The sequence below is a fragment of the Neorhizobium tunisiense genome (genome assembly GCF_039631515.1).
Taxonomy (GTDB): Bacteria; Pseudomonadota; Alphaproteobacteria; order Rhizobiales; family Rhizobiaceae; genus Neorhizobium.
Genome location: NZ_JBDIUU010000001.1, coordinates 1393682 through 1449071 on the forward strand (window position 1 = coordinate 1393682; position 55390 = coordinate 1449071).

At 62.4% G+C, this 55390-nt stretch carries 56 protein-coding genes (2 of these 56 cut by a window edge); 22 read left to right on the top strand and 34 right to left on the bottom strand.

Annotated features, from left to right (window positions below; translation table 11 throughout):
• The 10 genes from ABCW43_RS07405 to ABCW43_RS07450 form a co-directional block, all read right to left on the bottom strand.
• Window positions 1–26, bottom strand: partial view of a F0F1 ATP synthase subunit B gene (locus ABCW43_RS07405; RefSeq protein WP_345922790.1) — the 5' portion only. 460 nt of this gene lie to the left of the window's left edge; only the first 26 of its 486 coding nucleotides appear in the window; its start codon is at window positions 24–26; its stop codon lies off the left edge, out of view.
• Between the two features lie 4 nt (window positions 27–30).
• Window positions 31–630, bottom strand: a complete 600-nt coding sequence (locus ABCW43_RS07410; protein WP_345923400.1) for a F0F1 ATP synthase subunit B — start codon at window positions 628–630, stop codon at window positions 31–33.
• Between the two features lie 84 nt (window positions 631–714).
• On the bottom strand, window positions 715–942 hold the full coding sequence (locus ABCW43_RS07415; protein ID WP_007774919.1) for a F0F1 ATP synthase subunit C: 228 nt from the start codon (window positions 940–942) through the stop codon (window positions 715–717).
• A 68-nt stretch (window positions 943–1010) separates the two neighbouring features.
• On the bottom strand, window positions 1011–1763 hold the full coding sequence (locus ABCW43_RS07420) for a F0F1 ATP synthase subunit A (RefSeq protein ID WP_210010838.1): 753 nt from the start codon (window positions 1761–1763) through the stop codon (window positions 1011–1013).
• Window positions 1764–1826: 63 nt separating this feature from the next.
• Window positions 1827–2192 (bottom strand): AtpZ/AtpI family protein, encoded by a 366-nt coding sequence (locus tag ABCW43_RS07425; protein WP_345922791.1) that lies wholly within the window; start codon window positions 2190–2192, stop codon window positions 1827–1829.
• 267 nt (window positions 2193–2459) lie between these two features.
• On the bottom strand, window positions 2460–3614 hold the full coding sequence (locus tag ABCW43_RS07430) for a cell wall hydrolase (protein WP_345922792.1): 1155 nt from the start codon (window positions 3612–3614) through the stop codon (window positions 2460–2462).
• A gap of 169 nt (window positions 3615–3783) precedes the next feature.
• The gene (locus tag ABCW43_RS07435) at window positions 3784–5685 is read right to left on the bottom strand and encodes a potassium transporter Kup (RefSeq protein ID WP_345922793.1); all 1902 of its coding nucleotides are present in this window, start codon (window positions 5683–5685) and stop codon (window positions 3784–3786) included.
• A 13-nt stretch (window positions 5686–5698) separates the two neighbouring features.
• Window positions 5699–6670, bottom strand: a complete 972-nt coding sequence (locus ABCW43_RS07440) for a magnesium transporter CorA family protein (protein ID WP_445738905.1) — start codon at window positions 6668–6670, stop codon at window positions 5699–5701.
• 309 nt (window positions 6671–6979) lie between these two features.
• Window positions 6980–8170 (bottom strand): iron-sulfur cluster carrier protein ApbC, encoded by a 1191-nt coding sequence (gene apbC, locus ABCW43_RS07445; RefSeq protein WP_345922794.1) that lies wholly within the window; start codon window positions 8168–8170, stop codon window positions 6980–6982.
• 377 nt (window positions 8171–8547) lie between these two features.
• A complete protein-coding gene (locus ABCW43_RS07450) occupies window positions 8548–9279 on the bottom strand; it encodes a helix-turn-helix transcriptional regulator (protein ID WP_345923404.1) in 732 nt (243 codons plus the stop codon).
• 413 nt (window positions 9280–9692) lie between these two features.
• Here ABCW43_RS07450 and ABCW43_RS07455 point away from each other — a divergent pair, with 413 nt between their 5' ends.
• Complete coding sequence (locus ABCW43_RS07455) at window positions 9693–10574, top strand: SMP-30/gluconolactonase/LRE family protein (protein WP_345922795.1); 882 nt, start codon at window positions 9693–9695, stop codon at window positions 10572–10574.
• Between the two features lie 192 nt (window positions 10575–10766).
• On the top strand, window positions 10767–11384 hold the full coding sequence (locus ABCW43_RS07460) for a PRC-barrel domain-containing protein (RefSeq protein ID WP_345922796.1): 618 nt from the start codon (window positions 10767–10769) through the stop codon (window positions 11382–11384).
• Window positions 11385–11650: 266 nt separating this feature from the next.
• On the opposite strand, the gene ABCW43_RS07465 is transcribed toward ABCW43_RS07460, so the two are convergent.
• Both ABCW43_RS07465 and ABCW43_RS07470 read right to left on the bottom strand, forming a co-directional pair.
• Entirely contained in the window at window positions 11651–13006 is a 1356-nt protein-coding gene (locus ABCW43_RS07465) for a putative bifunctional diguanylate cyclase/phosphodiesterase (RefSeq protein ID WP_046630982.1), read from the bottom strand.
• A 100-nt stretch (window positions 13007–13106) separates the two neighbouring features.
• Window positions 13107–14780, bottom strand: a complete 1674-nt coding sequence (locus ABCW43_RS07470; protein WP_345922797.1) for a response regulator — start codon at window positions 14778–14780, stop codon at window positions 13107–13109.
• Between the two features lie 362 nt (window positions 14781–15142).
• Here ABCW43_RS07470 and mutL point away from each other — a divergent pair, with 362 nt between their 5' ends.
• Both mutL and ABCW43_RS07480 read left to right on the top strand, forming a co-directional pair.
• Window positions 15143–16957, top strand: coding sequence for a DNA mismatch repair endonuclease MutL (mutL, locus tag ABCW43_RS07475; protein WP_345922798.1), 1815 nt, complete (start codon window positions 15143–15145; stop codon window positions 16955–16957).
• Window positions 16958–17023: 66 nt separating this feature from the next.
• Window positions 17024–17257: a DUF2093 domain-containing protein gene (locus ABCW43_RS07480; protein ID WP_038540327.1), complete on the top strand. Its 234-nt coding sequence runs from the start codon at window positions 17024–17026 to the stop codon at window positions 17255–17257.
• Here ABCW43_RS07480 and lpxK read toward each other — a convergent pair.
• From lpxK to ABCW43_RS07510, 6 genes are all read right to left on the bottom strand, one after another.
• Window positions 17254–18300 carry a tetraacyldisaccharide 4'-kinase gene (gene lpxK, locus ABCW43_RS07485; protein ID WP_345922799.1) on the bottom strand — a complete coding sequence of 349 codons (1047 nt, stop codon included), beginning with the start codon at window positions 18298–18300 and terminating at the stop codon, window positions 17254–17256. The two genes, ABCW43_RS07480 and lpxK, sit on opposite strands and share 4 nt — an antisense overlap.
• Window positions 18301–18390: 90 nt before the next feature.
• Window positions 18391–19119 (bottom strand): HAD family hydrolase, encoded by a 729-nt coding sequence (locus ABCW43_RS07490; RefSeq protein WP_345922800.1) that lies wholly within the window; start codon window positions 19117–19119, stop codon window positions 18391–18393.
• On the bottom strand, window positions 19116–20435 hold the full coding sequence (gene waaA / locus ABCW43_RS07495; protein ID WP_345922801.1) for a lipid IV(A) 3-deoxy-D-manno-octulosonic acid transferase: 1320 nt from the start codon (window positions 20433–20435) through the stop codon (window positions 19116–19118). The genes ABCW43_RS07490 and waaA overlap by 4 nt, the downstream gene beginning before the upstream one ends.
• 169 nt (window positions 20436–20604) lie before the next feature.
• Entirely contained in the window at window positions 20605–20847 is a 243-nt protein-coding gene (locus tag ABCW43_RS07500; protein ID WP_046630968.1) for a DUF4170 domain-containing protein, read from the bottom strand.
• A gap of 62 nt (window positions 20848–20909) precedes the next feature.
• Window positions 20910–21713: a 3'(2'),5'-bisphosphate nucleotidase CysQ gene (locus ABCW43_RS07505; RefSeq protein ID WP_345922802.1), complete on the bottom strand. Its 804-nt coding sequence runs from the start codon at window positions 21711–21713 to the stop codon at window positions 20910–20912.
• 5 nt (window positions 21714–21718) lie between these two features.
• Window positions 21719–23065 carry a TldD/PmbA family protein gene (locus ABCW43_RS07510; protein ID WP_345922803.1) on the bottom strand — a complete coding sequence of 449 codons (1347 nt, stop codon included), beginning with the start codon at window positions 23063–23065 and terminating at the stop codon, window positions 21719–21721.
• A gap of 104 nt (window positions 23066–23169) precedes the next feature.
• Between ABCW43_RS07510 and ABCW43_RS07515 the strand changes: the two genes are divergently transcribed.
• Complete coding sequence (locus ABCW43_RS07515) at window positions 23170–24984, top strand: monovalent cation:proton antiporter-2 (CPA2) family protein (protein ID WP_345922804.1); 1815 nt, start codon at window positions 23170–23172, stop codon at window positions 24982–24984.
• Here the strand turns inward: ABCW43_RS07515 and ABCW43_RS07520 are convergent.
• Window positions 24981–25601, bottom strand: a complete 621-nt coding sequence (locus ABCW43_RS07520; RefSeq protein ID WP_345922805.1) for a TetR/AcrR family transcriptional regulator — start codon at window positions 25599–25601, stop codon at window positions 24981–24983. The genes ABCW43_RS07515 and ABCW43_RS07520 overlap by 4 nt on opposite strands.
• A 79-nt stretch (window positions 25602–25680) precedes the next feature.
• On the opposite strand from ABCW43_RS07520, the gene ABCW43_RS07525 reads away from it, so the two are divergent.
• Window positions 25681–26286 carry an NAD(P)H-dependent oxidoreductase gene (locus ABCW43_RS07525; protein ID WP_345922806.1) on the top strand — a complete coding sequence of 202 codons (606 nt, stop codon included), beginning with the start codon at window positions 25681–25683 and terminating at the stop codon, window positions 26284–26286.
• A gap of 4 nt (window positions 26287–26290) precedes the next feature.
• Here ABCW43_RS07525 and ABCW43_RS07530 read toward each other — a convergent pair whose 3' ends face one another.
• The 3 genes from ABCW43_RS07530 to ABCW43_RS07540 are packed head-to-tail and all read right to left on the bottom strand — an operon-like array spanning window position 26291 to window position 29906.
• Window positions 26291–27172: a patatin-like phospholipase family protein gene (locus ABCW43_RS07530; protein ID WP_345922807.1), complete on the bottom strand. Its 882-nt coding sequence runs from the start codon at window positions 27170–27172 to the stop codon at window positions 26291–26293.
• Between the two features lie 10 nt (window positions 27173–27182).
• On the bottom strand, window positions 27183–27743 hold the full coding sequence (rsmD, locus tag ABCW43_RS07535; protein WP_345922808.1) for a 16S rRNA (guanine(966)-N(2))-methyltransferase RsmD: 561 nt from the start codon (window positions 27741–27743) through the stop codon (window positions 27183–27185).
• A 6-nt stretch (window positions 27744–27749) separates the two neighbouring features.
• Window positions 27750–29906, bottom strand: coding sequence for a pseudouridine synthase (locus ABCW43_RS07540; RefSeq protein WP_345922809.1), 2157 nt, complete (start codon window positions 29904–29906; stop codon window positions 27750–27752).
• 147 nt (window positions 29907–30053) lie between these two features.
• Between ABCW43_RS07540 and ABCW43_RS07545 the strand changes: the two genes are divergently transcribed.
• A complete protein-coding gene (locus ABCW43_RS07545; RefSeq protein WP_345922810.1) occupies window positions 30054–30509 on the top strand; it encodes a nucleoside deaminase in 456 nt (151 codons plus the stop codon).
• A 7-nt stretch (window positions 30510–30516) separates the two neighbouring features.
• Here ABCW43_RS07545 and ABCW43_RS07550 read toward each other — a convergent pair whose 3' ends face one another.
• Window positions 30517–31146: a hypothetical protein gene (locus ABCW43_RS07550; protein WP_345922811.1), complete on the bottom strand. Its 630-nt coding sequence runs from the start codon at window positions 31144–31146 to the stop codon at window positions 30517–30519.
• Window positions 31147–31280: 134 nt separating this feature from the next.
• On the bottom strand, window positions 31281–34310 hold the full coding sequence (gene ileS, locus ABCW43_RS07555; RefSeq protein WP_345922812.1) for an isoleucine--tRNA ligase: 3030 nt from the start codon (window positions 34308–34310) through the stop codon (window positions 31281–31283).
• A gap of 280 nt (window positions 34311–34590) precedes the next feature.
• Here ileS and ABCW43_RS07560 point away from each other — a divergent pair, with 280 nt between their 5' ends.
• Together ABCW43_RS07560 and ABCW43_RS07565 are read left to right on the top strand one after the other, a co-directional pair.
• Window positions 34591–34863, top strand: coding sequence for a type II toxin-antitoxin system Phd/YefM family antitoxin (locus ABCW43_RS07560; protein WP_345922813.1), 273 nt, complete (start codon window positions 34591–34593; stop codon window positions 34861–34863).
• Entirely contained in the window at window positions 34860–35318 is a 459-nt protein-coding gene (locus ABCW43_RS07565; RefSeq protein WP_345922814.1) for a type II toxin-antitoxin system VapC family toxin, read from the top strand. Before ABCW43_RS07560 ends, ABCW43_RS07565 begins: the two co-directional genes overlap by 4 nt.
• Before the next feature lie 4 nt (window positions 35319–35322).
• Here ABCW43_RS07565 and ABCW43_RS07570 read toward each other — a convergent pair whose 3' ends face one another.
• Both ABCW43_RS07570 and ABCW43_RS07575 read right to left on the bottom strand, forming a co-directional pair.
• Entirely contained in the window at window positions 35323–36303 is a 981-nt protein-coding gene (locus ABCW43_RS07570) for a bifunctional riboflavin kinase/FAD synthetase (protein ID WP_345922815.1), read from the bottom strand.
• A 39-nt stretch (window positions 36304–36342) separates the two neighbouring features.
• Window positions 36343–37191 carry a TIGR01459 family HAD-type hydrolase gene (locus tag ABCW43_RS07575; protein ID WP_345922816.1) on the bottom strand — a complete coding sequence of 283 codons (849 nt, stop codon included), beginning with the start codon at window positions 37189–37191 and terminating at the stop codon, window positions 36343–36345.
• A gap of 463 nt (window positions 37192–37654) precedes the next feature.
• On the opposite strand from ABCW43_RS07575, the gene groES reads away from it, so the two are divergent.
• The 3 genes from groES to ABCW43_RS07590 all read left to right on the top strand — a co-directional run bounded on the left by groES (window position 37655) and on the right by ABCW43_RS07590 (window position 41324).
• Entirely contained in the window at window positions 37655–37951 is a 297-nt protein-coding gene (groES, locus tag ABCW43_RS07580) for a co-chaperone GroES (RefSeq protein WP_007752582.1), read from the top strand.
• Window positions 37952–38010: 59 nt separating this feature from the next.
• Window positions 38011–39654 (top strand): chaperonin GroEL, encoded by a 1644-nt coding sequence (gene groL / locus ABCW43_RS07585; protein WP_046628488.1) that lies wholly within the window; start codon window positions 38011–38013, stop codon window positions 39652–39654.
• Window positions 39655–39782: 128 nt separating this feature from the next.
• Window positions 39783–41324, top strand: coding sequence for a cation:proton antiporter (locus ABCW43_RS07590; RefSeq protein ID WP_345922817.1), 1542 nt, complete (start codon window positions 39783–39785; stop codon window positions 41322–41324).
• A 134-nt stretch (window positions 41325–41458) separates the two neighbouring features.
• Here ABCW43_RS07590 and ABCW43_RS07595 read toward each other — a convergent pair whose 3' ends face one another.
• Window positions 41459–41773: a hypothetical protein gene (locus tag ABCW43_RS07595; RefSeq protein WP_345922818.1), complete on the bottom strand. Its 315-nt coding sequence runs from the start codon at window positions 41771–41773 to the stop codon at window positions 41459–41461.
• Window positions 41774–42045: 272 nt separating this feature from the next.
• On the opposite strand from ABCW43_RS07595, the gene ABCW43_RS07600 reads away from it, so the two are divergent.
• Window positions 42046–42495, top strand: coding sequence for a DoxX family protein (locus ABCW43_RS07600; protein WP_345922819.1), 450 nt, complete (start codon window positions 42046–42048; stop codon window positions 42493–42495).
• Window positions 42496–42560: 65 nt separating this feature from the next.
• Here ABCW43_RS07600 and ABCW43_RS07605 read toward each other — a convergent pair whose 3' ends face one another.
• The 4 genes from ABCW43_RS07605 to hisS all read right to left on the bottom strand — a co-directional run bounded on the left by ABCW43_RS07605 (window position 42561) and on the right by hisS (window position 46565).
• Complete coding sequence (locus ABCW43_RS07605; RefSeq protein ID WP_345922820.1) at window positions 42561–42965, bottom strand: GFA family protein; 405 nt, start codon at window positions 42963–42965, stop codon at window positions 42561–42563.
• Window positions 42966–42987: 22 nt separating this feature from the next.
• Window positions 42988–43686 (bottom strand): ATP phosphoribosyltransferase, encoded by a 699-nt coding sequence (hisG, locus tag ABCW43_RS07610; RefSeq protein WP_345922821.1) that lies wholly within the window; start codon window positions 43684–43686, stop codon window positions 42988–42990.
• Complete coding sequence (locus tag ABCW43_RS07615; RefSeq protein ID WP_345922822.1) at window positions 43683–44804, bottom strand: ATP phosphoribosyltransferase regulatory subunit; 1122 nt, start codon at window positions 44802–44804, stop codon at window positions 43683–43685. The genes hisG and ABCW43_RS07615 overlap by 4 nt, the downstream gene beginning before the upstream one ends.
• 204 nt (window positions 44805–45008) lie before the next feature.
• A complete protein-coding gene (gene hisS / locus ABCW43_RS07620) occupies window positions 45009–46565 on the bottom strand; it encodes a histidine--tRNA ligase (protein ID WP_345922823.1) in 1557 nt (518 codons plus the stop codon).
• Between the two features lie 143 nt (window positions 46566–46708).
• On the opposite strand from hisS, the gene relB reads away from it, so the two are divergent.
• From relB to ABCW43_RS07650, 6 genes are all read left to right on the top strand, one after another.
• Complete coding sequence (gene relB / locus ABCW43_RS07625) at window positions 46709–46939, top strand: type II toxin-antitoxin system RelB family antitoxin (protein ID WP_345922824.1); 231 nt, start codon at window positions 46709–46711, stop codon at window positions 46937–46939.
• Window positions 46923–47192, top strand: coding sequence for a type II toxin-antitoxin system RelE family toxin (locus tag ABCW43_RS07630; protein ID WP_345922825.1), 270 nt, complete (start codon window positions 46923–46925; stop codon window positions 47190–47192). Before relB ends, ABCW43_RS07630 begins: the two co-directional genes overlap by 17 nt.
• 3 nt (window positions 47193–47195) lie before the next feature.
• Window positions 47196–47948 carry a hypothetical protein gene (locus ABCW43_RS07635; protein ID WP_345922826.1) on the top strand — a complete coding sequence of 251 codons (753 nt, stop codon included), beginning with the start codon at window positions 47196–47198 and terminating at the stop codon, window positions 47946–47948.
• On the top strand, window positions 47932–48093 hold the full coding sequence (locus ABCW43_RS07640; RefSeq protein WP_345922827.1) for a hypothetical protein: 162 nt from the start codon (window positions 47932–47934) through the stop codon (window positions 48091–48093). The genes ABCW43_RS07635 and ABCW43_RS07640 overlap by 17 nt, the downstream gene beginning before the upstream one ends.
• A gap of 52 nt (window positions 48094–48145) precedes the next feature.
• Entirely contained in the window at window positions 48146–48517 is a 372-nt protein-coding gene (gene copM / locus ABCW43_RS07645) for a CopM family metallochaperone (RefSeq protein ID WP_345922828.1), read from the top strand.
• An 87-nt stretch (window positions 48518–48604) separates the two neighbouring features.
• Window positions 48605–49309: an HAD family hydrolase gene (locus ABCW43_RS07650; protein WP_345922829.1), complete on the top strand. Its 705-nt coding sequence runs from the start codon at window positions 48605–48607 to the stop codon at window positions 49307–49309.
• On the opposite strand, the gene ABCW43_RS07655 is transcribed toward ABCW43_RS07650, so the two are convergent.
• On the bottom strand, window positions 49296–49925 hold the full coding sequence (locus ABCW43_RS07655) for a DNA-3-methyladenine glycosylase I (protein ID WP_345922830.1): 630 nt from the start codon (window positions 49923–49925) through the stop codon (window positions 49296–49298). The genes ABCW43_RS07650 and ABCW43_RS07655 overlap by 14 nt on opposite strands.
• A gap of 244 nt (window positions 49926–50169) precedes the next feature.
• Here ABCW43_RS07655 and ABCW43_RS07660 point away from each other — a divergent pair, with 244 nt between their 5' ends.
• From ABCW43_RS07660 to ABCW43_RS07670, 3 genes are all read left to right on the top strand, one after another.
• Complete coding sequence (locus ABCW43_RS07660; protein WP_445738906.1) at window positions 50170–50928, top strand: L,D-transpeptidase; 759 nt, start codon at window positions 50170–50172, stop codon at window positions 50926–50928.
• 163 nt (window positions 50929–51091) lie between these two features.
• Window positions 51092–51784 (top strand): L,D-transpeptidase, encoded by a 693-nt coding sequence (locus tag ABCW43_RS07665; protein ID WP_345922831.1) that lies wholly within the window; start codon window positions 51092–51094, stop codon window positions 51782–51784.
• 183 nt (window positions 51785–51967) lie between these two features.
• Complete coding sequence (locus ABCW43_RS07670) at window positions 51968–52687, top strand: outer membrane protein (protein ID WP_510749643.1); 720 nt, start codon at window positions 51968–51970, stop codon at window positions 52685–52687.
• A 59-nt stretch (window positions 52688–52746) separates the two neighbouring features.
• Here ABCW43_RS07670 and glcF read toward each other — a convergent pair whose 3' ends face one another.
• Window positions 52747–54051, bottom strand: coding sequence for a glycolate oxidase subunit GlcF (gene glcF, locus ABCW43_RS07675; RefSeq protein ID WP_345922833.1), 1305 nt, complete (start codon window positions 54049–54051; stop codon window positions 52747–52749).
• Between the two features lie 241 nt (window positions 54052–54292).
• On the bottom strand, window positions 54293–55390 hold the 3' portion of the coding sequence (locus tag ABCW43_RS07680) for an FAD-binding protein (protein ID WP_345922834.1). It continues 99 nt past the right edge of the window; 1098 of the gene's 1197 nt are visible here — the last part of the coding sequence; its start codon lies beyond the right edge, outside the window — the gene reads right to left on this strand; it ends in the stop codon at window positions 54293–54295.

Genomic DNA, 55390 nt, shown 5'->3' on the forward strand with positions numbered 1-55390 from the left:
GCGAAAAATGTTGCATCGAATGCCATCGGATCAGGCCTCCGTCTTCGCGGCTGCGACGGCAGCCTTGATGTCGTCGCCGCTTGCCTTGGCGCCGATCAGCTGATCGACGATGGCAGAAGCGGTGTCTTCGGCGATCTGGCCAACTTCGGCAAAGGCCTTCGCCTTGATTTCGCCGATGCGGATTTCGGCAGCAGAGAGCTTGTCGGCAAGTTCGGCCTCGATCGCGGTGCGGTCGGCGGCGGCCTTGGTCTTGGCGGCCTCGCGAGCGGTTTCGGCGATCTTGTGGCCCTTGGAACGGGCGGCGGCCAGTTCCTTTTCATAGGTCTCGACAGCGGCGTCCGCTTCCGCCTTGAGACGGGCGGCTTCGTCGAGGTCCTGGGCGATCCGGTCGTGACGGTGTTCGAGAATGCCGCCGACGCGCGGAACGATGACCTTCTTCATCAAGAGATAGAAGAGGCCGAAGGTGATGACGAGCCAAAGCAACTGCGACGAAAAATGAGTCGAGTCGAACGGCGGGAAAACGCCGCCACCATGGGCAGCGCCGGTTTCGGTATGCGCTTCGCCAGCAGGCGCGGCATGCGGATCAGTAGCGGCCGGCGCGGTTTGCGCATATGCCGAGGTCACGAACATCATCACCTCCAGGTGTATTCCAAATGCGAAGGATCACGGCACGCCTTCTGCAAGCGGCCGCGATCCGAATTTCCTGGACAGATCTTAGACTGCGTACAGGAGCAGGAGAGCGATGAGCAGCGAGAAGATGCCCAGAGCTTCCGTAACGGCGAAGCCGAATACCAGACGGCCGAACTGGCTGTCAGCGGCGGACGGGTTGCGCAGAGCGCCCGACAGGTAGCTGCCGAAGATGTTGCCAAGGCCAAGAGCCGTGCCGGCCATGCCAAAGCAAGCCAGGCCTGCACCGATGAACTTTGCTGCTTCCGCTTCCATGAGAAACTCCTTCGAAATGGTTGTTGCGGCTGATGACTGACGCCTCAGGACGCCAATGTCGGTTATCCTTAGTGCCCGCCGGGATGGATCGCGTCGTTGAGGTACATGCAAGTCAGCACCGCGAAGACGTAAGCCTGGAGGAAGGCGACGAGGAATTCGAGACCGGTCAGGGCGACCGTCATGATGAGAGGCAGGACTGCGCCGCCGACACCCAGAGCGCCCATGGTTCCGAGCGAGGCGACGAAGCCTGCGAACACTTTGAGCGTGATATGGCCAGCCAGCATGTTGGCGAAAAGACGGATGGAAAGCGAAATCGGCCGGGACAGGAACGAGATCAGCTCGATCGGAACCACCAGGAACAGCAGCAGGAAAGGCACGCCCGAGGGTACGAAGAGCTTCAGGAAGTGCAGGCCGTGCTTATAGAAACCGTAGACGAGGACCGTACCGATGACGAGGATCGCCAGCGCGAAGGTGACGATGATCTGGCTGGTGATCGTGTAGAAATACGGGAACATGCCAAGCAGGTTGGCGGTCAGCACGAACATGAACAGAGAGAAGACCAGCGGGAAGAATTTCATGCCGCTGCTGCCGGCGCCTTCGCGCAGCATTCCGGCGATGAATTCGTAGGACATTTCCGCGACCGACTGCGCCCGGCCGGGGATAAGGCCGCGCTGCGAAGTGGAGAAATACAGGAAGCCGGCGGCGCAGGCGACGGTTGCCACCATGAAAAGAGACGCATTGGTAAAGGAGAAATCGATGCCGCCGATCTCGATCGGTACGATCTTGCTGATCTGGAACTGATGGATCGGATCGTTTGCCACCGTCTACCTCTTGTCCTTAGCCGCGCCAGGTCGGCTCAATTGCATTTCCGGAAACCGTGCCTGTCACTGGCCGCCGCTTCCCTCGTCATCCTTGCCGCTTTGCTGGTTCGTGGTCGGCGGCGGAGCCACCATTCCCACGGAGCGAAGCACATTCAGCACACCGGCACAGAACCCGAGGAGGAGAAGAACAATCATCCCCCACGGCGTAGTGCCGGCAAAACGGTCGAGCAAAAAGCCCAGAATAGCCCCGACCGCGACTGCGGAGATGAACTCGGAGGAGAGCTTCAAGCCCAAGGCCATGCCTTTTCGGCTTTCCTCGGATTGCGCGTCCCTCTTCGCCTCTGCCGCGTCGTCAGCCTTCCTGTCCGCAAGTTTCGCGGACAAGCGCTTCCGGCGCTCTTCCAGACCATCGTCGCGGTGATCCGTCATGTGCGTCCTCCCCTATTTCTGCTCCCGGCACAACCGGTTTTATGCTTTCCAACCGCAAAAAACTGCAGTTAGCAGGGGATTTCGCGCCGTCCGGCCCGTTTTCAAGTCGCGCGCAACATAGTTTTGCCCGCCTCTATAGTCAAGGCATCCAAGACTCTTCATTCTAGGTAAATTAACCAAGCAAATTCAATCGCTTAAAACGAACACAACCGAAGCCGGGTAAAACTGCCGCGGGAATCTCCGCCTGTGGCAGTGACAGAAAGCGGCTCAGCTCCAGCCGCCGCCATAGGTGCGGTAGAAGACGTGCAGGCCGATGCGGCCGACCTTCTTCATCGTGCGCGCCCAGTCAGGACGAACATAGACGGCATGATAATGCGTGGCGGAACCGACTTCCGGAAGCCAGATCTTGCCGGCGGTCACCGCCATCGCCACTTCTCGCGCCATCGTCCAGTGATATTCCGAGCGAATGCGGTCCTTGATATTGTCGCAGGCAAAGGAGAATTGGCAGCGGTTGCGCCAATCCTCGTTCTGGTAAACGACGTCGCAGATCGTCTTCGGATAGGCCGGATTGCGCACCCGGTTGAGGATGACCTGGGCGACGGCGGCCTGGCCGCGAGCGGATTCGCCGCGTGACTCGAAATAGATACCGGATGCGAGGCATTGCTGCTGCTTGGCCGAGAAGGAATCGGGCGGCAGCGGGGTTGCGGCCCAGGCGTGGTCATCGGCGCTGATCGGCGGGATGAACCGGCCGGGCTGTTTCTTTTCCGTCAGAATGGCGTCGAACGGCGACTGTTTGGCGAAATCGGGTTCCGACGGCGCATAGGCGGCCGCCAGCACATCGGCAGTCGGATTATTGATGAGGCTGGCGATCATCGGCATGAGTTCGTCCTCTGCCCGCCTCGGTTCATCCTTGCGGAAATAGAAGGACGCGAGCTCTACCGGAGCGTCATTCTTGCCGGCCTTCAAGAAGGCTGTCATCGCATCTTTCTCTTCGATGGGCGAAGTGAGCGCACTCGAACGCTGCAGCACGGAACCGGCAGAAAAAGCTTTGGGCGGCTGCATGGGTTCGACGGTGACAATGCGGCCCTTCTTGGCGGCGCGGTTGACGCGGTCTTCGTCGGGGCGCGGATCGGAGGATTTTTTCTCGTCGACAAGTGCGATCTTGCGGCCGTCGGGAAGTTCGAGGCCGGCATTGCCGGAAACCGCGTTCTTGAGGCCGGGAAATGCAAGCGAGGCCTGATGGATCGAGCCCGCCGGCGAATCGGTCAGCACCATGCGCCATTGTTCGGCGCTGTCAAAACCGGTCAGAAGGTCGGCGAGATCGCCATGGGCGGGGGCGGAGGGGAAGACCAGCCAGCTGGCAAGGCCGAAGACGGCCGGAGAAGCCCATCCATTCAGTCCGGATGAGGACTTGCGACGCAAAACACTCTTCGAACGCAAAACCTTAAACTCCACAGGGCAACAAGAACCCGATGAAGATCAATCATTAACCTTGATGAGCGGTTAACGCCGGCTGCCGAAAACGCCCGGCAGCCGGCCTGAATTAGCACATTCACATCAATGTCAGCGAAGGGCACGCCAATGGCCTGCCTCAGATGATGACATGCGAGCCGAGTTCGACGACGCGGTTGGCCGGCAGGTGGAAGTAGTCGGACGGGTCGGTCGCGGTGTTTGCCATGGCGATGAACAGCCGGTCCTGCCACATGGGCATGCCGGACGCGGCATCCGGGACCAGCTTGCGGCGGCCGAGATAGAAGGAGGTCGACATGATGTCGAACTTGAAGCCCGTCTTGCGCAGATAGGCGAGCGCCTGCGAGACATTGTGCGACTGCATGAAGCCGAAACGCAGTTCGATCAGCGTGAAACGCTCCGAGACCTTCTCGATCTTGAACCGCTCCTCGAGCGACACGCGCGGCTTGTTGACCGTGATGATGGTCAGCACGACATTCTTTTCGTGCAGGACGTGGTTGTGCTTGATGTTGTGCAGCAGCGCCGCGGGCGCGGTTTCCGGATCGCTGGTCAGGAAGATCGCGACGCCGGGCACGGAGACCGGCGCATGATCGCTCTTCTTCTCGACCATCGGAATGAAGGTTTCGAGCGGCACGTCGATGCGGCGGGTCTTTTCGAACAGGATCGCGGTACCGCGCTTCCAGGTCCACATGACGATGGTGAAGATGATCGCCATCATGACCGGGACCCAGCCGCCGTCGTGGACCTTCAAGAGGTTGGCGCCGAGGAAGACCAGTTCCAGGGCAAGCAGCGGGGCCAGAATGCAGATCGCGAAAGTCTGCGGCCATTTCCACTTCACCCGCACGAACTCGAACGCCATCAGCGTGGTGACCACCATGGCGCCGGTCACCGAGATACCATAGGCGGTGGCGAGCGATTCCGAGCTTTCGAAACCTAGAACCAGCGCGATGACGCCGACCAGAAGCAGGGTGTTGACCGACGGCAGGAAGATCTGCCCGGTATTGGTCTCGGAGGTGAACTGGATCTGCATGCGCGGCAGGTAGCCGAGATGGATCCCCTGGCGGACCAGCGAGAAGGCGCCGGTGATCACCGCCTGGCTGGCGATGATGGTGGCTGCGGTCGCGAGAATGACGACCGGCAGCAGCGCCCATTGCGGGAACATCAGGTAGAACGGATCGGACATCGCCTCCGGATGCTTCAGCACCAGAGCGCCCTGCCCCAGATAGTTCAACGTCAGCGCCGGGAAGACGAGCGTGAACCAGGCCCACTGGATCGGCCGGCGACCGAAATGGCCGAGGTCCGCGTAAAGTGCCTCGGCACCGGTGACCGTCAGGAAGACGGCGCCGAGAACGACGATGCCGGTGAAGCTCTCGTTCAGCATGAATTCAACCGCATATATCGGATTGAAGGACGCCAGGATGCTGTAGTCGTCCGATATATGGGCGACGCCGCCGGCGCCCATGACGATGAACCAGACGGCGGTGATCGGCCCGAAGAAGCGCGATACAAGGCCGGTCCCCTTCGACTGGATGGCGAAAAGGCCAATCAGGATGCCGACGGAAATCGGTACCACGGCGCTGCTCATCGACGGCGCGACCAGCTTCAGACCCTCGACCGCGGACAGGACCGACAGCGCCGGAGTGATCATCGCGTCGCCAAGGAAAAGCGCGGCCCCAATGAGGCCGAGCAGCATCAACATTGCCCTATGGCCATTGGCGGTCTTGGTCAGAAGCGCAAGGAGCGAGAGCGTGCCGCCTTCGCCGTCGTTGTCGGCGCGCAGCAGGAAAAGTACATATTTGAACGTGACGATGATCGTCAGCGTCCAGATCATCAGCGAAATGAGACCGATGATCTCGAGTTCCGTGACGCCGTCGTGGGCGATCGGCTTCAGAGCCTCGCGGAATGCATAGAGCGGGCTCGTACCGATGTCGCCGTAGACGACGCCGACGGAGCCGAGTGCGAGCGCAAAAAGGCCTTGGACCTTCGTTTTCTCGGCGTCGCGAGTTTCAGCGGGGTGACCCATGGGGATGTCCGGCTTAAAGCCAGCCTTTCCAGCGAAAGAAGAAAAAGGGGATGATGGCGGACAGGAGCATCGCGAAGATCGCGAGAGGATATCCGAGATGCCAGTCGAGTTCCGGCATGAACTGAAAGTTCATGCCGTAGATTGAGGCAACGAGTGTCGGAGGCAGGAATACGACCGACGCGATGGAGAATATCTTGATGATGGCGTTCTGCTCGACATTGATCAGCCCGAGCGAGGCATCCAGCAAAAAGGCGATGTTGCCGGCGATGTAAGAGGCATGTTCCGAAAGTGAATCGACATCCCGCGCAACGGTGCGGCAGAGGTTGTCGTCGCTCTTGTCCTGGCTGATCAATGGCACGTTCATCAGAAAGGTCAACAGCCTGGCGAGCGAACCCAGGCTGTCGCGCACCTTGCTGATCAGCCGGTGGTATTCGGCGATATCGGCGAGCTTGCGTTCCAGGAACTGCGGCGGGCGGCGCTTGCCGCGGTCGCGGAAGATTTCCGTCGACAGGGCATCAACGTGATCGACCGTCTGCTCAAGAATTTCGGCCGTGCGATCGGCGATGGTTTCCAGAAGTTTTGCAAGCAAAGTGGCACCATCGCGCCCCGGTTCCGGCAGACGGCTCAAGCTGGCGATGAACAGCTGGAAGCTCTTCGGCTCGGCATAGCGCACAGTGACCAGCCGGCTGCCGGAGAGGATGAAGGCGACGTCGGTGAGCTGCGGATCCTTGCCATCGGCGCGCCAGACGAGCGACGCGGTCATGAAAACCGAGCCCTTCTCTACATAAAGCCGGCTCGAAGGTTCGATGTCCTTCAGGTCGTCCCGGGTCGGAACCTGAATTCCGAGGAGACCTTCGACATAGGCGTCCTCCTGCGGAGTCGGTTCGACCAGATCGATCCAGACGATGTCGTCGGCAAGCTGTCGCAACGCGTCGGCCGGCGCAAGCGTCTTCATCGAGCCAGTGGCGCTATAGGCATTGATCAATCGTGGTCTCCGGCCGAAAGTCGTCGGCCCTGAACGAGAAGCGGGCTTGCCGGCCCCTGGTTTAGGGACCGCCAGCCGGCCACCAGCGGGACGGGCCTATAGAGACAGCCATAGTCAAAATCAAGAGCCGTATAAACCTCCTAGTCGGCGCCGCAACATGACTGCCGCGCCGAATATGTTCAAGGGAGCCTCCGCGACAAGGCGATTCGCGGCCTACATCAAAGCCTTGGCCAGGAGCCGCCGCCAAAGTGCCTGCCCATCGGCGCGAGGGAGGTATTCCAAAATGTCGAGGAACATATATGCGAATTTTTATTCGAAAACGATTGCAGGCGCCGGTCTGGGAGTAAGTCCACCGAGCTCGGCCCAGACCCTGGCGGCAATCTCACGGTAGATCTTCGCCGAGGCTCCTTCCGGATCGGAGGCGACGACGGGGGTGCCCGCATCGGAACGCTCGCGGATGTCGATCGTCAACGGAACCTCGCCCAGGAACGGCACGCCGATCCGCTCCGCCTCGCTTCTCGCGCCGCCATGCCCGAAGATGTCGTAGCGCTTGCCGGTATCGGGAGCGAGGAAATAGCTCATATTCTCGACGATGCCGAGCAGCGGCACCTCGACCTTTCGGAACATGGCGATCCCCTTGCGCGCATCGAGAAGCGCCAGGTCCTGTGGCGTAGAAACGATCACTGCGCCGGCCAGCGGCACCTGCTGGGCCATGGTGAGCTGAACATCGCCGGTGCCCGGCGGCATGTCGACGACGAGCACGTCGAGGTCTCCCCAGGCGACTTCGCGCAGCATCTGCAGGAGCGCCGACTGGACCATCGGCCCACGCCAGATCATCGCCGTCTCCTCATCAACGAGGAAGCCCATCGACATGGCCTTCAGGCCGTAGTTCTCCATCGGCTTGATGATGCGGTTTTCGATCTGCTGCGGGCGGCCGGTGATCTTCAGGAGACGCGGCACGGAAGGCCCGTAGATATCGGCATCGAGAATGCCGACCCGCAGGCCGTTCGCCTGAAGCCCGAGGGCGAGATTGACCGCCGTCGTCGACTTGCCGACGCCGCCCTTGCCGGACGCCACTGCGATGATGGCGCCGACACCCGGGACACCCGGCTTCTCTCGCTGCTGCGGCTGGGTTGGCTGCTGGCCTTGGGGCGGATGGCTATGGCCGTGATCATGGGCGTGCCCATGCGAATGCGAATGGACAGCCGGAGCGGCGGGCTGCGGACGCGGCGGCGGAGCGGAGCCCGCCTTGCGGTCCGCCGTCAGCGTCACCAGCGCGCCCTTGACGCCCGGCATTGCCTTGACGGTGCGTTCCGCAGCCACCCGCAACGGCTCCAGCTCGGTCGCCCGCGCTGCCGGGACTGTGATCGAGAAATAGACCTTGTTGTCGGAGATGAAGACGTCCGAGACCATGCCGCGCGAGACGATATCGCCTTCGAGGTCCGGCCCGCGCACCTTCGCCAGAACCGCCAGAACTTCCTCTTTGGTCACGTCGGCCATGATGTCAAAACTCCCAAATGCCTGATGCGACACAATTCCCTCGAAACGGGATGCCGCGTTCGCAGATATATAGGAGTTCGGCATTGCCGGGAGCAAGCAAGATAAACCGCCGTTCGATCGGCAGCCATATGGCGCACTGATCGAACGGCAGCTTTTCTTGTCACGCCTCTTGGGGCGCTTGCAGTCCCCTCTGGACCTGCCCCTACAGAAGCACGAAACATGCCAGACGGGAAGATACTTCCTATTGATGAGCCTTTTCAACCACTTCCGGCCAAGGGCCCTGCTGCGGCGCAGCATCCCCTGACAGACAGCATATTTTGCACCGGTCAATGCTTGAGCAGTGGGCAAAATTTTGTGCACTGCAACACTCGATTTGGTTACTTGATCAAACCGATTCTGAGCGCCTTGGCGACTGCCTGTGTGCGGTTGACCGTGTCCAGCTTCTTGGCTGCACGATTGAGGTAATGATTGACCGTATGTTCGGAGAGGCCGAGGATTTCGGCGATCTCCGCGCTGGTCTTGCCGGCGGCCGTCCAGTTGAGGCAGTCGATCTCACGGTCGGTCAGCACGTCCGTGGTGCGCACATCGAGGTTGCGGATTTCCGCCAGGCGCTCGAAGACGTGGATGGAGATGTACATCAGCTCCATCATCTGCTGGTGGCTGAACAGCAGGCCATCGCCTGCAAAAGAAACGGCACCGCGGCTGCCGGACATGTCATGGACGGGGAAATAAGCACCACGGACGAGGCCGAACCTCCCGAACATGCCGCGGATGGCCGGTCCCTGCCGCTCGGGCGGCACCGTATCGAGATCGAAGGTGAACGGGATCGTAGAGACGCGCAGCCGCCGAAGCACGGGGCTGGTCTGCATCATGCCTTCGCGGTCGAAAAGAGACATCAGTTCCGCAGGCCAGTTGGTGATTACCGTGTTGTTCGATAATTCGAGGGACGTGGCGTGAGGCAGGTTCAGGACCATGAAGGCGCGGCAGCCGTAGTGTTCCGCTGTCCGCTTCATGAACCGGAACACGTCAAACTGTGTTTTGAGATCAGCAATTTCTCCAACACTTCCGCCAAAGACACGAGGTTCTTCTGCTTTCCCGGTATTGGCCATCATCTGCTTCTCTGCCCGCCGGGTCGCGTCGAGCGATTCCTGGTATTTCCCATGCATCCGCCCAATCCGGTCCTTTATATTCGCGTTACCCGCCTCCGACGCCTGGAACGGAAAAAGCTCTCCGGATTTGCCCGGATAGTTCCCGCCGAACGTGCTTGCGTGGTGGAGGCTACTATTTCAGATTTTAATTAGATGCTAAATTTGTGGCTATTATCAATTCCGAGTAAATGGTGACGTCAATTATCAACTTCGGACAATGATGACATCTACTCGGATTTGCGAACCTTTGCATGCCTCCAGTCGTTTGTCAGGAGATAATTGTTGGGGATCAAATCACCTATGCCGGGAGTTTGCCGACTCTCGCCTGTCGATGATACTAATCCATCCCCTCGGTATGCAATTGGAGATTTCAAGTGGCGACCACACACGCTTTCGAAGGCCGTGTCCTTTCTTCCTCCCTCTGCGAACTCGGAGAAGGCCCCTCCTTCGAGTCGGAGACGGAAACGCTCTGGTGGTTCGATATTCTCGGCAAGGGATTGCACGAATTGCATCTGCCGACCGGGCGGGAGATCGTGCATGCGTTGCCGGTGATGGGCAGCGCGCTTGCCTCGATCGACGCCGCCCGACAGCTGATCGCGAGCGACAAGGGGATCTTCATCCGTGACCGCGCGACCGGCGGACTATCCCTCTATCGCGAACTGGAGCCGGAAAAGCCAGGCAACCGCTCGAACGACGGAAGGGTACATCCGTCCGGCAGCCTCTGGATCGGAACGATGGGAAGGAAGGCCGAGGACGGCGCCGGCGCTATCTATCATGTCCGCCAGGGCGAGGTGACAACGCTGTTCGACCGCATCAGCATACCCAACTCGATCTGCTTCTCGCCCGACGGTGCGATCGGTTATTACACAGACACCCGCGTTAACCGGTTGATGCGTGTGTCCCTCGACCCGGCGACAGGCCTGCCAAACGGCGAAGCTGAGCTCCTGATCGACGAGAACGGCAGGCCGGGCGGCATCGACGGGTCGATCTGCGCCAGCGACGGAACGATCTGGAACGCCCGCTGGGGCGAGGGTGCCATCGACCATTATTCGGCTGACGGGCGGCATCTGTCGCGTCACCTGCTGCCAGCGAAACGCACCACCTGCCCCGCCTTCATCGGCAAGGACCGGCTGGCCGTGACTTCGGCCCGGGAGGGACTGGACGAGGCCGCTCTCACTGCCGATCCCCTCGCCGGTTCGCTGTTCGAAATCGCTGTTTCCATCCAATGCGATCCGGAGCCCGCCTATCGCCTCTGAAAAACGCAAAGGCGTGCCAAACTAACAAAACACAAAAAAGTTCCAGGTCAAACGCCTAAAATTTCAGCAATCATGCCCGGAACCAATCGGTCTTCATAACATTTTCCTCTCGAATCAGCGCGGTCGGAGAGCTCCATCAAGGAGCGGCCGCGTGTTCACAGATAAATTTGAGCAGAGGAAGGTAGGTTCGTTATGAAGAAGACCCTTAGCACGATGGCAGCCGTTGTTCTTTTGGCGTCCACCGCCATTGCACCGGCATTTGCCCAGACCCAGCCGGCGGCGCCGGCCTCCCCGGCTCCGGCAGCCCCCGCCGCCCCGATGGCTCCGGCTGCGAAACCGGCTGACAGCGCCGCAACGCCGGCTCCGAAAACCGGCACCGCCACCGCAGCTGCTTCCGGCGGTTACCTGACTGAACAGGCTGAAAACCAGATCAGCGCCAACGACTATATTGGCAAGTCGGTCTATAACGCAGAAAACAAGAGCATCGGTGACGTCAACGACCTCATTCTGGAAGAAAACGGCGGCATCGTTGCAGCTGTGATCGGTGTCGGCGGCTTCCTCGGCATCGGCGAAAAGGAAGTCGGGCTGCCGATGGACAAGATCACCATGACGCGTGATGTGAACAACAATAACGAGGTGCGCCTGACCACGACGGAAACGGCAGAAGCCCTTCAGGCTGCTCCGGAATTCAAGACCTTGGCAGACAAGCAGGCGGAAACCGACCGGACGACCACGTCCTCCACCGGCACCTCGATGCCTGCAGGCGGCGCCACTAACCCGTCGACGACACCGGCTGCCCCGAGCAAATAAGCGCTCGACCAGTCAGATCCGGAACGGGTGACACGTCGTCACCACGAAACGGGGCGGTACCGCGGGTGCCGCCCCTTTTTGCGTTGAGAAGAAGATACATCTGAAAGGCCGAAGCGCTTCACATCATGGAAGCGGTCCGCGGCTTCCGGCAGCCTTCCACGCCCGCGCGTGCGCGTCGAAGGTATCGATGCTCTGGAAACCCACTATGGCGGCCGCGACCAACCTTTGGCGCTGGCGAACGAGGCTCGCAACGCCCGGGGAGCGCTTCAAGCCCGTTCGATGGTCATGAAGTCGCGGTAGTGTTCCTGGAGGTAACGCAGGGTGACAGCGCTGTCAGCCGGCCTGCCATAATAATAGCCCTGTCCCATCGCGCAGCCGAGCTCGTTAAGCTTGTCCGCATCGGCCTTTTCCTCGATGCCTTCCGCTACCACGGCCAGATTCAGCCCGTCGCACATGGCGATGATCGCCTTGACGATGTGTTCCGACGCGCGGTCCGTGGTGATGCGCGAGACGAAGGCACGGTCGATCTTCACCTTATCGAAGGTGAAGTCACGCAGGCGCCCCAGGCTCGACTGGCCCGTGCCGAAATCGTCGAGCGAGATTCGCACGCCCTGCTGACGGAGATCGGTAATGATGCGCTGCGCCGTATCGGCCGAGGTCATCACCGCCGTTTCGGTAATTTCCAGCTCCAGCCGATGGGGATCAAGGCCAACGCGTGCCAGGGTCGCGAGGATAGTCTCGGTTGTGCCGGGGTCCATCAGCTGCGCTGAAGAGAGGTTAAAGGAGAGGAAAAGCTCGCGCGGCCAGGAGAGTGCGGCCTCCGCAGCCTTGTGCAGTAACGTTTCAGAAAGCGCGTCAATAAAACCGCGCTCCTCGGCAAGGGGCACAAAAACCGCGGGCGAGACGAAGCCGAGATCGGCATCGATCCAGCGCGCGAGCGCCTCGAAACCGACCACTCCGCCATCGCTGATGCGCACGATCGGCTGAAAGTGGACATCCACGGCATCGGCGATGATGGCGTTGCGAAGCGCCTGCTCCAGCTGTGTCGCCCGCTTCATCTCCTGGGCGATCTCGCGGGAGTAGACGGTGATCTGTCCGCGGCCGCGGCGTTTCGAGCGGTAGAGCGCGGTTTCGGCGCTTTTCAGCAGCTCCTCGAAATCCTCGCCGGCGAAGGGATAGATCGCAAAGCCGAAGGAGGCGGACAGGCGGACGTTGCGGTCGCCAAGATCGTAGGGGGCGGACAGGACGTCCTTGATCATCTGGCCGATACGTTCGGCGCCGATGCGCTCGAAGACCAGAGGCAGGATGAAGGCAAACTCGTCACCGTCGTGGCGGGTAACGGTCGCGCCGTCCGGAATGCAGGCTTTCAGGCGATGAGCGACCTGGCAGAGGATTTCGTCGCCCGCTTCGGCACCGAACAGATCGTTGATCGGCTTGAAACCGTCGAGATTGGCAATGCAGATGGTAAAGGGCGCGGGATCCTGGGCTCGCTCGGCGGCCAGCAGGCGCACCTTGTCGCGCAGGCGGTATCGATTTCCAAGACCCGTCAGGGCGTCACTGTAGGCCATCGCCTGCAGTTCATTCTGGCTGACCTGCGGCAATGGGTTTCCCGCCGACTTCATGAATAATCCCGTTGCGCTTCACAGACCGGCGCAGGATGCGGGAAAAAGATTAAAAAATCATGGCCCTGGCTTAACTTACATGAACAGATTGATTAATCGGTTAAGCATACGACTGTTTCGCGGAGACACCGAGAAATGTCTGAAAGACGGCTTCCAGCGCCTCGGGACTTATCGGTTTGAGGATCACCTCATTCATGCCGGAGGCGAAACATTGGTCGCGGTCGCGGTCGAAGGCCTGGGGAAGAACGCCGATGATCGGAATGGAGTTTTCGATCGTCTCAAGGTTCCGGATGCGGACGCTCGCATCGAACCCGCTGAGCTTTGGAAGGGTGATATCCATCAGGATCAGCCGCGGCGACCGCTCCTGCCAGAGCCGGACCGCTTCTTCGCCATCGGCAGCGATCGCATAACGATAACCCAAACCCTCAAGGATCTGGGAGAAGACGATCTGGTTCACCTCGTTGTCTTCGGCAACCAGAATGTCGATGCCGGCGCTTTCGCCGGCCTGCGAGGCAACCAAGGTATCTTCGTCGCGCGCGGTCTCGTTTGCGGCAGGTTGGCTGAACTGCCGAGCGACGGCAGCAGCCAGGTCCCGCTTCACCCGGACCCCGTTGATTGCCAAGGCGGGAATGCGGTGTCGCTGGACGATTTCGAGGCAAGCCTTGTCCGCCAGCGTATCGACGACGACGAGATCGATCGCGATACCGGCTTCTTCTGCGAGCTGCAGGAAGAGTTCCAGTTCCTCACCGTCTGAAACCGAAGAGGTGTCGAATCCCAGATCGGCGAGAATTTCCAGTGCCTCGGCACCCGTCCGCGGATCGGAGGAGGCGACAAGGACCTTACGGCGGGGAAGACTGCTTGTATCGGGCGCAATCGCCGCCTTCCCCGGTACGTCGCGCTCCTGCCGGGCCAGCGAAGTGGCGATCAGACCGCCGCGGCTCATGCGCGGCCTGACCCCATCGCCGTCTTCATCGGTTGCGACCAGGCCGGTAATATCTTCCATGGCGGTGACCAGGTAATAACGGCCCGGTTTTCCGATACGGTATTTGTTGGCGATGATGACGACCTGCGAGCCGTCCGGCCGCGTCACCAATTCGGACATCTGCTGGGGCTCGCCAAGATCGAGGACCCCGCGATTGATGCGGTCCAGGCGCTGTTCCACCTGCGGCGGATGAACATCGGATCCCTTGTGACCGAGAATCGCCTCTGGCGGCAGATCGAGGAAGCTCGCGGCCATCTTGTTGACGGCGACGAAGGTCAGACTGCTATCCTTGACGGTAATCGGGAATGGCAGGTTGTCGAGCACCTCTTCGGTGATCTGCACCCGTTCCATGTCGGCACGCCACTGCTCCTCGCGTTTCTTGTGATCCGAGATATCCCTGACGACGCAGACGCCGTAACCGGACGACAGCCGGCGTTTGGTGAAACTCACCCAGCGGTCGGTGCCACGGCGTTCCTGCGACTCGGCCCGTTCCTTCCAGAGAGTGGCGATCTGTTCGGCAACCCAATCCTCACGGCTCAGCATCCGACGCGGTCCGGAGGCGTCGGTCAAGAACCGTCCACCGCCATCGTAGACGGCCCCGAGGAAGTCCCGAAGGCGTGTACCGGGAGTCAGAAAGGTCTTGGGGACCGGCAAGAGGGTCAGCAATTGCTGACTCGCAAAGACGATCAGGTCATTCTTGTCATAGACAAATACACCGCCCGAAATGCCCTCGGAAATCACTTCGAGCATGACAGCTTGAATGTTTGCGTCCGCCGACGCCAAATCATTCATAGGATGGGACTCCCCGTATGCTTTTTCGGACCGGATAAACGCCGGGCCGTAATGCCGATATTCGCCTCTCGGCGTTATTCCTTCTAGTTTTCGTCTTGTCGGCGCGGGAACATGCTGGCTCCAAGTCCTCAACGGGTAATCAGGGCTCGCATGACGGTGCCCAGCCGGCCGCCATCCCGATTACTCGCGGGAAGCTGGCGCTTCCCCGGTTTCATCCAAGTTCAATACCGGACAAATTATCGCCTTTATCTTAAAGCTGGATTAATGAACGGCCGTGCATCAACCTTAGATGCCCTTTCAATCGTTTAGGAAAGGTGTGTATCCGGGCTTTCCTTCCAGCGCCGAATCCGGGAAAATGGCGCATGTCCGTCAAACAGCTGCCCGAAACCCTGATCAACCAGATCGCCGCCGGCGAGGTCATCGAAAGGCCCGCCAGCGCCGCGAAGGAACTGATCGAAAATGCCATCGACGCCGGCGCGACCCGCATCGAGATCGCCACCGCCGGCGGTGGCAAGAGCCTGATCCGCATTACCGACAACGGTTCCGGCATGGATGCGGCCGATCTCGATCTTGCGGTGCGGCGGCATTGCACCTCGAAGATTTCCGAGACGCTCGACGACATCCGCACGCTCGGCTTCCGCGGCGAGGCCCTGCCCTCGATCGGTTCGGTGGCCAAACTCACCATCACCAGCCGCCGCAATGGTCATTCGGAAGGATCGCAGGTGGCGGTGATCGGCGGCAAGATGTCCGGCGTGAAGCCGGCGCCGGCCAATACCGGCACGGTCGTCGAGGTGCGCGACATCTTCTTTGCGACACCGGTGCGGTTGAAGTTTCTCAAGACCGAAAAGGCCGAGGCTGGGGCGATCACCGAAGTGGTCAAACGCATGGCAATCGCCTTCCCGCATATCCGCTTCGTGCTGTCGGGCTCCGACCGCACGACGCTCGAATTCCCGGCGACCGGCGATGACCACCTTGCCCGCATGGCACAGATCCTCGGTGCCGATTTCCGCGACAATGCGATCGAGATCGATGCGATGCGGGAAGATGTGGGGCTTTCCGGCTTCGTCGGCGTGCCGACTTTCCATCGCGGCAACTCGGCCCATCAATATGCCTTCGTCAACGGACGGCCGGTGCAGGACAAGCTGATCCTGTCGGCGCTACGCGGCGCCTATGCGGAAAGCGTGCCTTCCGGCCGTTATCCGGTGGCGGTCCTGTCGATCCGGCTCGATCCGGGGCTGGTGGATGTCAACGTGCATCCGGCGAAGTCCGACGTGCGTTTCCGTGATCCCGGCCTGGTGCGCGGGCTGATCGTCGGGGCGATCCGCGAGGCGCTGCATCGCGAGGGCGACCGGGCGGCGACAACAGGGACGTCGGGCATGATGCGCGCCTTCCGCCCCGGCTTCCAGCCGGCTCATGCCGCCCCGCGCACCCCTTGGGCGGCCGCGGCCTCGCCGTTCAGGCCGCTCTATCCGCAGCCGGCCAACGACTTTGCCGAACAGGTGCAATCCGGCTTCGACGTGCTGACCATGCCGGCGGCGCGTGCCGATACGGTGATCGCGGAACCCGTTCCGAGAACCGCTGCCGAAGACGCGCCGCGCTATCGCCTGGGTGCCGCGCGCGCGCAGGTTCACGAGAACTATATCGTGGCGCAGACGGAAGACGGACTGGTCATCGTCGACCAGCACGCCGCCCATGAACGGCTGGTGTTCGAGGCGATGCGCAAGGCGCTCGACAACAAGCGGCTGGCGAGCCAGGTGCTGCTGATCCCGGAGATCATCGACCTTCCGGAAGAGGATTGCGACCGGCTGATGGCGAATGCGGAAGAGCTCGACCGGCTGGGGCTGGCGATCGAACGCTTCGGTCCCGGCGCTGTCGCCGTGCGCGAGACGCCTGCCATGCTCGGTGAAGTCGATGCGGCCTCGATGGTCCGCGATCTGGCCGACGAGATCGCTGAATGGAACACCGCCGGGGGCTTGCGCGGCAAGCTCGAATATGTCGCCGCCACCATGGCCTGCCACGGCTCGGTGCGTTCCGGCCGACGGTTGCGGCCGGAGGAGATGAACGCGCTTCTGCGGGAAATGGAAGCCACCCCCGGCTCCGGCACCTGCAACCACGGCCGGCCGACCTATATCGAACTCAAGCTTTCCGACATCGAGCGGCTCTTCGGCCGAAGCTGAAAAAGCTGGCAATTCAGGTACAATCGGGTTAGAGCAGGCGCCATGTTTTTCCGCAGGAGACGACAGATGAACCGGTTCGAGGGAAGCGGGTTCCGCGAAGCGAAGATCCGGTATCTCGACGGCGACTACCAGATCCTGACCGCCGGCTCCTATGTCATATGCGCCATGACGGGCGCACAGATCCCGATCGACGAATTGCGTTACTGGAGCGTCGCCCGGCAGGAGCCTTATGTCGACTGCGCCTCCTCATTGGAAGCCGACAAGCGCGCCGGCATGTTGCCGAACCAAAGCCGCGGCTAAATCTTCGCGGCGTTTCCTTCCCTGATACGCCGCTCTCGGAAATTGGCGATCGCCGTATCGATGATCTTGCCCGGTGCCTGCGGATCGTCGAACGCCATGTCGACCTCGACCACGCTTACCTTTTCCGCCAGTTCCTCCATGCGCCCGTGATGTCCCTGCAGCCGCACCGCATCCTTGGCGGTGGTGACGAGCGTCAGTTTGTCCTTGGCAGCGTCATCGAGCAGGTCCGAGATCTCGTCCTCGCTGAAATAGTGGTGATCCGGAAAATCGCGTTTTTCCATGATCAGCCCCCCGACCTCTCCGACAGTACGGTAGAATTTCGCCGGATCGGCGATGCCGGCGAAGGCGAACAGCGCCTTGCCGGCGATCTCGCGATTTTCGCGCGGCTTCAACGCCGCAACATAGATCTGCTTGCCGGCGCGGGCGGCCTTACGCACCAGTTGGTCGGCTGCCTCGCCGTTTCCAACCTTGAGGATGGCCGAGAGTTGACGCATCTGTTCCGGGATCGGCGCCCTGACCGGCCCGCCGGGTACAAGATGACCGTTGCCGATACCGCGCACCGTGTCGATGACGACGAGCGCGAAATCGAGTGCCAGTCGAGCGCTCTGGAAACCGTCGTCCATGATGATCAGGTCGGCGCCTTCCGCAACCAGCCTGTGGGCGCCGTCGACGCGGGCGTGGGAAATCACCGTCAGCGTTTCGCGGCAGAGCAGCAGCGCCTCGTCGCCCACCGCCTCGGCCCGATGATGCTCGGGATCGACCACGGTCGTGACGTCGAGCGAGCCGCCGTAACCGCGGCTCAGGAAACCCGGCTTCAGGCCCTTCTCCTTGGCGGCGCGGGCAAGCGTGATCGCGGTCGGCGTCTTGCCGGCCCCGCCAACGGTGAAATTGCCGATGCAAATCACCGGCACGGGGACGCTGGCACGCCTGGCTTTCGCCATGCGGCGGCCGGCGATACGGCCATAGAGAAACGAAACGGGGGAAAGGCCCCAGGCACGCCAATCCGCTTTCGTCCACCAGAATGGCGGTGCTTCCGATACCATACCCAAACTCCGGCTGATCCGTCCTGAAACAGCCCGCGAACAAAATGGCAGTTTTGGAAAAAAGGCAAGTCTTTGAAACCAAAGCCCGGTTCAGGCGTGAAGCTTTTCCGGCAGAAGGTCCATGAGCGCCGTGATGTCGTCGAGGCAGATATCCGCCGAGGCCGAGAGCGTTTCGCGCGAACCGGTGCCGGTCAGGACCGCTACCTTCAGGCCGACGCCGGCACTGGCGCCCATATGCATGTCGTGATTGTTGTCGCCGACCATGGCAACCTCGGCCGGACCAAGCCCGGTGGCGCGGCAGAAGCCGAGCACCATGCCGGGTTCCGGTTTCACTCCGTGACCGCTGTCGTAGCCGGCGATGAAATCGACATGATCGATAATGCCGAAGCGGATGGCGGTCTGGCGGATCGCCTGTTCGTTGTCGCTTGAGGCGATGCCGAGTTTGAAGCCCCGCGTCTTGAGCTTGCCGAACAGCGCCGCCAGATCGGTGACGGGCACGGAAAATTCAGCCGAGCGGATGAAGAGGTCGTCGAGCAGCCGGGTGAGTTCGCCCACCTCGAGCGGCGAACCGGCGGCAACAAAGCCCGCCGCGATCTCGGCGGCGTTGCCGGCGGCCAGCAGGCTGTCCGGGCGGGTGTGGCCGGATAGCGGGTCCATGCCGCCGGAAAACAGAAGCTGCGGCTCGAGTTCTGCATCTCCGGCCGCGGCGATACGGGCCGCCTCGCGGTTTACCGGCCCCCAGCTTTCGTCATAGAGCAGCAGCGTGCCGTCCTTGTCGAACAGGATGCCGGCAATGTGTGCGAGCTTTTCGGGGGTCATCGTACGGCGGCGGCCTTCGGCTGCAGCCTGGCGCTCACCGTCAGCGGGTTGACATAGGGCTCCAGCGCCTTGATCGTCTTCGACAGCGCACCGCGCATCTCGTCCATCGCGTCATGGCCGGAATCGATCATCTTCACCCGGGCGAGGTCGTTGATCATCAGGTAGTGGACCGCCTTTGCCAGCATCTCCACATCCTTGACGATGCGGGCACCGCCCTTGCGCACCAGATGCTGGTAGGCATCACGGAAATTCTGGACATGCGGGCCGGAAAGCACGGCGCAGCCGAGCATGGCCGGCTCCAGCGGGTTCTGCCCGCCCTCGTTCGTCAGCGACCTGCCGACGAATGCGATCTCGGTCAAACGCAGGTAAAGTCCCATTTCGCCGATGGAGTCACCGAGGAAGACGTCGGTCTCCGGCGTCACGACATCATTGCGCGAGCGGCGCGCGACGGTCAGGCCCATTTCCTTCAGCATCTCCTCGACCGCGTCGGCACGATCGGGATGGCGCGGCACGAGAATGGTCAGCTGTCCGTTCTTCGGTTTCAGCGCCTTGTGAACGGTGGCTGCCGCCTTTTCCTCGCCGTCGAAAGTCGAGATCGCCGCCCAGGTCTGGCGGCTGCCAATCTGCTTGCGATAGCTTGCGAGCACCGCCTCGTCGCAGGGCGGCGGATCGGTATCGCTCTTCAGGTTGCCGGATGCGATGACAGGCCAGGCTCCGAGATCGCGGAAGCGCTCTGCATCCAGATCCGACTGCGCGACCACCAGAGCCATCTTGCCGAAGATGGCTTCGGCAATCGAACTGCGGTTGCGCCAGCGATCGAAGGAGCGGTCGGAGATGCGGGCATTGACGCGGATCTGCGGAATGCGGCGGCGGGCGAGTTCGGCGATAGTGGTCGGCCAGATCTCGGATTCCGCGGTGATGCAGGCATCCGGCTTCCAGTAGGCGATGAAGCGCTTGATCGGAAACTTCAGGTCGAGCGGCACGTATTGATGGATCACCTCGTCAGCCAGCCGCGACCGGACGAGATTTGCGGAGGTAACGGTGCCCGTCGTCAGAAGAATGTGGATCTCACGGCGCCGCAATTCGCGGATCATCGGCATGATGGCGATGGTTTCCCCGACGCTTGCTGCATGCACCCAGATCAGCGGCCCCCGGGGGCGGGCAAGGCTCGCATAACCGAGCCTTTCCAGCTTGCGGGTCCTGTCTTCCTTGCCCTTCATGGCGCGATAGGCAAGGTAAGGGCCGACCAAAGGATAAAGGGAAATACCGGCCACCCGGTAACCAACAAGAGCCAGGCGCGCAGAAATCTTGCTCACCGCGTTTGCCCCCGATGCGTGATGGCCGCCATCAATGTGATAGACCCTCCGATTGCTCATCCGTAACCCAGTTTTTTGTGTTTTACAAATGCGTCAAAAAAGGGTCCCCGGGATCGATACCAGGCGAGGGACCAGCATTGCGAGCACATTGTAAAACGCGAGGCTTATCTCAAGCCGACTTAGTATCAGGATCGAGCAGGCGGTGCATATGGACGATGAAATACCGCATATGGGCGTTGTCGACCGTCTGCTGCGCCTTGCCCCGCCAGGCGATCAGCGCGCTCGCGTAGTCCGGATAGATGCCAACGATATCAAGCGCCGAAAGGTCCTTGAATTGGAGGCCTTCCAGGCTCTGCAGTTCGCCACCGAAGACCAGGTGCAGAAGTTGTTTCTTTTCGCCCGTTTCCGTCATTGTCCGATATCCGTCCGTTCCAGCTCCCCCGGTTCTTCCTGTGCTGCATTCCTCATGAAAGGTCAACCCGGTGCCAGGCCGGCAAGCTGGGGCAAAAGGCTGCGGAGCGCATGTTCGGCACCGGCGGCCAGCATTTCGTGGCTGACGCTCTCGCGGTTATAGACGAGCCGGTTGCCGGCAAGATCGGTGAGGCGACCGCCTGCCCGCTCGAGGATGAGGTCGGCAGCGGCCAGATCCCAATCGTGGGAGGCGCGCTTGACGACCGTGCCGTCGATGCTGCCGTCGGCGATCATGGCAAGCCGGTAGGCAAGCGACGGCACATGCCGCACCCGGCGAATTTCGTCGCGGAAACCCGCCTCGAATTTCTTGACGAGATTTTCATCGGCCGCGATGACCAGTTCGCCGTTGCTGCGGCCGACAGTGACCGAAATCGGCCGCCCGTTCTTCAGCGCAGGCCCATCCTTCACCGCGGAAAATTCCTCGTCGAGCGCCGGCGCGACCAGGACACCGGCGACCGGCTGGCCGCGGTGCACGACGGCGACCGAGACGCACCATGTCTTCTCGCCATTGATGAAGGCGCGGGTGCCATCGATCGGATCAACAACGAAGAGCGTTTCGCGGCCAAGCCGGGCGACATCGTCGTCGGTTTCCTCGGAGAGCCAGCCGTAGTTCGGCCGGGCTGTCAGAAGCAGGGTCTGCAGCCGGTCGTTGGCGGCGAAATCCGCGGCGCTGACCGGCGACCTGCCCTCGTTCTTCCACCAGACTTCCGGCGAACGGCCGAAAAATCCGTGGGCGATCTCGCCGGCCTGGCGCGCCGCGTCGAGAATGAGTTCGAGGTCCTGCCCCCAGCCTTCCGCAACCGTCATCGGGATCAGCGTCCCGCCAGCGTCATGCCCTCGATGGCGATGGTCGGAGAGGCGACGCCGAACTTGCGGTCGATGTCGTTGGCCGGCGTCAGCCGCATGAACATGTCCTTGAGATTGGAAGCGATCGTCACTTCCGAAACCGGATAGGCGAGTTCGCCGTTCTCGATCCAGAAGCCGGTCGCACCGCGCGAGTATTCGCCGGTGATCATGTTGACGCCCTGGCCGATCAGTTCGGTGATGTAGAAGCCGTTGCCGATCGACCTGATCAGATCCTCGGGCGAGATGTCGCCGGGCTCCAGAGCCAGATTGGTGGAGGCGGGCGATACGGCCGTGCCGCCGCGCACGCCGCGGCCATTGGTGACGAGCCCGAGTTCACGGGCCGTCGAGGTCGACAGGAACCAGTGGTTCAGGACGCCGTCCTCGATCATCACCATGCGTTCGCCGGACACGCCTTCGCCGTCGAAGGGACGCGAGGAGGAACCGCGCACGATCAGCGGATCGTCGGTGATGTCGAGGCCGGCTTTCAGCACCTGCTGGCCCATCTTGTCGCGCAGGAAGCTGGTCTTGCGGGCGACGGACGCGCCGTTGATGGCGCCGGCGATGTGGCCGACGAAACCGCGGGCGATGCGCGGATCGAAGACGACGGTGACGTTGCTGCCGGTATCGACCTGGCGCGGGTTGATGCGCTTGACGACGCGCTCGCCGGCACGGCGGCCGATCAGCTTCGGATCGTCGAGATCGGCGGCATAAAGGCGGCTGTCGAAATCGTAGTCGCGCTCCATCTTCGTGCCCTCGCCCGCAATGACGCTGACGGAGCGGCCGAAACGGCTGGCCATATAGCTGCCGGAAAAGCCATGGGAGGTGACGAGCACGAGGCCACCCATGCCCGACGATGCGCCGGCGCCGGAGGAATTGGTGACGCCCTGAACGTCGAGCGCGGCCTGTTCCATTTCGAGCGCCGCTTCGCGGAGCGCATCGGTCGGCACATCGGTCGGGTCGTAGAGTTCAAGATCCGGATAGGATCTGGCGAGATCGGCTTCGTCCGCAAGGCAGGCGAACGGATCTTCGGGAGAGACCTTCGCCATGGCGACGGCGCGCTCGGCAAGCACCTTCATGTCGAAGCCGGGATTGGCCGAGACGCTGGCCACCTGCCGGCCGACAAAGACGCGAAGCGAGAAATCATCGCTCTCGGACGCTTCCGTGCCCTCGACCTTGCCGAGACGGACGCTGACGGAACGGGACCGGGAGCGAACCACGACCGCATCCGCCTGATCCGCTCCCGCGGCCTTGGCTAGATCGATCAGTTGGCTGGCGCGGGAAAGCAGTTCGGCGGAATCGATTTCAGAGGTCATGATTGCAAGCCTTTCATTCTCGTCCCATTTATTGTGCACTGTCAGAAGCATCAAGGGCGGCTCGCCGATTCTTGATTTCCCACCTTAGACTGAAAGTATCCCGCATGACCGCTCCCGGCTCGCTATTTTCCCAAATGCTTCTCCTGCTTGCCGGCGCGGTGATCGCCGCCCCGGTGTTCAGGAAGCTGGGGCTCGGCACGGTGCTCGGTTATCTTGCCGCAGGCGTGGTCATCGGACCGATCATGCAGCAGATCGTCGAGACCGAAGAAGTGCTGCATTTCGCGGAATTCGGCGTCGTGTTCCTGCTGTTCATCATCGGGCTCGAACTGAAGCCTTCGCGTCTCTGGCAGATGCGCGGCGACGTCTTCGGCCTCGGGCCGGCACAGGTGGTGATCTCGGGACTGGTGCTGACCGGATTGGCGTATCTGACCAACATGACTGACTGGCGCGGCAGCCTGATTGTCGGTTTCGGCCTTGCATTGTCCTCGACGGCGTTTGCGCTGCAGATCCTCAACGACGACGGCGAGATGAACAGCCGACACGGCCAGAGATCGTTTTCGGTGCTGCTGTTCCAGGATCTCGCCATCGTGCCGCTGCTGGCGCTGATCACCATACTTGCGCCCGGAACCACCGAGACGGAAGCCTCGCCGCTTCTCGATTTTGCAATCGCGGTCGGCGCGGTCGGCGCCATGGTGATTGCCGGCCGCTATCTTTTGACGCCGATGTTCCAGATCATCGCCCGCACCGGTGCGCGAGAGGTGATGATCGCAGCGGCCCTGCTGGTGGTGCTGGGGTCGGCAGCGGCGATGCAGGCGGTCGGCCTGTCGATGGCCATGGGTGCCTTCCTGTCCGGCGTGATGCTGGCCGAATCCTCCTACCGGCACGAGCTGGAGGCGGATATCGAACCCTTCCGCGGCCTGCTTCTGGCGCTGTTCTTCATGGCCGTCGGCCTGTCGCTGGAAGTCCATGTCATCCTCGACAACATCTTCTTCATCCTTCCCGCGGTACCGATCTTCATGGCGCTCAAGGCGCTGATCGTCTACGGGCTCTCCCGGCTCTGGGGTTCGCCGCACAATGATGCGGTGCGCATCGCGTTCCTGCTGCCCCAGGGCGGCGAATTCGGCTTCGTGCTGTTCACCACCGCAACGGCCGCCGGCCTGTTTTCGTCGGCCACCGCCTCGCTGCTGATCGCAGCCGTGACGCTTTCGATGGCGCTCACGCCGTTCGGTGCGGCACTTTCCAAGCGGCTCCTCCACGGCGAGAGCCGCGAGGAACTGGAGGAGGATTTCAACGGTGCCGGGGCCGACGTGCTGATGATCGGGTTTTCGCGTTTCGGCCAGATCGCCGCTCAGATCCTGCTCGCCGGCGGCCGCGAGGTGACCGTCATCGACGATTCCGCCGACCGCATCCGCCAGGCAGCCTCCTTCGGTTTCCGTATCTATTTCGGTGACGGGACGCGTCGGGACGTGCTCATCGCGTCGGGCATCGAAAAGGCGAAGATCGTCGCCGTCACCACCCAGAAACGCGAGACGACCGACCAGATCGTCGATCTCATCCGCTCGCAATTTCCGGACGTGCGTCTCTATGTCCGCTCCTACGACCGTATCCATGCGCTGTCGCTGCGGGATCGGAACGTCGAATACGAGCTGCGCGAGACCCTGGAATCCGGCCTGCTGTTTGGAAAAAAGACGCTGGAGGCGCTCGGCATGAGCGAAAACGAGGCCGACGAGATCGGCGACGACATCCGCCAGCGCGACGAAGAGCGGCTGCAGATCCAGGCCGTCCAGGGGCTCGGCGCCGGCCGCGAAATGCTGTTCAACAGCCCGGTCCGGCCGGAGCCGCTGATCAAGCCGAAACGGTCGATGGTGGTGGACGCCGACGAACTGGGCGCGGAACCGGCGACGGCAGAAAACGGTTAGGGCCGCACAGCGGTCCCTCTTGCGACCATTGCCACGATCGTCTCGAAAAGCTCGGCCTTGGCCTCTGCCGCCGTGATGTCGCCGCTGGCGGCGGCGTTCGACAACGCTTCGGCTGCACCGAGCATGGCCCAAAGCCCGGGCGACGCTATATGACCGGCCTCTGCGAACGGGAGAAGCGCAAGCCGGCATTTTTCCATGAAAATGGCCTCGTATTCGTGCTTGATCCGTTCAAGCTCGGGAGAGCCCTCCAGGGCGGCGATTACGCCCGCTATCTCCCGGCCCTGCAACAGAACACAATCCACATAGGAGGAGGCGATGACCGCAGCCCGGTCGGCGAGCGTCGGCCCGCTCGATTGCAGGGCCGCGTCCATGATGGCCGTCTGGCGGCTGTCGAAATCCTGATAAAGCGCTGCCAGGAGAACCGGCCGGCTGCTGAAGTGATCGTAGACGACGGGCTTTGCGACGCCCGCCTGCTCCGCCAGCCGGGGAAGCGTCAGGGCATCCGTGCCTTCTTCGCGGACGATGCGCCACGCAACCTCCATCAACTGCTGGCGCCTCCCCTGCCGCGAGAGGCGCTGCCGGAGACGCGCCGGTTCGTTTATTTCACTGCTTGACATGACTATATACCAAAAGTAACTTACTGAAAGTATATAACCACTGCCCGTGAGTTTCAATCTGCCAGCAGGAGTTTTCGCCATGCACGCGCTGATCGTCGTTTCGCATCCCGAACCCGGATCCCTCACCCATAACGTCGCCGCCCATCTCGCCGAAGGCGTCACCATGTCCGGCGGCTCTTTTGAAATTGCTGACCTTGCAGCGGAAGGCTTCGATCCGAGATTTACCCAGGCGGATCTCGCGGCGCATCGCAGGGAGGCATCACCATCGGCGGATGTCACGGCCGAACAGGCGCGGATCGACCGTGCCGATGCTCTGGTGCTCGTCTATCCCGTCTACTGGTGGTCGATGCCGGGGCTGTTGAAAGGATGGATCGATCGCGTCTTCGCAAACGGCTGGGCCTATGACGACGTCAAAGGAGCCAAAGTGGTGAAGAAACTTCGCCACCTTCCCATCCATCTGGTCGCGATCGGCGGCGCCGACATGCGGACTTATGCGCGGCACGGTTATTTCGGCGCGATGAGGACGCAGATCGATCATGGGATATTCGATTATTGCGGCGCCCCGGTCATGGCATCCGAGCTTCTCCTGGAAGAAGAGCTGGATAGACCCGATTTTCCATCGGCGATCGCACGCAGGATCGGCCGTAATGTTTTCAACGCGGCCCGGAAAACCGAGGCCGCATAGTAGCTCAGGCTTCGGCTGCCGCCGCATGAAGCGCGTCGATGGCGCGCTTGAGCTCGTCCTTGACATGTTCGGACTCGTCGAGGATTTCGCGAGCCTTCAGGAAGTCCAGAACCCGGAAACGGTTGACCGAGGGCCTGAGGAAAATCTGCGGCGGATTGAGTTTCAGCTTGAGCGCGATGCTCGCCTGCATGGTCAGCTGGCTTGCGCCGAACAGGCTGTCGATACGGTTGGGCGCATGGGTGCCGTCGCCTTCCGGCGCACCGACCACATCGACGCCGATCACCACGTCGGCAACGTCCATCAGTTGCTCGTAGGGGACGGGATTGAAAACGCCACCGTCGATCATCACCCGTCCGTTGACCCGGACCGGCATGAACAGGCCGGGAATGGCGGCGGAGGCGGCAATCGCGGTCCGCAGCTCGCCCTGTTCGAGGATCACCTCCGCCTGGCCGTAATAATCGGTGGCGGAAATCTTCATGGGTATTTCGAGATCCTCGAAATCTTCCGGCACCTGCGGCGGCAGGAAGGCATCGAGGATGAGTTCGAGATTGAACTGGCCGAAGCGGAAGCCGCCGAGCTTGTCGCGCATCGTGGCCGGGCCGAGGCCCCAGAGCTTGTTGAGAAGGGTTCCGCGGTGTCCGACCGTTTCCAGCGCGTATTGTCGGATCTCTCGGCCCGTCATGCCCGAGGCCATGCCGGCGCCGATGATCGCGCCGATCGACGAGCCGGAAATCGCCACCGGCCGGATGCCGAGCTCGTCGAGCGCCTCGATGACCTGGATATGCGAGAGGCCGCGCGCGCCGCCGCCCCCGAGAGCAACTGCAAACGTCAGGCCGCCCTTGGCACTGACGGCTTCGAGATCGGGGATTGCAAGCCTCGTATTCATTCCTCTGACCTCAGGTCGGCTGGTAGCGGAAAAAATCCATGCGGGTATCGCCGAACGTCCGGCTTTCCAAAAACTTGAAGACGGCATCCACGGCCGGACTGATGTCGGCCCGCTCCTCCAGAATGGCAAGGGCTCCGGGTGCGAGCCAGCCGCCGGCATGGGCCGAAAGCATGGCGCCCTCGCCGAGCCCCTGGCCATAGGGCGGATCGGCGAACAGGAAATGAAACGGCTCGATATTGTTGGCCGTGCCGAGCTTGGTGGCATCGCGGCGGAGGATGCGCGCCCGGCCATGCAGGCCGAGGCTGTCGATATTCTCCCACAGCAGGCCCCTGCCCTCGACGCCGTTCTCGACGAAGAGCGCACTCTTGCAGCCGCGCGACAACGCCTCCAGCCCGACCGCGCCGGTGCCGGCGAAAAGGTCGATCACCCGGCCGCCATCCAATGCCTGCGGATAGACGTGGCCGATGATGTTGAACAGGCTTTCGCGCGTCCGGTCGATGGTCGGCCGGATGTCGCTTGTTTTGGGCGTGGCCAGAGACCGGCCGCGAAATTCACCACCGACGATCCGCACTGCGCGTTACCCTCTCGGCGTGCGCGGCTTGCCGCCGGCCGGGCGTCCGCCCGAGGCGGGCCGGCCACCAGGCTTGCCCCCGGGCTTGCCACCGGCACCCGCCGGTTTCCCGCGGCCTCCGGAAGGCTTTCCGCCAGAGCTCTTGCCGCCGCCCGGCTTTGCGCCGAAGGGCTTGCCGCCAGGTTTTCCACCGCGCGGCCTGTCGCCGGCGGGGCGATCACCTGCGGGACGATCACCACGCGGAGGCCTGTCCGTGAACGGCCGGTCGCTGCGCGGACGCTCGGAGCGGCCCTCGCCTGCGGAGAAGGACCGTGCGGGACGCTCTCCATCCTCGCGCGGCTTGCGGTCGCCGAACGGACGTTCGCCTCTGGGCCTGTCACCGAAAGAGCGTTCGCCCCTCGGCTTGTCGCCGAACGGACGGTCTCCACGGGGCGGACGGTCACCGGAAGGACGCTCGCCGCGCGGGCGCTCGGAACGGCCTTCGCCGAAGGAGCGTGCAGGGCGGTCACCATCGGCGCGTGGCTTGCGGTCAGCAAACGGGCGGTCGCCTCTCGGCTTGTCGCCGAACGGGCGGTCGCCGCGGGGTTTGTCACCGAAGGAACGCTCGCCGCGCGGGCGCTCGGAGCGAGCGTCGCCGGAGAAGGATTTCGTCCGGGGGCGGTCGCCGTCTTCGCGCGGCTTGCGGTCACCTCTGGGCTTGTCGCCAAAGGATTTCTTGCGGCCGAAATCGCCCTTTTCCGGTTTGTCGGGGCCGTCGGCGCGGATCCAGTCGCGATCCTCTTCGGCGCGATTGACGATGACCGGCCGGTCGTTCTGAGGCGTGGGCTTCTTGAAAAGCTGTTCGGCCTCGGCACGGGCGGAGGATTTGCGGGTCTTGTTTTCGGTTGTCGGGCGGGCACCCGGCGCCATCCAGACATTCGCTGTACGGCTGGTGCCCATCGGCGGGCGCTTCTTCGGCCGGTCGTCTTCTTCCTCAGCGCGACTGCCGAACGGCTTTGCACCGCGCGGCTTGTCGGCGAACTTGCGGTCGTCGCGCTTGGTATCCAAACGGCCGGGCGCCTTTTCGCGCCGGTCCTCCGGCTTGCCGGCGCGCGGACGTTCGCTCCGCTCCGGCCTTGCCGCCCATTCCGAGTGCTCGGTACGAGCCGAACGGACGGGTTTCTCTTCCTCGTCAGCGGCGGTCTCGGTATAGATCGGCGCGTCGAAATTCGCCTTGGATTCCTCGATCAGGCGCGGCCCGAGCTGGTCGCGCAGCATGCGACCCCGCACTTCCACCACCTCGCCTTCCGGCAGGTCCCCGAGCTGGAACGGTCCGTAGGAAATGCGGATCAGGCGGTTGACCTCGAGGCCGAGCGCGCCAAGCACGTTCTTGATTTCACGGTTCTTACCTTCGCGAAGGCCCATCGTGATCCAGGAATTGCTGCCCTGGGTGCGGTCGAGCGTCGCGTCGATCGAGCCGTAGAGCACGCCTTCGACGGCGATGCCCTCCTTCAGCTTGTCCAGCTCCTCCTGCTTGACCTCGCCATGGGCGCGCACGCGGTAGCGGCGCAGCCAGCCGGTGGTCGGCAATTCCAGCACGCGCGACAGGCCGCCATCGTTGGTCAGCAGCAGCAGGCCTTCGGTATTGATGTCGAGGCGGCCGATGGAGAGCACCCGCGGCAGACCTTCGGGCAGGTTGTCGAAGACGGTCGCGCGGCCTTCCGGATCGGAATTGGTGGTCACCAGGCCGGCCGGCTTGTGGTAGAGCCAGAGGCGGGTGCGCTCGATGCCGCGGATCGGCATGCCGTCCACCTCGATCTTGTCGGCGAGCGTCACGTTGACGACCGGCGTATCGAGAACCTTGCCGTTCAGGCTGACCCGGCCTTCCATGATCATCCGCTCGATATCGCGGCGCGACGCGACGCCGACGCGTGCGAGGATCTTGGAGATGCGCTCGGGCTTGCCCTCGGCCTCCATGGTTTCCGGTGCGGGCGGCAGCTTGCGGACGGGCTTTGCCGCCTTTTCAGCGCCGCTCTTCGCCGCGGAGCTCTTACGGGGCGCAAGGCCCTCCTTGGCGGAAAATCCCGCCTTGCCGCCGGCGCCTGCCTTCGGAGCGGCTCTGGGTTTGGTTTCGCGAACGAAAGTCTTGCCTTCGCCGCGCTTCGGCTTGTCTTTGGAATTCATTTGTTGTTTGCCTGAAGCGTGATGTCTACGGAGCGATCCGGACATTCTTGTTCGTGTTGACTGAGATGGATTCGTGCCCGCAGCCGGGCGTCCAGTTGGATGCTTCCTACCAGTTCGCGCGATCCGGGTTAAGAGGAAATCGCCGAAATGCCTAACACCGATGGGTTCATGGACGCAGCACTTGCGGAAGCCAAAGATGCGGCGGCCCGCGGCGAGGTTCCGATCGGCGCCGTTCTGGTCATCGACGGCGTTATCGTCGCCCGCTCCGGAAACCGGACCCGCGCCGAAAACGACGTTACCGCCCACGCCGAAATCGCCGTCATCCGGGATGCCTCGGCCGCCCTTGGACAGGAGCGGCTGTCAGGTGCAGACCTTTACGTGACGCTCGAACCCTGCACCATGTGCGCGGCGGCGATCTCGTTTGCGCGCATCCGGCGGCTCTATTACGGCGCGGAGGACCCTAAGGGCGGAGCGGTGGACAACGGCGTGCGCTTCTTTGCCCAGCCGACCTGCCATCATGCGCCGGAAGTCTATTCCGGCCTCGGGGAAAGCGAGGCCGCGATCCTGCTCACCGGCTTCTTCAGATCGAAAAGAGAGAGCTAAGCCAAGCTTAGAATAGCTTCCACCAGTCGCTGCCCTTCTTGGCTTCCGCGGCTTGCGCCTTGCGGCGCTTTTCCTTCTGGCTTTCGGGCTCGCCGACATCCGACAGGGCAGCCGCATCCACCGAACGGAACTCCGCCGGCGGCTCGGCGAGCGAACGACGGCGTCCGGTCACACTGACGGTCTCGGCGTTTTCCTTGGCCTTGCGGAAAGCTTCCCACTTTTCCGTCTCGGTCATCTGACCGGCCTGGCCGCTGCCGGCGAGCAGCGGTGACCGATAGTTGGGATCGTTCTCGTGAGCCGCCGCTTCGTCACGCAGACGCTTGCGGGTTTCTTCCGGAGATTCGACCCAGTTGGGGTTGCTTTCGCGATTCGCCAGCGATTGCTGGGGCGCCGGCAGCGTCTGGTCCTGACCCTTGGCGACAACCAGCGAAGGACGCGGGTTATATTTCAGGCCCGCTTTCGCTTCGGCGCTCTTGCCGCCCAGCGAGACGGACTGACCGAGGTCATCTGTCAGCTGCTCCATGGCCGTCTTGTCAGTGCCGTAGGTCGGGCCGCCGATGCAGCCCGAAAGGGTCAATGTCGAGGCGAGGACGCCGGCCACGCCCATGCCGACACGAAACGCATATGTCGCTTTCATCAAAACCCTTCCAGCGGCGCCCGTCCTGACGCCTCAGACACACTCAAACGCCTGATGGCCGGAAAATCCGGCCAATTTCAGGCGGTTTTACCGGATGATTGCTCAAAGCGCAATCATCCGGTGACTTTCAACCATCAGAGCCGGCCGAGAGCCGCCAACTCTCGCAATGCGGCAGCATCACGCGCCGATACATCCGGATAGGCCGCATCCGAGCCGACATCGGTGGTCACCCGCCACGAGCGGGCACATTTGGTGCCTTCGGCGAGTTTCGGATCGACGGCAACGCCCTGCACTTCCGGCAGGCGGAAGGCGCTCTCAGGCGCCTCTCCCGCAACAATCGCGATACCCGAGGTGATGCAGGTCTCTTCGAAGTCCTGGCCCTCCAGCGCCTTCATCAGCTCCGGATCGTTGACATAAACGACCGGTGCGGCCTCCAGCGAAGAGCCGATCCGCTTGTCCTTGCGTTCGATTTCGAGCGCGCCTGTGACAACCGAGCGCACCTTGCGGATCTGCGCCCACTTTTCGGCGACCGCATCGTTTTTCCATTCAGTCGGAACCGTCGGGAACTGTTCGAGATGGACCGAGACGGCGTCCGGGTTGCGCGACAGCCAGGATTCCTCGGTGGTGAACGGCAGCATGGGGGCAAGCCAGGTCACCGTGCAGTCGAAGATCTTGCGGATGACGGCGAGAGCCGCGCGACGGCGCAGCGAGGACGGCGCGTCGCAATAAAGCGCATCCTTGCGAATATCGAAATAGAAGGCCGACAGCTCGATATTGGAGAAGTCGATCAGCGCCCGGGCGATCTTCTTGAACTCGAAAGCGTCATAACCCTCGCGCACGAGCTTATCGAGCTCGGACAAGCGATGCAGCATCAGCTTTTCGAGTTCCGGCAGGTCGGCATAGGCGATCTCCTCGCCCTCGTCATGGGCGAGCGTGCCGAGCATCCAGCGGATCGTGTTGCGCAGCTTGCGATAGGCATCGACATTGGTCTGGATGATCGTCTTGCCGAGGCGCTGGTCTTCCCAATAGTCCGTCGTCATCACCCAGAGGCGGAGGATATCGGCGCCGGCATCCTTCATGACGTCCTGCGGGGCCACGACATTGCCGAGCGACTTCGACATTTTCTGGCCCTTCTCATCCATGGTGAAGCCATGGGTGACGACCGTGTCATAGGGCGCCCGGCCGCGGGTGGCGGCGGATTCCAGAAGCGAGGAATGGAACCAGCCGCGATGCTGGTCGGAGCCTTCGAGATAGACGTCGGCCGGCCATTTCAGGTCCGGACGGTCCTCCAAAGTGAAGGTGTGCGTCGAACCCGAGTCGAACCAGACATCGAGGATGTCCATCACCTGGGTCCAGCCTTCATTGGCGCGCGAGCCGAGGAAGCGCTCGCGCGCGCCTTCGGCGAACCAGGCATCGGCACCTTCGAGATCGAAGGCTTCGAGGATGCGCTTGTTGACCGCTTCGTCCTGAAGGATCTCGCCCGCTTCGTCCACGAAGACGCAGATCGGCACGCCCCAGGCGCGCTGGCGCGAAAGCACCCAGTCCGGGCGCTGCTCGATCATGGCGCGCAGGCGGTTCTGGCCGGCGGCGGGTACGAAACGGGTGTCGTCGATCGCCTGCAAGGCACGCGAGCGCAGCGTGGTGCCGTCGGCGAGCGTCTTGTCCATGTAGACGAACCACTGCGGCGTGTTGCGGAAGATGATCGGCTTCTTCGAGCGCCACGAATGCGGGTACTGGTGCTTCATCCGGCCGCGGGCAAACAGCGCGTCGCGCTCGATCAGCGCCTTGATGACGCGATCGTTGGCATCGCCCTTCTTGCCGTTGTCGTCCATGACGCGGGCAGGCCCGCCCTCGCGATCCGGCCCGAAGCCCGGCGCGTCCTTGGTATAGAAGCCCGCGTCATCAACGGGGAACGGGATGCGCATTTCATCTTTGGCCGCCGGGATTTCATCTTGTGATCTGCCAGCATGGTACACTTTGAAGATGGCATCCTGATTGCTCATCCATACATCAAAGTCTTCGCGGCCATGACTTGGCGCAGTGTGGACGAAACCGGTGCCGGTATCATCGGTGACGTGGTCGCCGGGGATGAGGGGAACGCGGAATTCATAACCGCCGCCAAAACCCTTCAAGGGGTGGGCGCAGGTGATATCCCTCAGAATTTCCGGCCCAACCGCAAAAAGACGCTTAAATTTAAGCTTTGCCTTGGCGAAGGACTCATCGGCCAACGCATCAGCAAAGATCAATTTTTCGCCCCGCTGCGGGCCATAATCAGGATGCTCGGTCGCCGTCACCTCATAGAGGCTGTAAGCGACGCGGGGCGAATAGGCGATAGCGCGATTGCCGGGGATCGTCCACGGCGTCGTCGTCCAGATGACGACCGATGATTGTCGAATTTGATCGTTCTGCCAGACCATGGCTTCAGCGACTTCTGTAGTATTTCCGCCATACGCGTTGATCGCTCGAAGATGCGCCACCGGAAACTTCACCCAGATCATGTCGCTTTCGACATCCTGGTATTCGACTTCCGCTTCCGCCAGAGCCGTGCGCTCCACCACCGACCACATGATCGGCTTGGAGCCGCGGTAAAGCTGGCCGCTCTGGGCGATCTTCAGCAGTTCGCCGGCGATGCGGCTCTCGGCGTGAAAATTCATCGTCAGGTACGGGTTCTCAAAATCGCCCACGATGCCGAGGCGCTTGAATTCTTCGGCCTGGACCTTGATCCATTTTTCAGCGTAGGCGCGGCATTCGCGACGGAACTCGATCATCGCGTCCGGTTGCTTCAGATCGGGCTTAGCCTTGCCCTTGGAACGATAGTTCTCCTCCTCGATCTTCCATTCGATCGGCAGGCCGTGGCAATCCCAGCCCGGGACGTAGTTCGAGTCAAACCCACGCATCTGAAACGAGCGGGTGATGACGTCCTTCAGGATCTTGTTCAGCGCGTGGCCGATATGGATATTGCCGTTGGCATAGGGCGGGCCGTCATGCAGCACGAATTTTTCGCGGCCGGCGGCGGAGGCGCGAAGCTGCTTGTAGAGGTCCATCTGCTGCCAGCGGGCAACCAGTTCCGGCTCCTTCTGCGGCAGGCCTGCGCGCATCGGGAAATCGGTTTCGGGCAGATAGAGGGTCTTCGAATAGTCGAGCTTTTCGGCGGTATCGGTCATGGGATCAATCGTCCTGGCGCCGCGACGGGGCGCATCTCGATGAAAATTCGCTGGCGGAAGGCGCTTATGAAGCGCCAAAAACCCGGACCCTCCGGCCGCTCTTACAGCGCGCGGAAGGCCGGGCCTATAATTCGAATGATCTGGGCCAGCCGGAATTTTTTCATGGTGGCGGTTCTTAAGGGTTTTTGCGGCGGAAAGAAAGGGGCAAAACCAAGATGTTGTTCTGGACTTTCGAACTGGCGGGGGCTATATCTGACTAGCTGACTAGTCGGAGATTTTCATGCCGGGCAAGCCTACCGTTCAGGATAGCAGCTGGAAGCTGGAAGACGCCAAGGCACGCTTCAGCGAGGTGGTCAGGCGCGCGCATAGCGAAGGCCCGCAGCGCGTAACGGTGCGGGGGCGCGACAGCGTCGTCGTCATCAGCACGGAGGAGCTGGAGAGGCTGACCAGAGCCGCGCCTAAGAAACCCTTCGTGGAATTCATGGAAGGCCTGGGGCTGGACACGCTGGACCTCGAGCGGGAAGCGGATCGCGGCCGGGATATCGAGTTGTGATCGGCTGGCTGCTGGATACCAATGTCATCGCAGCCCTGATCAATCCGAACGGTGCGCCTTCGGTCAAACGTTGGGCCGCCGGGCAAGACGAGGACCGTTTCTTCATCAGCATCCTGACCTTGGCGGAATACGACAAGGGCATCGAAAACCTGCCGTCGGATGACGAAAACCGCTATCGTTATGCCGCAGCCCGGGATGCGCTCGAAGACAGGTTTGCCGGCCGGACCCTTTCCGTCAGCGACGGGATCGTCAGGCGGTGGGGCGCGATATCCGGAAGGGTGAAGCAGGCAACAGGCCATGCGCCGCCGGTGATCGATACGCTGTTTGCCGCGACGGCGATCGAGCACAATCTCTATCTCGCCACCCGCAACGTGAAAGACACCCGCGCGTCGGCTGCTGCGATCTTCGATCCCTGGCAGGACGATCCGGAGCGGTTTCCGCTGAGCCGCCGTTAACGCCTCAAAACGCGATCTTGGCGTCCACTTCGCCAAGCGGCTTCACACCGGACAACAGCGCCCGCGCCTCTTCCTCATCACGCCTGATCTGCGCGACCAGCGGGTCCAGCCCGTCGAATTTCTGTTCGTCGCGCAGGTGGCCGAAGAAGGAGACGGAACAGGTTTCGCCGTAAAGGCTGCCGGAAAAATCGAAGAGGTAGGTTTCGAGCAGGGGCGCACCGTTTTCGGTCACCGTCGGGCGGCGGCCGTAGCTGGCGACGCCGTCGAAAAGCGTGCCGTCGGGGCGGCGGAAGCGGACGGCGTAGATGCCGGCCTTCAATTCGGCCTCCGGCGGCAGCTGCATGTTGGCGGTCGGGAAACCGAGCTGGCGGCCGAGCTTTTCACCGCCGATCACCTCCGCCTCAAGCGTATAGCGATATCCGAGCAGGCCGGCCGCGGCGGCGACGTCGCCTTCCGCCAGCAGGTCGCGGATGCGGCTGGACGAGATCACCTCGGCATTCTCGTCGCGGAAGGCATCGACCAGCTGCACGCTAAAACCGTGCTTGGCGCCGGATGCCATGAGAAAAGCCGGACCGCCTTTCCTGTCCTTGCCGAAATGAAAGTCGAAGCCGGTGACGACGGCGCTGGCTGCGAGCCAATCCACGAGAATGGTCTGGATGAATTCTTCCGCCGAGCGGGTCGCAAAGTCCGGGGTGAAGGGATATTCGATCACCGAGCGGAAACCCATGGCTTCGAGAAGCCGGGCCTTGAGCGGTGCCGGCGTCAGCCGGAACACCGGCTCTTCCGGGCGGAAAACGGTGCGCGGATGCGGTTCGAAGGTCAGCACTAGGGCGGGCACGCCGCGCTGTTCGGCAAGTGCCAGCGCGCGCTCCAGGACGCTGCGATGGCCGCGATGCACGCCGTCGAAATTGCCGATGGCGATAACGCCGCCCTTCAGTTCCTCGGGCAGCGGCTCCTTCTTCTCGTTGCGGTGGAAGACAGTCATGCAGCGGGTTCCGGTTCAGGCCCAGTTCGGCCCAGGGGGCTATGCGAGGCGCGGCATCCAGTATTTCGGCGCGGCATTTTCCCGTTTCAGCCAGGCGTTCAGGATCGTCTCGTCGGTCTGGCCGTTGACGGTGTATTCCGCGACATGGATGCCTGCGCTGATATAAAGCAGGTCGAGGCCGTATGCGAGTGCGCCGCGCACGTCGGTCGGCATGCCGTCGCCGATCGCCAGCACCCGACCCATCGGGAATTCGCTGCGCACTTCGCGGGCGGCTTCGATCGCCGCCTCGTAGATCGGCCGATGCGGCTTGCCGGCAACGCGGGTCTTGCCGCCGAACTCCTCGTAATAGGCCGCGACCGCGCCGGCGCAGGGAATGATCTTGTGGCCGCGCTCGACGACGAGATCCGGATTGGCACAGATGAACGGCACGTCGCGCTTGGCAAACGCCGCCAGCATGTCGGTATAATCTTCCGGCACTTCCTTCTCGTCGTCGAAGAAACCGGTGCAGACGATGCATTCGGCTTCCTCGGCGGAGACCACATCGACGCCGAGCCCGTCGAACAGGTTGAGGTCGCGTTCGGGACCGATCAGGAAGACCTTTTTCGGGCCGTCGACGATCAGGTGCTGGGTGACGTCGCCGGATGTGACGATCCGGTCATAGGTGCCGTCGGGCACGCCGAGTGCGCGCATCTGCTCGATGACGCCGGGCGCCGTGCGTGGCGAATTGGTGATCAGCACGACGGTTGCGCCGGCTTCGCGGGCCGCGGCGAGAGCCTTGCAGGAATGCTGGAAAGCCTCGACACCGTTGTGAACCACACCCCAGACGTCCGAAAGGACCACGTCGTAGCCGCCGATCACTTCGCTCAGATTGCCGATGCGCTTTGCCATGTAACCTTCCCATCTCGCAAGTTCCGGGTCACATGACAAACCCGGTTAAGGATTACAAGAGATATTCGGGAGAAAAACCGCGACCGCCGACGGCGCTGCGCGAACTTCGGCAGGGTGCCCCGTTGGGCATTCGCAGGCTCGCGCCGCCGTTAAGCGCGACAGCGCCTTTCTTCCACCAAAGTCCGGTGCAACATGCCGACCTGTCCGGAGAGGTGGCCGGACCCGAACACCCTGATGCGCCTATGGCCGTAAGTTCCGCCAGGCGCAGGCATTGCCCAGCATTCGTATCGTTAAGCGTATTTTCTATGAGGTTCCGAGCCGGCCTGAAAATTTTGCGGCCGTTCTTGACTCATCCGCCGGGCACCCTTATCTCGACGCGGCTGGCACTCTCCAACGGGGAGTGCTAACAGCACCGAGATACGGGTTTCCACCCGTCCATGTCATTTGATCGAGGGATTAGACAATGGCAAGCACCAATTTCCGCCCCCTTCACGACCGCGTCGTTGTTCGTCGCGTCGAATCCGAAGCCAAGACCAAGGGCGGCATCATCATTCCTGATACCGCCAAGGAAAAGCCGCAGGAAGGCGAAATCGTCGCCGTCGGCACCGGCACCCGCGACGACAAGGGCAATATCACCGCTCTCGACGTCAAGGCCGGCGACCGCGTCCTGTTCGGCAAGTGGTCGGGCACCGAAGTCAAGCTCGATGGCGAAGACCTTCTGATCATGAAGGAATCCGACATCATGGGCATCATCGGCTGATTTCCGGCCCGTTGCTCTTCATTCTAAATCGCTGACACCCCTTTTCAGGAGTTATCAAAATGGCAGCCAAAGAAATCAAGTTCGGCCGCACCGCGCGCGAAAAGATGCTGCGCGGCGTCGACATTCTCGCTGACGCAGTCAAGGTAACGCTCGGCCCGAAGGGCCGTAACGTCATCATCGACAAGTCCTTCGGCGCTCCGCGCATCACCAAGGACGGCGTTTCGGTCGCCAAGGAAATCGAACTGGACGACAAGTTCGAGAACATGGGCGCCCAGATGGTCCGCGAAGTTGCTTCGAAGACCAACGACATCGCCGGCGACGGCACCACGACGGCTACCGTTCTTGCCCAGGCGATCGTTCGCGAAGGCAACAAGGCAGTTGCAGCCGGCATGAACCCGATGGACCTGAAGCGCGGCATCGATCTCGCCGTTGCAGACGTCGTCAAGGATCTCCAGGCCAAGGCCAAGAAGATCTCCACGTCGGAAGAAGTCGCACAGGTCGGCACGATCTCCGCAAACGGCGACAAGCAGGTCGGTCTCGACATTGCTGAAGCCATGCAGAAGGTCGGCAACGAAGGCGTCATCACGGTTGAAGAAGCCAAGACCGCCGAAACCGAACTCGAAGTCGTCGAAGGCATGCAGTTCGACCGCGGCTACCTGTCGCCCTACTTCGTCACCAACCCGGAAAAGATGGTCGCCGACCTCGACGACGCTTTCATTCTCCTCCACGAGAAGAAGCTCTCGAACCTGCAGGCGATGCTCCCGGTTCTCGAAGCCGTCGTCCAGACCGGCAAGCCGCTCCTGATCATCGCTGAAGACGTCGAAGGCGAAGCTCTTGCAACGCTCGTCGTCAACAAGCTGCGTGGCGGCCTCAAGATCGCTGCCGTCAAGGCTCCGGGCTTCGGCGACCGCCGCAAGGCCATGCTCGAAGACATCGCCATCCTGACGGGCGGCACCGTGATCTCCGAAGACCTCGGCATCAAGCTCGAAAATGTCACGCTCGACATGCTCGGCCGCACCAAGAAGGTCTCGATCTCCAAGGAAAACACCACGATCGTCGACGGCGCCGGCTCCAAGGCCGACATCGAAGGCCGCGTTGGCCAGATCAAGGCCCAGATCGAAGAAACCACTTCGGACTACGACCGCGAAAAGCTGCAGGAACGTCTTGCCAAACTCGCTGGCGGCGTTGCCGTGATCCGCGTCGGCGGCTCGACGGAAGTCGAAGTCAAGGAAAAGAAGGACCGCATCGACGACGCTCTCAACGCGACGCGCGCTGCCGTTCAGGAAGGCATCGTACCGGGCGGCGGCGTTGCCCTGCTGCGTTCTTCCACGAAGATCGCTGCAAAGGGTGCCAACGACGACCAGGAAGCCGGCATCAACATCGTTCGCCGCGCTCTGCAGTCGCTGGTTCGCCAGATCGCTGAAAACGCTGGTGACGAAGCCTCGATCGTGGTCGGCAAGATCCTCGAAAAGAACGAAGACAACTACGGCTACAACGCCCAGACGTCGGAATATGGCGACATGATCACCATGGGTATCGTCGACCCGCTCAAGGTCGTTCGTACTGCCCTGCAGAACGCAGCTTCGGTTGCTTCGCTGCTGATCACCACCGAGGCCATGATCGCCGAACTTCCGAAGAAGGAAGCTGCCGGCGGCGGCATGCCGGGCGGCATGGGCGGAATGGGCGGCATGGACATGATGTAAGACCTTCGGGTCTCGCATCTGAGCCAGCCGGTTCAGTTCGGAAAGGGCGGCCCTCGGGTCGCCCTTTTTGTTTGTCAGCAGGACGGAGCACGGCTGACAAAGACGCAGGCCGCAATTACACTTGCGCCATGAGTTTCTTCGAGAGCCTGCTCGTCCTGTTGCTTGTCGCGATTGTGCTTCTGCAGATCTCGCGCCGGCTTTCCGTGCCCTATCCGTCGATGCTGGCGCTGGCGGGTGCGGCGGTCGCGCTGGTGCCGGGCATGCCCTATATCTCGCTCGACCCGCACACCGCGCTTGCGCTGTTCATCGCGCCGGCGCTGCTCGACGCCGCCTTCGATTTTCCGATCGGGATCGCCCGCCGGTTCTGGGTGCCGTTGCTCGTCTTTGCGATCGGTGGCGTCTTTGCGACCGCGGCCGCCGTCGCCTTTGCCGGGTGGGCGTTTGCCGGACTGCCGATTGCCGCCGCGCTGGTGCTCGGTGCGATCGTCGCTCCCCCCGATGCGGCGGCTGCGACTGCCGTTCTGTCGTCGATGTCGATCCCGCGCACCACCGATACGGTCCTTCGGGGCGAGAGCCTGTTCAACGATGCGGCCGCGCTGCTGATTTTCGACGCGGCGCTTTCGGTACAATCGGCCGGTAGTCTCGATACCGGCGTGGCGCTGCATCTTTCCGTCGCCGTGCCCGGCGGCATCCTTCTCGGCATCCTGGCCGCCTGGGCGGTCCGGCACCTGACGCGGTTTGTTGCCGGCACGCTCGGCGGCATCCTCCTGCAGTTCGTGCAGACCTTTCTTCTGTGGATTCTCGCCGAACGGCTTGGCCTGTCGGCGGTGCTCGCCATCGTCGCCTTCGCGATGACGCTTGCGAGAAGCAGCGAGGCGCGCTCCTCGGCCCGCATGCGGGTGCAGTCCTATGCGGTCTGGACCGCTGTCGTCTTCGTGCTCAATGTCATGGCCTTCCTGCTGATGGGCATGCAGGTTCGCGACATCGTCGGCGGAATGCCGGCGGACCATCTTTGGGATGCCGCGCAGTTTTCGCTGATGACCATCGTGATCGTCGTCGCGGTGCGTTTTATCGTCTGCATCGGCTACAATCGCCTCAACGCCTGGCACGAGCGCAGCCGCGGCAGAACTGAAACCGCAACGATGACGCAGGCGTTGCTGGCGGGCTGGTGCGGCATGCGCGGCCTGGTGACGCTTGCGACCGCGTTCGCCCTGCCGATGGACTTTCCGCAACGCGACGTGGTGGTGCTGACTGCTTTTTCGGTGGTTCTTGCGACCCTCGTCGTCCAGGGACTGACGCTCACGCCCATCATCCGCTGGCTCGGCCTCGACCGCCGTGCCGAGGGGCATGGCGAACTCGCCGTCCTGCGCAGCAAGATCGCCCTCGCAGGCCTTTCCAGGCTCGACGGCGCGACCGAGACGGAGGCGGAACTGCTGCGCTCCAAGTTCCGCATCGAGCAGCTGGCTGCTTCCCGTATCGAGGACGCCACCTCTCTCGATACCTATCGGCGGCTTGCCTTGACAGCTATTGCCGCGCAGCGGGAAGAGCTGGAAAAGCTTCGCTCGGTGCACAAGGTCAATGTCGACGAGTACAATCTGCTGCTCGAAGAGATCGACTGGCGCGAACTTTCGGTCCTGCCGGAAGACGCGCGCAGGATCGAAGAAATCTGATCCGTCGTTCAGTCAGGATTTGTGCCGGGTAACGGAGGCCCGCGCGATGGGGTGTTGCCAGATCAGGCTCCCTGGCATGCGAAGGGCGGCCTGGAAGCCGCCCCGTGACGCGGGCTTTCAGTTGCGTTACGCAATCAGTAGATATCGCGGCCGTTGTGGCTCTTGCGGTAGATGTTGCGCGAAGCGCGGTCCTGCATCCGCTCGATCCGCTGACGCTCCCTATAGGAAATGTAGCCGTCACGGCCGGCGCGGGCCTGCGCACGGTCGATGCGATGTTGCTGGCGGGCGAGGTTGCGCAATTCGAACGGCGTCAGCTCACCCCGGGCCATGCCGCGATAGATGCGGTATTCCTGGCGGTTTTCCCGCGCCTCGCTGCGGTAGGTCTGGGCAAGGCTCGGCACGGCGGATGCGACCAGGAGGGCGAGCGCGGTGATGATGATCTTCTTCATGAGGGCTCCTTTCATCGGCAATGATCGCATGGTGAAGGAGAAACGATGAACCTTTGCTGAAGGTTGCGTTCAGCGAGAGGAGCATCCTTGAAGATCTCCGCCGTTCAGAGCGGGGAGACGGCACCGCACTGGCGCACCAATGATTGTCTCTTTTTATCGAACAAACCGTCAATCATTGTTCATCTTCCGGATACGGGCAAAATGGGGCACATACAGTCCCAGAGAATTCAACCCGCGTGTCCAACCAGAGACACCGATCCGGAGATCTAAAAATGTCCACCACCGCTACCAATTCCTTGCTTCTCGTCGGCCGCGTCCTCCTGTCCGGCATGTTCGTCATGTCCGGTTTCCAGAAGCTCATCGATCCCGCCGGCACCGCCGGCATGATCACCGGTGCCGGCCTTCCGGCCGGAATGCTGCTCGCCTATGTCGCGGGCCTGTTCGAACTGGTCACCGGCCTTGCCGTGCTGACCGGCTTCCAGGCGCGCATCGCAGCGCTGCTGCTGGCTGCCTTCTCCGCTTTCACCGCCTTCGTCTTCCATTCCGGCGCCATCAACGTCCCGGGCTTCCCGGAGGCCGCCAATGGCCTGCTGACGCTCTTTAACAGCCTGATGATGATGAAGAACCTGACGATTGCCGGTGGCTTCCTGGTTCTCGCCGCCGTCGGCGCCGGTGCATTTTCTGTCGATGCCCGCCGCGGTTCTGTCGCAATCGCTGCCTAAGCTTTCGAAATTCCCTGCCCAAGACTGCCCGCCGGATGAGAAGTCCGGCGGGTATTTTTTTGATCTCAATCGGTCTGGACTGCCGGCAGGTCCGCCATTTCGGGCAGCCAGGGAACGGCCGAGCGGCACCAGATCTGGCGCTGCGGCTTCAACTCCGCCCGCTGGTCGATGCTGCCCCATCGGATGCCCCAGATTCTCGCCGCCTCGCCTACGCCATTGACAAAAAGCGGGGAGCCGCATTCGGGGCAGAAATACTGCTGGCGGACGCGGCCGCTCTCGGCCACCTTGCGGTAAAGCTTTGGCTCGTGCCCGGTGAGCTTCAGATCGCTTTCCGGTACGACGGCGGTGACGCGAAACGGCGAACCGCTGAGCGCCTGGCAATCGGTGCAATGGCAGATACTGACCCGCTTCGGGTCGAGTTCGGCCTCATAGGTCACATGGCCGCAATGGCATCGACCGGTCACGTGCATCGTGCTTCCTCCTCTTCAAAACTCAGAGCGTGGCGCGGACTGCCTCCACGATCCTGGCGATCCTCGGATCCTGCTCGTGCCCCGGCTTGCGGGCCCTGACGAGGCAAGCTTCCGACTTCAGGATCACCCCATCCGAGAGGATCTTCAGGTGGTTGGCCCTGAGGGTCGACCCCGTAGAGGTGATATCGACGATGATATCCGCCTGGCCGGCGGCCGGCGCGCCTTCAGTGGCGCCGAGGCTTTCGACGATGCGGTAGAGCTGGATGCCGTGCTGGCTCGAAAAGAACTGCTGGGTGAGCCGCCAGTACTTTGTAGCGATGGCGAGCCTGCGGCCATGACGGGCGCGAAAATCCGCCGCCACGTCGCCGAGGTCGGCCATGGTTTCCACATCGAGCCAGATTTCCGGCACCGCGACGACCACATCCGCCTGGCCAAAGCCGAGGCGGGCACAGAATTCGACGCGTCCGTCGGCGCCGGCCATGCCTTCGCGCACCAGGTCTTCGCCGGTGACGCCGAAGTCGACGGCGCCGCTCGCGAGCTCGCGGGCAATCTCGGAGGCCGAGAGATAGGCGATCTCGACGCCGTCCAGGCCTTCGATGCGGCCGCGATAGGAGCGGTCGTTGCCGACGGCGGAGATGGCAAGCCCGGCGCGCTCGAAGACCGCGGCGGTATCTTCCTTGATACGGCCCTTGGAGGGCAGAGCGATGGTGATCGTGCTCATTGTTTTGCCCTCGCAGCTTCGATCCGGTCGAGCCACAGCGAGAAACCGACAGCCGGGATGTGCTCCTTGGCGCCGAGCAGGGTCAGCAGCCGGTCGAAACGGCCGCCGCCGGCAAGCACCGCGGAGGAGCCCGCCTCCGTCACCTCGAAAACGAGGCCGGTGTAATAATCGAGCGGACGTCCGAAGGCGGCGCGATAGGTCATGGCGGACAGATCGGCGCCGGCATTGGCGAGCGCCGCCAGCCGGGCGTCGAAGCGGGAAACCGCTGCCCCCAGCTTCAGGCCGGCGGCATCGGCAAAGCCGGCCAAGGCAGCGGGCGCTTCGGCGAGCGGCAATTGCAGCGTCAGGAACTCGCGCAGCAGGAGCAAAGCAGTGCCATCGAGCCGGGTTTCGGCCAACGCCAGCTTTTCCTTGAGCCTTCTCGCGATCTCGACCGGCGACCGGCTGGCATTGGTGGAATAACCGGTCTCCTGCATGGTGCGGTCGATGCGGGCGACGAGGTCCGCCTCGTTGTCCGAGGCGATCAGTTCGGCGATCTGCGGATCAAGGCCGGTGACCGGCTGGGGCTTGGCGAGCCGCTCAAGCAGCGCTTCGAGATGGGCCATGTCGCCGAACGCATGGATCAGCCGCCGCTGCCAGCCGAATGGCAGGCCGAGCGCCTTGACGACCGCCTCGAACACCGCCTGGTCGCCGAGCGTGAGCGCGAGCTTGCGGCCGGGCAACAGCGCTTTCAGGATGCCGGTCGCATCGCCGATGGCGCGGGCGTCGGAACTGGCGATATCCTTGTCGCCGAGATCCTCGATGCCCGCCTGGTAGAATTCGTGGGAACCCTCGCGGCGCTGGCGGAACACTTCGCCGAGATAGGAATACCGTTTTGGCGTGCCGGTGGCGGTTTCGATGTGACGCAGGCAGACCGGAATGGTGAATTCCGGGCGCAAGCAAAGATTGGCGCCGGTCTCGCTTTCGGTGAGGAAAATGCGGCGGCGCAGGTCTTCGCCGGCCATATCGAGGAAGGGCTCGGCCGGCTGGATGACGGGGGTGTTGACCCGCTCGGTGTGGCGGGCGGCAAATTCGGCGAGAAGATCGGCGGAGAAGTCGGGCATGTCGATCAGGGGCATGGGATCGCTCCCACCGTGCCATGAAGCTCCCCTCTGCCCTGCCGGGCATCTCCCCCACAGGTGGGGAGATTACAAGCGGCACGGCCGATGCGCCCGAAGGAGCGCTGCGGAGGACGCGACGTCAGATAGGGAATGGTGAGCACGAGCCCAGCCGATCTCCCCCCCTGTGGGGGAGATGTCCGGCAGGACAGAGGGGGGTGGAGCTCACGCATTGCCCGCCCTTTTCCGATCTTCCGCCTGGGCCGCCAGAATCTCCTTCACCTTGGCCACCAGATCGGCCTCGGCAACGGTTTCCTGCGCCACACGCGCCTCGCGCCAGCTGGCATTGTCCTCGATCTCGCCGGAAAGGCGCTTGCCCTCGATCAGGTCCTTCAACTGCACGACGCCCTGAGCCCGCTCGTCGCCGCCCTGGATGATGGCGATCGGGCAACCGCGGCGGTCGGCATATTTCAGCTGGTTGCCGAACTTCTTCCAGTTGCCCTGGTACATTTCGGCGCGGATGCCTTCGTTGCGCAGCGCCTGGGTGAAGCGCTGGTAACGGCCCATGCTCTCCACATCGCCATCCATGACGGTGACCAGCACCGGAGCGATCACCTCGTCCTGGCCGAGCTTGCCGAGGTTCTTCAGCGCTGTCATCAGGCGCGAGACGCCGATCGAGAAACCGGTCGCGGGAACCGGCTGGCCCATGAAGCGCGATACGAGGCCATCATAACGCCCGCCACCGCCGACCGAGCCGAACACGACTTTTTCGCCTTTTTCATTGGTGACGTCGAAGGTGAGTTCGGCTTCGAAGACCGGGCCGGTGTAGTATTCGAGGCCGCGGACGACGGATGGGTCGATCTTGATGCGATCCGGGCCGTAACCGCTTGATAGCGCTAGAGACTGAATCGTCTTCAGCTCTGAAAAGCCTTCTTCCAACTGCAAGCTAGCAATATCTAAATTTTGGCAGGCACTCTCCGCTAACGCAACAAGATCTAGCGTATTCTCGTCGACTAGCGCTTTATCAACGGCAAGCGATGATACAAAGCCAGTAACCTTTTCGACCTGCTCTTCGTCAAGCCCGGCACCCTTGGTAAAGTCTCCGGACTCGTCCTTGCGGCCGGGGCCGAGCAGAAGCTTCACACCCTGGGGACCAAACTTGTCGAGCTTGTCGATGGCGCGCAGCACGTTCAGCCGCTGGCCGGCCTTGTCCTCGCCGCCAAGCCCGATCGCCTCCATGACGCCGTCCAGAACCTTGCGATTGTTCACCCGGATCACGTATTGGCCTTTTAGACCAAGCGCTTCCATCGTATCGGCCATCATCATGCACATTTCGGCGTCCGCCTGGACGCCCGGTGCGCCGACCGTATCGGCATCGAACTGCATGAACTGGCGGAAACGGCCCGGGCCTGGCTTCTCGTTGCGGAAGACGTAACCGGCGCGGTAGGTGCGGAACGGCAGCTGGATCTCGTTGAAATTCTCCGCCACATGGCGGGCGAGCGGCGCAGTGAGGTCGTAGCGCAGGCTCATCCACTGGTCGTCGTCATCCTGCAGCGAGAAGACGCCCTCGTTCGGGCGGTCGCTGTCGGGCAGGAATTTTCCCAGCGCATCGGTATATTCGAACAGCGGGGTCTCGACCGGATCGAAACCGTAACGCTCGTAGACTTCGCGGATCTTCGCGGTCATCTCGTTGGTGGCGTGGATATCGGCGGCGGAACGATCGACGAAGCCGCGCGGCAGGCGGGCCTTGAGTTTCTGGGGCTTTTTGCTCTTGTCGTTCATGATCGAAATTCCATTGCCGACGGCCGGAACGGGCCGAATTTGTGTGCGGTTTCTTAGAGGATAGAGGCCTGGGCGGCAAGGGCGGCGGCTGGCGAAGACGCGGGCGCGGTGCTATATATTGCGACGATGGAAGGGCAACGGCCATGAACAAGCGCGTCACGATCGAAATGCCGGAAGAGATGCACAGGCTGATTGCCGAATACGCGGCGCAAGCCGGCGCAGAGCCGGGCGCCTATGTGAAGGAAGTCCTGGAACAGCATCTGGAAGACCTGCATGATATCGCTCTCGCGGAAGCCGCCATGGAGCGGATTCGCAATGGCGAGCGGGTCTATACCTGGGACGAGATGGAGCGCGAGCTTGGTCTGGAAGATTGACTTTCAGGCCGGCGCAATCAAGCAGCTCAAGAAGATGGGACGTGGCGAGTCCGCTCGCATACGCGATTTTCTCAACACACGGATCAAGCCGCTCGAAAACCCGCGCCAGTTCGGAGCGGCCTTGGAAGGATCCCGCTTTGATCACCTCTGGCGCTACCGCGTCGGCGATTACCGGATCATCTGTGACATTCAGGACGAACGGCTCGTCGTGCTGGTGATCGAAATCGGCCACCGCCGCGAGGTCTATCGCTAACTCATGCTCACCGAAGCTCTCCAATACGCCGCGACCTCGCTGGTCACGCCGAAGAAATTCCGTCCCTCCATCCGTTCGTCCGTAAGCCTGTGGTCGCGGGCCGGGCGATGCGCGCGCGATTGGGCGATGCATGAGGAGAATTGCAAGGCATTCATCCGAGAGGCCATGGCCGCCATGAAGCCTCGGCGGACCTGCGTCGTGCTCGGCTCCGGCCTGCTGCGGGACGTGCCGATCGATGATCTCTCGGAAAAATTCGATACGGTGGTGCTGGTCGACCTCGTGCATCTGGCGAGCGTGCGGATGCGGCTGAAGGCGAAACGGTTCGGGAATATCCGGCTGATTTCGCGCGACCTCTCCGGCTTCGACGATGCGGTCGCAGCCAAAAATCCGGAGCCGTTGTCGTTCCTGCGGCAGGTACCTTATCTCGATCTCGTCGTCTCGGCCAATATCCTGTCGCAGATCGGGGTGGGATCGAAACGCCGGCTGGAGGCCGAGAACAGTCCGGCGCGCGACGAGATCTTGCAGCGACTGGTCCGGGCGCATCTCGACGGCCTCGCGGCGCTGCCCTGCAAGACGGCTCTGATCACCGATACCGCCTATCGCGTCGCCGATCGGGAGGGCCAGGTGCTGGAAGAGGCCGACCTGTTCTATGGCGTTCCGGCGCCGGCGGCGAAACGGGCTTGGACCTGGCCGGTCGCGCCCTATGGTGAGCTCAGCAAGGAGTATCAGGCAGTGCACGATGTCATCGCCTTGTGATGTCGGCGCGGTTGATTTCCGCAAGGACGACCGTAAATTCGGAACCATGCCACGCTCCGCCGCCATCGTGATGTTCCTTGCCTGGCCTTTACAGGGCCATGCCGGCCGCCGCGCCACTGACGCCCCCTCCTCGCACCTGACGTAAATTCGGCTCACATCATCATCAAAACTCTGTCGGACACGGAAAAGGAAAACCTATGTCTGCAAAAATCATTCTCATGACCGCCGCCCTCTCCGCTTTCATGACCGGCCCGCTCGCCGCGCAGGAGATGAAGGGGATGGACCACTCCAAGATGAGCATGCCGACAGGTGGCAGCCCCTCCACCAAGGCATTCGAAGATGCGAACGCCAAAATGCACAAGGACATGGCGATCCAGTATTCCGGGGATACGGATGCGGATTTCGTGCGCAGCATGATCCCGCATCACCAGGGCGCGATCGACATGGCCAAGGTCGAGCTTGCACATGGCAAGGACCCCGAAATCCGCAAGCTCGCTGAAGCCGTCATCAAAGCGCAGGAGGCAGAAATCGCCGAGATGCAGGCCTGGTTAAAGGCGCACAGCAAGTAACAAGCCTTGATGTAGATCGGCGCCGGGCAGGCTTTCATCTTGCCCGGCGCGCCCTTTTTCGCCATATCAGCGAATGGAGGCAGATCCATGCGCCCGATTACCGCCATCGGCTTCGATGCCGACGATACGCTTTGGCAGAACGAACAATATTACCGGCTGACGGAGGAACACTTCGCCAGGCTGCTCGGCGAGTTCGCCGAAGGCGCTCATATCTCCGAGCGGCTGCTGGACGCGGAAAAACGCAATCTTTCCCATTACGGCTTCGGCATCAAGGGTTTTACCCTGTCGATGATCGAAACGGCGATCGAGATCACCGGCGGCAAGGTGCCGACCAGGATAATCGGCGAAATCCTCGATATCGGCCGTGACCTGCTGCGCCATCCGGTCGAAACGCTGCCGCATGTGGAAGAGACGCTGGAGGCCTTGAACGGCGAATATCTGCTGGTGCTGATCACCAAGGGCGACCTGTTCGACCAGGAACGCAAGCTCGCACAATCCGGCCTCGGTGATTTCTTCGATGCGGTCGAAATCGTCAGCGACAAGAACGCCACCACCTATCGCCGCATCTTCTCGAAAGTGGCGGACGGGCCGGAACGGGCAATGATGGTCGGCAATTCGCTGAAATCAGACATCGTGCCGGCGATCGCTGCCGGAAGCTACGGCGTGTTCGTGCCGCATGCGCTGACCTGGGTTCTGGAACATGTGGACGCGCCGACCGCAGCACCGCGCTTCCGCCAGATCGACCATCTCGGCGAACTGACTTCGGTGATCTCGAAGATCACGGGCGCTTGAATTTCAGCCTCAGCTCGTCGACCTCTCGCTGGCAGAAACAGCCGTCGAGATGGTCATTGACCATGCCCATGGCCTGCATGAAGGCGTAGACGGTGGTCGGGCCGACGAAGGTCCAGCCGCGCTTCTTCAGGGCTTTCGACAACTGCACCGATACCGGCGTCGTGGGATTGGCCCTCAGCGTCGCAAGATCCATCACTGCCGGGCGCAGATGTGGGGCCGGTTCGAAGCTCCAGAAAAATTTGGCGAGCGAGCCGAATTCGTCACGGAGCTCGATGGCGCGGGCGGCATTGTTGATGGTCGAGACGATCTTGCCGCGATGGCGGATGATGCCGGCATCAGCGAGGCAGCGGGCGATATCCGCCTCGCCGAACCGCGCGACCTCGACGAAATCGAAACCGGCGAAGGCAGCGCGGAAATTTTCGCGCTTCCTGAGGATCGTCAGCCAGGACAGGCCGGACTGGAACCCCTCGAGGCAGATCTTTTCGAACAGCCGGACATCGTCGGTCACCGGCCGGCCCCATTCCTCGTCGTGATAGTGCCGGTAGTCTTCGAGACCACCATGCCAGGCGCAACGCCCCCTGCCGTCCTCGCCGAGGATGATTCCCGCCTTTTCCATTCCCAATTCCTTTAGCCCCGAGCTTTGGTTAACGGCTTTTCCGCCGGCTTTAACATCGGTCAACCATGTTTCAAAACCGGGCGGTAACCCTGCCAAAAGGTTTATAGGCCGGCCGGCTTTCAATGTTCCACCCGTTTACCATTCGCTTTCACCTCGCGGTCACCATGTTCGTCAACACCGACGCCTGATTATCCAAGTGTTTGAGGGGCGTCCGGTCGGTGATTTGTAACGTGTGGATCCGATCATGAAGAAAACCCTTTTCCTGGCCTTCGGCCTTGCCGCCGCCTTTTCAAGTTCCGCCGCTCTTGCCCAGGACCGCTATCGCGAGCGCCCGCCCGTCGTCGTCAGCCCCGATCTTGCCGCCCCCTGGGTGATGCAGCTTGCGGGCCCGAACGGCCGCCCGGTCGTCTATCCGCGCCAGGCGGCCCAACCGCGTGCGATCTACCAGCAGCGTGAGCAGCAGCAGCCGATGGTTCGCCGCGGCATCTTCGACCGCTCGCCCGTGCAGCAGGTGGCGATGCGGCCGCAGCCGATCCGCAGCCAGATCGAACCGCAGTTCCTGCCGCAGACCGTCACCTACGACACCAAGGAAAAGGCCGGTACGATCGTCATCGATACCAATAACCGCTTCCTTTATCTGGTCACGGGCAATGGCCAGGCCCGCCGCTACGGCGTCGGCGTCGGCAAGCCGGGTTTCGAATGGGCCGGCGAACACCGGGTGAGCCGCAAGTCCGAGTGGCCGGACTGGACGCCGCCTTCGGAAATGATCCAGCGCGAAGCGGCCAAGGGACATTACCTGCCGGCCCGCATGGACGGCGGACCGGAAAACCCGCTCGGTGCCCGGGCCATGTATCTCGGCTCGACGCTCTACCGCATCCACGGCACCAACGCGCCGTGGTCGATCGGCAGCGCCGTCTCCTCCGGCTGCATCCGCATGCGCAACGAAGATGTCACCGATCTCTACGAACGGGTGAATATCGGCACCAAGGTCATCGTCATGTAACGCCGGCCGGTCTGCCAAGGTGAGGCGGCGAAGACACAGTCCCGCCGCCTTTTTACCATCACATCTTCTTTATTGGACCTACCCCTGCTTGTTTTGCCGCCCGAGTCGGTTAGCCTCCGCCGTTCAACAAATCGGAGAGGACCTTAGGATGAGGATTGGGGGAATGAGGACAGGCAAGACCCTCGCGATGGCCATGGGGATGGCTGGCGCGATCTTCTTCACCGCCGGACATGCCAGCGCATTCGGCCCGGCGGCGCCGTTTATCGAACGCCCGACGAGCGACGTGACGCTGGTCGCGATGCCGCGGGAAGTGCCGGAAGAATTCAGGCGCCGCATGGTGCGCTTCTCATCGACCGAAAAGCCCGGCACGATCATCGTCGATACCAACAACAAGTTCCTCTACTATATCGAAGGCCCCAACCGGGCGACACGCTACGGCATCGGCGTCGGGCGCGAAGGGTTCGGCTGGTCGGGCGTCGTCAATGTCGGCCGCAAGGCGGAGTGGCCCTCCTGGACACCGCCGGCCGAGATGCGCGTGCGCGAACGCCGCGCCGGCCGCATCCTGCCGGCCGTGCAGGAAGGCGGCATCGACAATCCGCTCGGCGCCCGCGCCATGTATCTCTACAAGGGCGGCCGCGACACGATCTTCCGCATCCACGGCACCAACCAGCCCTGGACGATCGGCCTCAACATGTCGTCCGGCTGCATCCGGATGATGAACAAGGATGTCGAGCATCTTTATTCGCGCGCCGACATCGGCACCAAGGTGATCGTCATCGGCCCCGGCAACCGGCAGGGGAACGTCGATTTCAAGGATCGGGGCATCGATATTTTCGGCACAATTTTCGGCGGCTGAGACACCCTGCAAACGGTCAAAAAGGGCGGCAAACACTGCCCTTTTCAGGGGTTTAGACTTCGTTAACCATAAATCGCCTAGCTTCGTCGGCGACTGATGCACAAAAAGCACAGACCGCCGATGCATCCGCCGCTAAACATTGAGTCATCAAAAAAGCCAACGTTCCTCCCTGCAGGCTGATTCATGCGCAAAATTCTTTCTTTCGCCTTCTCTTCCACGCTTCTCACCGCTGGCCTTGCTTATATTGCTCCGGCTCAAGCGGCCGACATGACACCAGCGAGCCCCGCCTATGTGGCTCCGGTTCACACCGGCGGATTTGAAATCTCCGGTTACGGCGGTTACCAGTTCGCACCGCACTCCGATGTCGACGTCTCGGACGGACCGGATTTCGCAGCCGGCTGGGATACCAAGCCCTTCGCGATGCCGCCCTACTGGGGCGTCCGCGGCACCTATTGGTTCGATGGCGGCGCCCTGACGAACTGGGGTGTTTCGCTCGATTACACCCACGCCAAGGTCTATGCAGACGACGAAACCATGGCCAAGGCTGGAGGCTGGAGCGTCTTCGAATTCACCGACGGCCTGAACCTGCTGACGCTCAACGCGCTCTACAAGTTCCCGATCGAAGGCAGCAAGTGGACGCCTTATGTCGGCGCCGGTGTCGGTATCAACGTGCCGCATGTCGAAGTGACCCGCGCTTCCGGCCGCACCTTCGAATATCAGTTCGGTGGCGCGACGATCCAGGCCCAGGCCGGCGTAAAGTATCAGCTGACCGAAAAGTGGTCGATGTTCGCCGAATACAAGGGCAACTACTCGTTCGTGGATGTGGATATCGACAGCGGTGCCTCGCTGAAGACCAACATCCTGACGCACGCCATCAACCTCGGCGTCTCCTACAAGTTCTGAGGCTTAAAACCCTTCACGGAAAAGCCGGCGATTTCGCCGGCTTTTTTGTTGGACCTAATTTATCTTGCCGGGATCTTTTCCGGCTTCGGGCCGCCATAGGCCCAGTCCAGAAGCTCCACCGTGTGCAGGATCGGAATCGCCGTGCCGGACGCGATCTGGGTGATGCAGCCGATATTGCCGGTGGCGATCACATCGGCCTTGGTGGCTTCGATATTCCTGACCTTGCGGGCCTTCAACTCCGCCGAGATGTCCGGCTGCAGGATATTGTAGGTGCCGGCGGAACCGCAGCACAGATGCCCCTCGCCCGGATCGCGGACGGTGAAGCCCGCCGCCTTCAGCAGGTTCTTCGGCGCCATGGTGATCTTCTGGCCATGCTGCATCGAACAGGCGGAGTGATAGGCGACGTTGAGCCGTTTCGACTCGAGTCTCGGCAGGTCGAGCGACGACAGATATTCGGTAATGTCCCTGGCGAGGCTCGATACCTTGGCCGCCTTTTCCGCATAGGCCGGGTCGAGCCTCAGCATGTGGCCGTAGTCCTTGATCGTCGTGCCGCATCCCGACGCGGTGATGATGATCGCGTCGAGGCCGCCATTGTCGATCTCGCGCGTCCAGACATCGACATTGCGGCGGGCGAAATCAAGCGCATGCTCCTCGCGGCCCATGTGATGCACGAGCGCGCCACAACAGCCCTCGCCCTCGGGCACCACCACTTCGACGCCGAACCGGGCGAGAAGCCGGAGCGTAGCTTCGTTGATGCCCGGATCGAGCACCGGCTGGGCGCAGCCCGACAGGATCGCGACACGGCCGCGCTTCTCGATCTCCGGAACATGCGTGCCGGGCGCCGCCGAGCCTGAAACCCCGGCGACGGATTTCGGCGCAAGATCCAGCATTGCCCCCAGAGGCTTCAGCACCTGCACACGCTTCAGCAGCGGCGCGAAGGGACGACCGAGCTTTGCGAGAGCGAGTGCCGCGCGGAAACGAGCGGGATAAGGCAGGACAGCGGCAAGCAGGTTGCGGATCAGGCGATCGATCAGCGGGCGCCGGTAGGTGTTCTCGATATGGATGCGGGCATGGTCGACAAGGTGCATGTAGTCGACGCCGGAGGGACAGGTGGTGACGCAGGCAAGGCAGGAGAGACAGCGGTCGATATGGGTGGCCACTTCCTCATCCGCCGGGCGGCCGTTTTCCAGCATGTCCTTGATGAGATAGATGCGGCCGCGCGGGCTGTCGAGCTCATTGCCGAGGGTGACGTAGGTGGGACAGGTGGCGGTGCAGAACCCGCAATGAACGCAGCGGCGAAGGATCCTTTCGGATTCGGCGACATGCGGGTCGGCAAGCTGAGCGAGGGTGAAGTTGGTTTGCATTATTGGGTATCCCTCGCTGAGGCTGCATGTCTGCCGATGGTTCGGCATCCTGAGGCCCACCCCCCTCTGTCCTGCCGGACATCTCCCCCACAAGGGGGGAGATCGAATCGTGGCGAGGCTTCGCCCATCTTCAACCTTGCGATTGGAGCAATGTCGGCGCGCCCAGCCGATCTCCCCACCTGTGGGGGAGATGTCCGGCAGGACAGAGGGGGGCGGCCGGGTGAAAGCGAAGACATATTCATCACCCCATCTTGCCCAGGCAGAAAATGCCGGCCGGGTCGAGTTTCTGTTTGACGCGGGCCGAGAGCGCCGCCACCGCGTCCGGCAGCGGCTCGAAAGCCGGAGTTTGGGCGCGCACCGCATCCGATGCCCGCAGAAGCGTCGCGTGGCCGCCGCCGAGAGCGCGGATATAGCGGCGCAGCAAATCCGCTTCCGGGTCGGCTTCCATCCGCATCCAGACCAACCCACCCTGCCAGTCGTAGAAGGCATCGACACCGGTTTCGAGCCGGAGGGCGGCAACGAGCTGGTGGCCCGCGGATGGGGCGATCGAGACGCGCCAGACGGGTTTCAGCGTCCCATCGGAATAGGGATAGACATCGCGGATCTGACGCCAGAGCGTTTGGCTCTCCTCCAGACCCACCCGCGAGACCGGACCGAATGCCTCCATGACAGCGGTCAGTTTTTCGGCCCGCACGGCAACCGAGGCCGCAAGGCCTTCGAGGCGCAGGACAGTCGCCTCCCCGCTCGGCAAGGCACCGCCGAGGAAACGGAACCGGACGGTCTGCGGCAGGTGGGCCGCGCCCGAAACTTCGACCGGCAGCGCCATCGCCGCCGCCATCGCCTTTGCGGCACCGGCATCGTCGAGACCGGAAATGACGATGGTTTCCACCGCCTGCGGCACCGGCAGCACCCGGAAGGTCACTTCGGTCAGGAAGCCGAGTGTGCCGTGCGAGCCGGCCAGAAGCTTGACCAGATCGAGGCCGGTGACGTTCTTCATCACCCGTCCGCCGGCGCGGATCGCCTCGCCCCGACCGTTTATGAACCGGATGCCCAGCAGGCTGTCGCGGGCGGCGCCGGAGACGAAACGACGCGGGCCGGAGACATTGGCGGCAAACACGCCGCCGATCGTCGGTTCGCCGAGCGTGCCCATGACGCCGCGGTGGTCCATCGGCTCGAAAGCCATCATCTGCCGGTTGGCGGCAAGCGTCGCCTCGATCTCGGCGACCGGCGTACCGGCTTTGACCGTCATCACCATTTCCGCCGGCTCGTAGTCGACAATGCCGGAAAGACCGGTCGAGTTCATCATTTCGGCTGGCTCGGCAGAGTTGCCGAAACCGGC

What these genes read in the sequence shown, in the direction of transcription:
- ABCW43_RS07410 (WP_345923400.1), bottom strand. Translation starts at nt 630, where the DNA reads ATGTTCGTGACCTCGGCATATGCGCAAACCGCGCCGGCCGCTACTGAT.
- ABCW43_RS07415 (WP_007774919.1), bottom strand. Translation starts at nt 942, where the DNA reads ATGGAAGCGGAAGCAGCAAAGTTCATCGGTGCAGGCCTGGCTTGCTTT.
- ABCW43_RS07425 (WP_345922791.1), bottom strand. Translation starts at nt 2,192, where the DNA reads ATGACGGATCACCGCGACGATGGTCTGGAAGAGCGCCGGAAGCGCTTG.
- ABCW43_RS07435 (WP_345922793.1), bottom strand. Translation starts at nt 5,685, where the DNA reads ATGGGTCACCCCGCTGAAACTCGCGACGCCGAGAAAACGAAGGTCCAA.
- apbC (WP_345922794.1), bottom strand. Translation starts at nt 8,170, where the DNA reads ATGGCCGACGTGACCAAAGAGGAAGTTCTGGCGGTTCTGGCGAAGGTG.
- ABCW43_RS07450 (WP_345923404.1), bottom strand. Translation starts at nt 9,279, where the DNA reads ATGGCCAATACCGGGAAAGCAGAAGAACCTCGTGTCTTTGGCGGAAGT.
- ABCW43_RS07460 (WP_345922796.1), top strand. Translation starts at nt 10,767, where the DNA reads ATGAAGAAGACCCTTAGCACGATGGCAGCCGTTGTTCTTTTGGCGTCC.
- ABCW43_RS07465 (WP_046630982.1), bottom strand. Translation starts at nt 13,006, where the DNA reads ATGAAGTCGGCGGGAAACCCATTGCCGCAGGTCAGCCAGAATGAACTG.
- ABCW43_RS07470 (WP_345922797.1), bottom strand. Translation starts at nt 14,780, where the DNA reads ATGAATGATTTGGCGTCGGCGGACGCAAACATTCAAGCTGTCATGCTC.
- mutL (WP_345922798.1), top strand. Translation starts at nt 15,143, where the DNA reads ATGTCCGTCAAACAGCTGCCCGAAACCCTGATCAACCAGATCGCCGCC.
- ABCW43_RS07480 (WP_038540327.1), top strand. Translation starts at nt 17,024, where the DNA reads ATGAACCGGTTCGAGGGAAGCGGGTTCCGCGAAGCGAAGATCCGGTAT.
- lpxK (WP_345922799.1), bottom strand. Translation starts at nt 18,300, where the DNA reads ATGGTATCGGAAGCACCGCCATTCTGGTGGACGAAAGCGGATTGGCGT.
- ABCW43_RS07490 (WP_345922800.1), bottom strand. Translation starts at nt 19,119, where the DNA reads ATGACCCCCGAAAAGCTCGCACACATTGCCGGCATCCTGTTCGACAAG.
- ABCW43_RS07500 (WP_046630968.1), bottom strand. Translation starts at nt 20,847, where the DNA reads ATGACGGAAACGGGCGAAAAGAAACAACTTCTGCACCTGGTCTTCGGT.
- ABCW43_RS07505 (WP_345922802.1), bottom strand. Translation starts at nt 21,713, where the DNA reads ATGACGGTTGCGGAAGGCTGGGGGCAGGACCTCGAACTCATTCTCGAC.
- ABCW43_RS07510 (WP_345922803.1), bottom strand. Translation starts at nt 23,065, where the DNA reads ATGACCTCTGAAATCGATTCCGCCGAACTGCTTTCCCGCGCCAGCCAA.
- ABCW43_RS07515 (WP_345922804.1), top strand. Translation starts at nt 23,170, where the DNA reads ATGACCGCTCCCGGCTCGCTATTTTCCCAAATGCTTCTCCTGCTTGCC.
- ABCW43_RS07520 (WP_345922805.1), bottom strand. Translation starts at nt 25,601, where the DNA reads ATGTCAAGCAGTGAAATAAACGAACCGGCGCGTCTCCGGCAGCGCCTC.
- ABCW43_RS07525 (WP_345922806.1), top strand. Translation starts at nt 25,681, where the DNA reads ATGCACGCGCTGATCGTCGTTTCGCATCCCGAACCCGGATCCCTCACC.
- ABCW43_RS07530 (WP_345922807.1), bottom strand. Translation starts at nt 27,172, where the DNA reads ATGAATACGAGGCTTGCAATCCCCGATCTCGAAGCCGTCAGTGCCAAG.
- ABCW43_RS07540 (WP_345922809.1), bottom strand. Translation starts at nt 29,906, where the DNA reads ATGAATTCCAAAGACAAGCCGAAGCGCGGCGAAGGCAAGACTTTCGTT.
- ABCW43_RS07545 (WP_345922810.1), top strand. Translation starts at nt 30,054, where the DNA reads ATGCCTAACACCGATGGGTTCATGGACGCAGCACTTGCGGAAGCCAAA.
- ABCW43_RS07550 (WP_345922811.1), bottom strand. Translation starts at nt 31,146, where the DNA reads ATGAAAGCGACATATGCGTTTCGTGTCGGCATGGGCGTGGCCGGCGTC.
- ileS (WP_345922812.1), bottom strand. Translation starts at nt 34,310, where the DNA reads ATGACCGATACCGCCGAAAAGCTCGACTATTCGAAGACCCTCTATCTG.
- ABCW43_RS07560 (WP_345922813.1), top strand. Translation starts at nt 34,591, where the DNA reads ATGCCGGGCAAGCCTACCGTTCAGGATAGCAGCTGGAAGCTGGAAGAC.
- ABCW43_RS07570 (WP_345922815.1), bottom strand. Translation starts at nt 36,303, where the DNA reads ATGACTGTCTTCCACCGCAACGAGAAGAAGGAGCCGCTGCCCGAGGAA.
- ABCW43_RS07575 (WP_345922816.1), bottom strand. Translation starts at nt 37,191, where the DNA reads ATGGCAAAGCGCATCGGCAATCTGAGCGAAGTGATCGGCGGCTACGAC.
- groES (WP_007752582.1), top strand. Translation starts at nt 37,655, where the DNA reads ATGGCAAGCACCAATTTCCGCCCCCTTCACGACCGCGTCGTTGTTCGT.
- groL (WP_046628488.1), top strand. Translation starts at nt 38,011, where the DNA reads ATGGCAGCCAAAGAAATCAAGTTCGGCCGCACCGCGCGCGAAAAGATG.
- ABCW43_RS07590 (WP_345922817.1), top strand. Translation starts at nt 39,783, where the DNA reads ATGAGTTTCTTCGAGAGCCTGCTCGTCCTGTTGCTTGTCGCGATTGTG.
- ABCW43_RS07595 (WP_345922818.1), bottom strand. Translation starts at nt 41,773, where the DNA reads ATGAAGAAGATCATCATCACCGCGCTCGCCCTCCTGGTCGCATCCGCC.
- ABCW43_RS07600 (WP_345922819.1), top strand. Translation starts at nt 42,046, where the DNA reads ATGTCCACCACCGCTACCAATTCCTTGCTTCTCGTCGGCCGCGTCCTC.
- ABCW43_RS07605 (WP_345922820.1), bottom strand. Translation starts at nt 42,965, where the DNA reads ATGCACGTGACCGGTCGATGCCATTGCGGCCATGTGACCTATGAGGCC.
- hisG (WP_345922821.1), bottom strand. Translation starts at nt 43,686, where the DNA reads ATGAGCACGATCACCATCGCTCTGCCCTCCAAGGGCCGTATCAAGGAA.
- ABCW43_RS07615 (WP_345922822.1), bottom strand. Translation starts at nt 44,804, where the DNA reads ATGCCCCTGATCGACATGCCCGACTTCTCCGCCGATCTTCTCGCCGAA.
- hisS (WP_345922823.1), bottom strand. Translation starts at nt 46,565, where the DNA reads ATGAACGACAAGAGCAAAAAGCCCCAGAAACTCAAGGCCCGCCTGCCG.
- relB (WP_345922824.1), top strand. Translation starts at nt 46,709, where the DNA reads ATGAACAAGCGCGTCACGATCGAAATGCCGGAAGAGATGCACAGGCTG.
- ABCW43_RS07635 (WP_345922826.1), top strand. Translation starts at nt 47,196, where the DNA reads ATGCTCACCGAAGCTCTCCAATACGCCGCGACCTCGCTGGTCACGCCG.
- ABCW43_RS07640 (WP_345922827.1), top strand. Translation starts at nt 47,932, where the DNA reads ATGTCATCGCCTTGTGATGTCGGCGCGGTTGATTTCCGCAAGGACGAC.
- copM (WP_345922828.1), top strand. Translation starts at nt 48,146, where the DNA reads ATGTCTGCAAAAATCATTCTCATGACCGCCGCCCTCTCCGCTTTCATG.
- ABCW43_RS07650 (WP_345922829.1), top strand. Translation starts at nt 48,605, where the DNA reads ATGCGCCCGATTACCGCCATCGGCTTCGATGCCGACGATACGCTTTGG.
- ABCW43_RS07655 (WP_345922830.1), bottom strand. Translation starts at nt 49,925, where the DNA reads ATGGAAAAGGCGGGAATCATCCTCGGCGAGGACGGCAGGGGGCGTTGC.
- ABCW43_RS07660 (WP_445738906.1), top strand. Translation starts at nt 50,170, where the DNA reads ATGAAGAAAACCCTTTTCCTGGCCTTCGGCCTTGCCGCCGCCTTTTCA.
- ABCW43_RS07665 (WP_345922831.1), top strand. Translation starts at nt 51,092, where the DNA reads ATGAGGACAGGCAAGACCCTCGCGATGGCCATGGGGATGGCTGGCGCG.
- ABCW43_RS07670 (WP_510749643.1), top strand. Translation starts at nt 51,968, where the DNA reads ATGCGCAAAATTCTTTCTTTCGCCTTCTCTTCCACGCTTCTCACCGCT.
- glcF (WP_345922833.1), bottom strand. Translation starts at nt 54,051, where the DNA reads ATGCAAACCAACTTCACCCTCGCTCAGCTTGCCGACCCGCATGTCGCC.